The organism is Streptomyces sp. NPDC101393, assembly GCF_044767385.1.
GTDB lineage: Bacteria > Actinomycetota > Actinomycetes > Streptomycetales > Streptomycetaceae > Streptomyces.
The window spans coordinates 55,523-102,644 of record NZ_JBIWNU010000016.1; the positions used below are offsets into that span (position 1 = coordinate 55,523).

The following is a 47,122-nucleotide window of genomic DNA, read 5'->3' on the forward strand; positions in this document are numbered from 1 at the left end:
GGCGGCGGAAACAGGGCACCGGGTGCTCCGTACGGCAGACTGCCGCTCGTGGGAGCGATGGAGTGGATCGGTGCCGGGTCACTGCTTGCCTGGCTGTGGCTGCTGCTGGGCCAGGGGCTCTTCTGGCGGACGGACGTACGGCTTCCCGAGCGCCGCGACCCGGAGCGCTGGCCGTCGGTCGCGGTGGTGGTTCCGGCCCGTGACGAGGCGGAGGTGCTGCCGGCGTCCCTGCCGTCGCTGCTCGCGCAGAAGTACCCGGGCCGGGCCGAGGTGTTCCTGGTGGACGACGGCAGTACGGACGGGACCGGCGTGCTGGCGCGGGAACTGGCGGCCGAGCGGGGCGGGCTGGATTTGACCGTCTCCTCGCCCGGCGAGCCCGAGCCGGGCTGGACGGGCAAGCTGTGGGCCGTGCGGCACGGCATCGCGCTGGCGCGGGAGCGGGTGGCGCCGGAGTATCTGCTGCTGACCGATGCGGACATCGCGCACGAGCCGGACAGTCTGCGGGAGTTGGTGGCGGCCGCGAGGTCGGCGGACCTGGATCTGGTGTCGCAGATGGCGCGGCTGCGGGTCGCGACGTTCTGGGAACGGCTGATCGTTCCGGCGTTCGTCTACTTCTTCGGGCAGCTGTATCCCTTCCGCTGGGTCAACCGTCCCGGGGCGCGGACCGCCGCCGCGGCCGGCGGCTGTGTGCTGCTGCGGCGGGAGGCCGCAGAGCGGGCGGGCATCCCGGAGGCGATCCGGCACGCGGTGATCGACGATGTGACGCTGGCGCGCGCCGTGCAGCGCTCCGGCGGCCGGATCTGGCTGGGACTGGCGGACCGGGTGGACAGCGTGCGGCCGTATCCGCGGCTGGCCGAGCTGTGGCGGATGGTCTCGCGCAGCGCGTACGCCCAGCTGCTGCACCAACCGCTGCTCCTGCTCGGCACGGTCATCGGCCTGGCGCTGGTGTATCTGGCACCGCCCGTCGCGCTGCTGAGCGGGCTGCTCGGTGGCAGCGTGGTCGTCGCGGCGACGGGCGGGGCCGCCTGGGCGGTGATGTGCGGGACGTATCTGCCGATGCTGCGCTACTACCGGCAGCCGCTGTGGACGGCGCCGCTGCTGCCCTTCACCGCCCTGCTCTACCTGTTGATGACGGTGGACTCCGCCGTGCAGCACTACCGGGGGCGCGGGGCGGCGTGGAAGGGCCGGACCTACGGGGCGCCCTGACCTTTCGCCCGGCGCCCCGGTGGCGTCACTTCCTGGCCGGGGACCAGTCCAGGCCCCAGCCGTAGGCGTAGTCAACGGTGCGCTGCGGGCTGATGCCCGGTTCGGGAACGAGGTAGCGGGCCTCGCGCTCGACGACGAGTTCCTCGCCGGTGTTGGTGATCATGGCGAGTGCGCAGACGTTGGAGGGGACGGTGCACTCGTCGAGCGAGAAGTCGACGGGGGCGCCGTTCTGCGGCTGGAGGGTGACCATGGCCCCCTTCAGGCCGGCGAAGCTGGTGGCTCCGGCGTAGACCGTCACGAAGATCAGGATGCGCTTGATGCGGGCCTGGTGGTCGAGGTTGATGGTCATGTTCTCGCCGGTCGCCACGGAGCCGGTGCGGTCGTCGCCGTCGAGCTGGATGAACGGCGGGGCGTGCAGCGCGCCGAAGTTGCCGCCGATGGGGTGCACCACTCCGGCGCTGCCGTCGGTGAGTTGGTAGAGCGCGCACAGGTCGAGGTCGAGCTCGCCGGACCCGGGCAGCAGCGCGCCGCGGGCGCCGATCGCCTCCATCGCCTTGCGGCCGAACTTCTTGCCCAGACGCTTGCCGGCGCCCCCGCTGTTCCAGTTCAGGTTCACCCGCATCGCGCCGGAGGTGCCGCCCTGCTTCGTCAAGGAGACGGCGGGGGCGTCCTTCGTGAGGGTGACTTTTGTCAGACGAACGGGAGCGGGCGCGGCGGGCGGCGCGTACGGACCCGGCGGAGGCGGAATTGACGCCGCCGGTTGCCCCGTCGGCGGCGGTGCGGGGGCCGCGTGCGGCGGCGCCATCGGGGGCGCGGGGGCGGCCGGCGGGGCCTGCGCCATGGGCGGGGCGGGGGCCGGGGCGGGTGGCGGAGCGGGGGCCTGGGCGGGGGCCGGCTCCTCCACGCTGATGCCGAAGTCGGTGGCCAGGCCCGCGAGCCCGGTGTCGTAGCCCTGCCCGACGGCGCGGAACTTCCAGGCACCCTGGCGGCGGTAGAGCTCGCCGAGCACGAAGGCGGTCTCGCCGGTGGCGTCCTCGCTGTCGAAGCGGGCGATCTCGGCGCCGCTCGCCGCGTCCAGCACCCGGATGTGCAGTCCGGGGACGCCGCCGAAGGTGCCGCCGTCGGCGGAGGCGGCGAGGACCACTCGTTCGACGGCGGCCTCGACGGCTCCGAGATCGACGGCGAGCGCGTCGGTCATCGTGCCGCCGGCCGGCCGCTTGCCCTCGTGGCGCACCGCGCCGGAGGCGTGTGCGGCCTGGTTGTAGAAGACGAAGTCCGCGTCGTCGCGCACCCTTCCGGACACCAGGAGCAGGGCGGAGGCATCCACATCCGGAACCCCGGGAGCGGCGCTCCAGCCCAATTCCACCCGGACCGATGGGGCCGAAACCGGAACGTTGCTGCCCTTGACCATCGACATGGCTGCGCCTTCCTCTCGTCCTCAGTGCCCCGTCAGTGGTGGCACCCCCCAACCTACTTGGCCCGGGACGTCGCGAACGTCCCCTGTTCACCTGCGAGAAGCGGGTTCTTTACAGGATTCCTACGGGCGATCGCGACCGATTTCCACAAGTTCGCTCGCATTGGGGATCCGGACCAGCTACCAACCCGTAAAACAACCCTCTTTTCAGGCTCCCCAATCGGCACATCGTGGGCTTAACTTAAGAGGCATGACCTCCCCCCGCTCTACCTACGGCGGCGGCTACTACGCTTCGCCCTCCTTCCCCGACACCCCGATCTACGACAGCCTCGTCGCAGAGCGCGGTACCCCGCAGATCGCCCCGATCCGGGTCTCTCCGTCCCCTTACGACACCGGCTCGTCCTACTTGCCGGCGCTTCCTTCCGCACTGCCGGCGCTTCCGGCCGCTCCGTCCCACCAGTCGGCGGGCCACGGCTACCCCGGCGCGGCCGCCCAGCCGGTCGCCCCGATGCAGCCCGCGCCTGCGCCGTACATCCCGCAGCAGGCCGGAAACCGCGGCTATCCGCAGCAGCAGCAACAGCAGCAGTACCAGCGCCCCGCGGCGAACACGGGATACGAAGCGATGCGTCCGGCCGCGCCGGTCGCCCCGCGGCAGCCCGCGCCGTACGACGACCCGTACGGCCGCCAGTACCCGCGCGGGTACTGACCCCGCCGATCGATCAGTTGTCCGAGGTGGCTGGCAGGATGGACGCATGCCGAAGCCTGCGCTGCGTTCGATCCACCTCTATCCGGTCAAATCCATAGCGGGGTCCGGTCCCGGCGAGGCGGTCGTGGAGCCGTGGGGGCTCGCCGGGGACCGACGCTGGATGGTGGTGGACGGCGCAGGCAGGCTGCTGACCCAACGGCCGCAGCCGAAGTTGGCGTTGGCGCACGCCGAGGGGCTCTCCCGCGGCGCGCTGCGGCTGACCGGGCCGGGCATGGCGCCCCTGGTGGTCGAGGTGCCCGAGCCCGGGGAGACCGTGCCGGTCGAGGTCTGGAAGGACACCGTCGAGGCGGTGCCCGCGGGCGCCGGGGCGGCCGCGTGGCTGCGCGCCTATCTCGGCGTCGAGGCCCAGCTGGTGCATCTCGACGTGCCGGAGAAGCGCCGGCCGATCGATCCGGAGTACTCCGAGCCCGGCGAGACCGTCAGCTTCGCCGACGGCTTTCCGCTGCTGCTGACCACCACCTCGTCGCTGGATGCCCTCAACTCCCTCATCGCGCAGGGCGATCACGCCGACGAGGGCCCGCTTCCCATGAACCGTTTCCGGCCCAATGTGGTCGTGGACGGCACCGCGCCCTGGGCGGAGGACGCCTGGCGGACGGTCCGTATCGGCGAGGTCGCCTTCACGGTCGCCAAGCCCAGCGCACGCTGCGTCGTCACCACCACCGACCAGCGCACCGCCGAGCGCGGCAAGGAGCCGCTGCGCACCCTCGCCCGGCACCGCCGCTTCGGTGACCAGCTGGTCTTCGGCCAGAATCTGATCCCTCGCGGGGCCGGCACCATCCGTATCGGCGACCCGTTCGAGATACTCGGCTGACGGGCCTGCGCGGTCCCCGCCACGGCTGCGCCCGCCCGGCCGCGGCGGCTGCCCAAGTCATTGCGGCCCGGTCACCGGCTGCTTACAGTGTGCGCACGGCGCCCACGGGAGAAGCCGACGGGGGGAGACAGAGAGCCGCGTGTCGATGCCTGCGAGGGAGACCAGGAGCGACCATCTCATCCCTGTCCAGCAGCTGCGGCCCGGGGACCACGCCTTTGTGAGCTATGGCAATGACGAGGTGCGCTGGGAGGTCGTCACGGCCTTCGTACGCCTCGGCCTGGCCCGTGACGAGAAGGTCATGGTGCTGCCCGCTCCGGAAGTGCCCGAGGAGGAGGTGCTGGCCAGAATCGACTTTCCCAGCCGCAGCACCGTCCGGGCGCGCGAGCACGGCCAGTTGGTGCTCAGCAGCATGCGGGACGTGATCCGGCCGGACGCCTCGTTCACCGCGGCCCGGCAGCTGGCCCGGCTGCGGGCGGAGACGGACCGCGCGCGGGCCGAGGGATACGCGGGGCTGCGGGCGTTCATCGACATGGGCTGGGTCCGCGCGCTGGGTGCCGATGTGGCCGTGATGGCGCACCGCGAGACGCACGCCGATCCGCTCTTCACCGGCCGGCCGTACACCGAGATCTGCGCGTACGACCGCCGCCGGTTCGACCGCGCGATGATCGCCGACATGGAACGGGCACATCCGTGTGCCCTGCTGGAGCGGCTGGGCTGCCTCCGTTCGGAGCACGGCGGCTCGGGGAGGCTGCGTTTCATCGGCGAGGCCGACGCGGCCAACCAGGCCGCTTTCACCCGGTCGCTGGAGATCGCGCTGGCCCGTACGGCGCCGGCCCGGCGGCTGACCGTCGATCTGACCGGGCTGCATTTCCTTTCGGTCGGCTGTGCCACCGAGCTGCTCTCCCTGGCCCGCTACGCCGTGGGGCACGATCGGATCGAGGTGCGCTGCGACGCCGTGCGGTCCCGGCTGCTGCGGCGGCTGGGCGCCGGCACGGTGCCGCGGCTGGTGGCGACGGAGGTGGTGCGGCCGTGGTGACCCCTGAGGGCGCCGGCTCCGCGGGAGCGTCGGCGGAGGAGGCCGGACGCCCGCTGCTGCAGCGCCGGTTCACCGGCCGGCTGCTGCCGCAGCTGCGGCTGCTGGTGGAGGAGTGCGCGGCCCGCGAGGGGCTGGGCGAGCCGCGGCGCGGCGAGTTCGTGCTGGCCGTGGACGAGATCGCCGGGAACGCCGTGGAGCACGCGGGCGGCTCGGGCCGGCTGGTGCTGCGGCGGCTGGACGACGAGCTGGAGTGCCGGATCAGCGATGCGGGCCCCGGGTTCAGCGAGACGGTGATCCCCGAGCTGCTGCCGGGTCTTGACGGTGCGCCGAAGGGGCGGGGACTCTGGCTTGCCCGGCTGGTCGCCGACCGGTTCGCGGTGGCCTCCGGGACGGCGGGAAACGGCGCCGGCGCGGATGCCGCGGGCACCGTGGTGACGGTCGCCGTACGCCTGCACTGACCGGCCGCGGCGCCCTGCCCGGGGAGCCGTCGCGGTCCCGTAACAGGCCCCCCGTCACTCGGTGTTCACGCGGCGGGGGCATCCGGGCGGGGCAGGAGTAAGGTAACGGCGCTCCGGCCGGTCTGCCTCACGGCGTGATGTTGCTCTCTCTTTGCGGAACCCGTGCATGGACGGCACGCGATGAGGTATTCACGGACACGGAGAGGGGGGAAGCGATGCGAGCGATGACAGGCGTATGGCGCTGGCGGCACAATCCGCTGCGGCGCCGGACCGACCTGGCCGAGGCCTGGGCCGCGCTGGCCGCCGCCCTCCTGATCGTCCTCGGAGCGACCTCGGTGGGCCTGCTCGCAGGCGGGGCCGCCAACGACGCGCTCCTGGGCACCGTCCGGATCCAGCACGGCCAGCGGCAGCTGGTGTGGGCCACCGTCGACCGGCTGACCTCACGGGCCCCGCTCGACCCCGATCCGGAGACCTCCACCGACCGCGACTCGCACCGCCGGGTCATCGCCCGCTGGACGGCGCGGGACGGCAGCGCGCACACCGGCCGGATCTCCACCCCGCGGCCCGTCGAGCCCGGCGAGCGGTTCCGGATCTGGACCGACGACCGCGGCCGGGTGATGCCGCGTCCGATGGACACCAGCACCGCCGGCACGCACGCGGTGCTGGCCGGTATGGGCGCGGCGGCAGCCGCCGGGGGCCTGATCGAGGGCGGCCGACGGTTTTTCGTCTGGCGGCTGATGGTGCGTCGCTTCCGCCGCTGGGACCAGGCGTGGGAGCGCGCGGGCCAGGACTGGGGACGGGCCGGCGCGGGCAGCTGACGGCCCTCCGGCCGGGCGGCTGACCATGTCAACTGCCGCCCGCCGGGCGCGCTACGGTGGTGCAGCCAGCCTCTCGGCTGGGGCCTCGCAGACCCGAATGCGGACATCCGCGGACGGATGCCGCCGGGCCGACAACAGCCGCACGAGGTGGGGGCACGACAGCGCCATGGCACAGGGCTCGGTCCAGGTGACGCACTCCGGAACGTCGCGTTGGCGGCGCCGCACAGGGGAGTACAGCTCGCTCGCCGCCGCCCTGGAGGCCGCAGGGGACGGTGACGTACTGACCGTGCCGGCCGGTACGTACCGGGAGAATCTGGTGCTGGTGCGGGCGGTGACGCTGCGCGGGCCCGACGGGGCCCGCGGTTCGGTGCGCATCGCCCCGGCCGACGGCGTGGCGCTGACCATACGTGCCTCCGCCACCGTCCACGACCTGCATCTGGAGGCCACGGATTCGGCCTCGCCCGCGGTGCTGGTGGACGACGGTGCCCCTGAGCTGACCGGACTGCGGGTGGTGACCCGCTCCGCCTCCGGCATCGAGGTCCGCGGCGGCGCCCGCCCGACGGTCCGCCGCTGCACGGTCGACAACGCCGGCGGGGTCGGCATCAGCGTGCTGGACGGCGCCGGCGGACTCTTCGAGGACTGCGAAGTGGTGGCCGCCGGGCAGGCCGGCGTGGCCGTGCGCGGCGCGGCCCATCCGCGGCTGGAGAACTGCCGGATCCACCATGCCTCCGGCGCCGGGCTCTCGATCAACGGCGAGGGCAGCGCCGTCGAGGCGGTCGGCTGCGAGCTGTACGAGATCAAGGGCGCCGGGGTGCAGGTCGCCGCGCGGGCCACCGGCCATCTCACCGACTGCACGGTGCACCGCACCTCCGCGGACGGCGTCACCCTCGACACCGACGCGGTCCTCACCCTCGCCGACTGCGACATCCACGACATCCCGGAGAACGCGATCGACCTGCGGTCCCGTTCGGTGCTGACCCTGACCCGCTCCACGGTGCGGCACTTCGGCCGCAACGGCCTGTCCGTGTGGGACCCGGGCACCCGCGTGGACGCCAACCGGTGCGAGATCCACGACAGTACGGGCGACTACCCGGCGGTGTGGGTGAGCGACGGCGCGACGGCCGTGCTGGACGCGACGCGGGTGCACGACGTGCCCGACGCCCTCTTCGTCCTCGACCGGGGCTCGCGCGCCGATGTCGTCGACTGCGACATCTCCCAGGTGCGCAACACCGCGGTGTCGGTCAGCGACGGGGCGACGGTGCAGCTGGACGACTGCCGGATCCGGGAGGCGGCCACCGGCGCGTGGTTCCGCGATCACGGCAGCGGCGGCACCCTCGCCAACTGCACCATCGACGGCGCGCAGACCGGCGTGATCGTCACCAAGGGCGCCGACCCCACCATCGAGGGCAGCACGGTCTCCTCACCGGCCGAGGCCGGGTTCTACGTCTCGGCGGAGGGCCGCGGTACGTTCCACGGCTGCCGGGTCACGGGCAGCTCCGGCTTCGGCTTCCATGTCATCGACGGCTGCCGTACGACGCTGACCCGCTGCCGTACGGAGCGCTGCGCGCGCGGTGGTTACGAGTTCGCCGACGGCAGCGGCTCGTCCGGCGACGGAGTGTCCGGCGGGCCCACCGTCCAGGACTGCACCAGCGACGAGAGCATGGCGGCGGCCGTCGGGGCGGCGCCCGCGGTGGCGCAGGCGACGCAGACGGCCGGGCTGCTGGGCGGCGTGCCGGCGCAGAGCGCACCCCTGGCCGTCACGGCCACCGAGGAACCGGCCGTGATCAGTCGTCCCTCCGACGAGGTGCTGGGCGAACTGGACACCCTGGTGGGGCTGGACAGCGTCAAGCGCGAGGTGCGCAGCCTGATCAACATGATCGAGGTGGGCCGCAGGCGTCAGCAGGCCGGCCTCAAGGCCGCCTCGGTGCGGCGCCATCTGGTGTTCACCGGCTCCCCGGGCACCGGCAAGACGACCGTGGCCCGGCTGTACGGCGAGATCCTGGCCTCCCTGGGAGTGCTGGAGCGCGGCCATCTGGTCGAGGTGTCGCGGGTCGATCTGGTGGGCGAGCACATCGGGTCGACGGCGATCCGCACCCAGGAGGCGTTCGACCGGGCGCGCGGCGGGGTGCTCTTCGTGGACGAGGCGTACGCCCTCTCCCCCGAGGACTCGGGGCGGGACTTCGGGCGGGAGGCCATCGACACGCTGGTGAAGCTGATGGAGGACCACCGGGAGGCGGTGGTGGTGATCGTGGCGGGCTACACCTCGGAGATGGAACGCTTCCTGGCGGTCAACCCCGGTGTGGCATCGCGTTTCTCACGGACCATCACCTTTGGCGACTACGCACCCGAGGAGCTGCTGCGGATCGTGGAGCAGCAGGGCGAGGAGCATGAGTACCGCCTCGCCGAGGGCGCCGGAGAGGGCCTGTTGAAGTACTTCACCGCGCTCCCCAAGGGTCCGTCGTTCGGCAACGGCCGTACCGCGCGCCAGACTTTCGAGGCGATGGTCGAGCGGCACGCGGGCCGGGTCTCGCAGCTGCCCGACCCGAGCACCGACGAACTCACCCTGCTCTATGCGGAGGATCTGCCCGAACTCCCCTGAGGGGGCGGCAGAACGGGGCCCGGCCCGCCGCATTCCGGGCCGCCCGCCGCGTCGTGCCGCTGGTTCGGTACGGCCGGGCCGAGGCGGGCGACGAGTTCGGCGCGCACCCGCTCGAAGACCGGGTCTGCCTGGTAGTCGCCATGGCCCAGGATCTGGGCCGGCAGGGGATTTTGCAGGGTGCGGCCGAAGGCGAGCGGGTCGCGCAGCGGGCCCTCGTCGATCTTGCGGCCGTCCTCGCAGGTGAGCCGGATGGGGCCGCCGATGGGGTCGGTGAAGCGCCACAGATTGCGCCAGTCGTCCATCTCGCGGTGCAGGCCGGTCAGCGCGGGCGGGCCGAAGAAGGCGGGGAACCAGCGGCCGTAGAGGCGTTCCAAGGGGCAGCCGTAGGTGAGCAGGGCGACGCGGCTGCGGGTGACCAGGTCCAGCTGCCAGACGGCGGCCGCCGCCAGCACGCTGCCCTGGGAGTGCCCGGAGATCACCAGGCGTCCGTCGAACCGCTCGGTCCAGGTGGCCATCCGCCAGGTGAGGTCGGGGACGGCGCGCTCGGCGTAGCAGGGCGGCGCGAAGGGGTGCGCGGCGCGCGGCCAGAAGGTGCCGACGTCCCAGAGGATGCCGATGGTGCGGCGGGCGGAGTGGTCGCGGTAGGCGCGCCGGCCCATGGCGATCAGGAGTATGACGCCGGCGCCCATCAGCCAGGAGCCGAGGGCCTCAGCCGCCTGGGCGGCGGCGTGCACGACGGGCGCGGCATGAGCGGTGGCGCGGCCGGGCGCGCGGTCGGTGACCCAGGCGCCGGCCACCGCTCCGGCGCCGAGAACGAGCGTGACGGCGGCGGTGGCGGCGACCAGGACGGGCGCCGCGTCGGTCAGTCCCGCGCGGGCGATGGTCCCGGCGATCCGCTTCGTACGCCGCTGGTCGGGGCGCTCCTTCGGGTCGTAGAGGCCGGGGACGTTCCGGGACACCTGGCCGCGGACGACGATCACCCGGATCCCGGCGAGGACCGCGACGACGGCGACCACGACCAGCAGGACGGGGATGACCGAGGCCTGCCAGGACAGCAGGACCGGCGGTCCCGGGATGGGGGCGTGCACCTGGCCGGGCGTCGCGCCGCCGTCGATCCAGTCGGCGAAGCGCTGGGCCACTCCCCCGGACAGCACCCCGCCGACCGCGCAGGCCAGCAGCGCGACGGCGGGGCCGCCCATGCCGTTCAGGGCGGTGCGTTCCTCGTCGCGGGCGGCGCGCTGCAGGACCCAGGCGGTCACGGCCAGCGCGAGGACCAGGACGCCCTGGAGGACGGCGATCGAGCCGAAGGCGGCGGCGCCGGGCAACGGGCCGTGGCTGTGCGCCCCGGGGCGCGCCCAGGAGGCGTGCACGGCGATCAGGGCCAGGGTGCCCAGCGCGGCATACGGCAGCGCACGCACCACCAGGCGGTCGGACTCGTCGTCCGGGGCGGCCTCACTGCGGGCGGTGCGCCAGACCACCACCAGGGTGGTGACGGCGAGCAGCCCGACCGCGGCGGCCAGCGCCTGGCCGGTGGCGGCGAGGACGCCCCAGCCGCCGCCGTCGGCCTTGGCGGTGGCGGCGAGGAGGGCGGCGGCGATGGTCAGGATGCCGGCCGCGGTGTGCGCGGCGCGCAGCCGGGCGACCAGGCGGCGGCCGTACCAGAAGCCGTCCAGGCCGAGTGCGGTGCGCTCGGCCGCGGGGGTGTAGCGGGACGATCCGGGGCGGCGGGGCGGCGGCGAGGCGGATTCGTACGCGCTCCAGGTGCGGTGCGAGAGCCACCACAGGAAGCCGATGACCAGCAGCGGCAGCAGGGAGGCGAGCACCAGGCGGCGGCCGGGCAGGCTCCACCAGCCGCCGTTGTCCGGGCTGAGGAAGCCCATCCAGGAGGAGTCCTCGGCGCAGGCCGTGGTGCCGGCGCACTGCCAGGCCGTGAGATCGAGGGCGACCTCGCAGGCCGCCGCGGCCAGCAGGACGGTGAGGGTGAGGGCGAGGACGCGCACCAGGACGTCGTAGATCCGCTGCGCCTTGTGGTCCGCGGGGGCCGCGGGCCGCATCCAGTGGGCGAGGTTGGCGACCATGAAGGGCACCAGGATCAGCCAGAGGGCGCGGGCGCCGTTGCCCGAGGTGAGGTTGGACCAGCAGTACGCCTCGCGGACCGGTTCGCCGGTGAAGTCGTCGGGGCGGTCCTCGGCGTCGGCGTCCTCGGTGCGGCGGTAGCAGGCCGCGGTGTCGTCGCCGGTGATGCGCTGGATGCGCGGGTCGCCGAGCATCTGAGCGGGCGTGGCGCCGCCGACGCCGTGCACCAGCAGCTCCAGGGCGAGCTGCGGTTTGTCGGGCGGCAGCCCATCCGCGGTCGTGTCGTGGCCCGTTGGGCGGGTGTGCGGTGCATGGTCCGTCGAGCGGGTGTGCGGTGTCGGTTCCGCGGTCTCCACTGGTCTTCCCCCGTTGTCCGTACGGCGCTGTGCGGTGCGGCGCCCCGAGGATTGTCCCTTTCCCGTGGCGGCGGTTCCATCCACTCTCCGGTCTCCTTCTCACCTCTTCACGCCATCCCTGCCCCGCCTGCACTGTCACCGCCTCGTGCGAGGATGAGGGGACCAGTGATCGCGGGCGGCAGCCGGCGCGGAAAGACCCGAGTCGGTGGGCCGGGCGGAAGGGACGGGCCGGGGTGAGCGACAACCAGAACCTCCTCGCGGAGCAGCGGCGGGCCCTGATCCTCGACGAGGTCAGGCGGCGCGGCGGGGTGCGGGTCAACGAACTCACCCGCAGGCTCAGCGTGTCGGACATGACGGTCCGCCGCGATCTGGACGCGCTGGCGCGCCAGGGAATGCTGGAGAAGGTGCACGGCGGCGCGGTGCCGGTCAGCGAGCCGAGCGCGCACGAGCCGGGTTTCGAGGCGAAGTCGGCGCTGGAGCTGAGCGCCAAGGAGGACATCGCCAAGGCGGCGGCGGAGATGGCGGCACCGGGCAGCGCCATCGCGCTGGCGGGCGGCACGACGGCGTTCGCGCTGGCGCAGCAGCTGCTGGAGGTGCCGGATCTGACCGTGGTGACGAATTCGGTGCGGGTGGCCGATGTCTTCTACAACGCGCAGCGGGCCGCGTTGAGCGGTGGCGCCGGGCCGCGCGCGGGGGCCGCGACGGTGGTGCTGACGGGCGGTGTGCGCACGCCGTCGGACACCCTGGTGGGCCCGGTGGCCGATGCCGCGATCCGTTCGCTGCACTTCGATGTGCTCTTCCTCGGGGTGCACGGCATATCGGTGGAGGCGGGCCTGTCGACGCCGAATCTTGCGGAGGCGGAGACCAATCGGCATTTCGTCCGGTCCGCGCGGCGCGTGGTGGTGGTCGCCGACCACACCAAGTGGGGCACGGTCGGGCTGAGTTCGTTCGCGACGCTGGAGGAGGTGGATGTGCTGGTGACCGATGCCGGACTGTCCGCCGGGGCGCGCGCGGACTTCGCGGAGCTGCCGCCGGAGCTCGTGGTGGCGGGCGAGCCGGCCTACGGCGCCGAGCACTGACCCGGCGCTGAGGGGACTCGGTCCGGTCGGAGGGCTCGGGCGGCCGGAGGGCTCGGGCGCCAGGAGGGGCCTCGGGCCGCCCCGGACGGGTGTACGGCGCGGCCGCAGACATCTGACGACCCGCCAGCTAAGGTGTCCGCGCGGATCGCCTCCGTAGCGTGATACCGCCCGACCCGTAGGGGGTGCTCGTCCCATGCCACGCCGACTCCGGCCCGTCGAGCTCGACTTTCTCGAATCCGCCCCGCTGCGGCTGGTGTTCGCCGCGGAGATCTCCGCCCCGCCGGAGGCGGTGTACGCCGCGCTGGCCGATGACGTCGAGGGCTGGTCCCGCTGGTTCACCGGGGTGTCGGCCTCCGCGCCGACGGACGGGGGCAAGGGCCGCGACGTACGTCTGACGGGCGGCACCCGCTTCGTCGAGACGGTGCTGGCCGCCGAGCCCGACGAGCACTACGCCTACCGCGTCGACACCACCAACGCCCCTGGTCTGCGGGCCCTGTTGGAGGACTGGCGGCTGACCCCGGCCGGCGGGGGCACGCGGCTGCGGTGGACCTTCGCGGCGGACGGACCGGCGCCGTTCCGGTTCGTGCTGATGCTGGGCCGGCCGGGACTGGGCCGCGCCTTCCGGGGCTCCGCGCGCGCCCTGGACCGGCGGCTCGCCGCAGGCTGAGGCGGCGGGGAAGGGGATCGCCCGTGGCCCCGGCCGCTCCTCCGGCTCAGGCGGGCCAGGCCCCGGTGGCCAGGAAGGTGTCGAGGGTGCGCGCGTAGGGCGCGATGTCCAGCCCCTGGGCGGCCAGCCAGTCGTCCGAGTAGTACTTGTCGAGATAGCGGTCGCCCGGGTCGCACAGCAGGGTCACCACGGAGCCCGTACGGCCCTCGGCGACCATCTCGGCGACGATCTTCAGGGCGCTCCACAGTCCGGTGCCGGTCGAGCCGCCCGCCTTGCGGCCGATGGCCGCCTCCAGGGCGCGCACCGCGGCGACACTCGCGGCGTCCGGGACCTTCATCATCCGGTCGATGGCGCCCGGCACGAAGCTCGGCTCCATCCGGGGCCGGCCGATGCCCTCGATGCGGGAGGCGGTCGCGCAGTCGGTCTTGGCGTCGCCGGTGAGCCAGCCGTCGAAGAAACAGGAGTTCTCCGGGTCGGGCACGCAGACCCGGGTGTCGTGCTGCATGTAGTGGACGTAGCGGGCGATGGTCGCCGAGGTGCCGCCGGTGCCGGCGGTGGCCACGATCCAGGCCGGCTCGGGGTACCGCTCCAGGCGCAGCTGCTGGTAGATCGACTCGGCGATGTTGTTGTTGCCGCGCCAGTCCGTCGCCCGTTCGGCGTAGGTGAACTGGTCCATGTAGTGACCGCCCGATTCGGCCGCGAGGCGCGCGGAGACCTCGTAGACGGTCCGCGGGTCCTGCACCAGATGGCAGCTGCCGCCGTGGAACTCGATCAGCCGGGTCTTCTCGCGGCTGGTGGTGGCCGGCATCACCGCGATGAACGGCACCCCGATGAGCGAGGCGAAGTAGGCCTCGGAGACCGCGGTGGAGCCGCTGGAGGACTCGATGACGGGCTTGCCGGGGCGGATCCAGCCGTTGCAGAGGCCGTAGAGGAACAGCGAGCGGGCCAGCCGGTGCTTGAGGCTGCCGGTGGGGTGCGTCGACTCGTCCTTGAGGTAGAGGTCGATGCCCCAGTGCTCGGGCAGCGGGAAGCGCAGCAGATGGGTGTCCGCGGTGCGGTTGGCGTCCGCCTGGACCTTGCGGACGGCTTCTTTGAGCCAGCTCCGGTAGGCCGAATCGGTACGGTCGACGTCGACGGTCGGCATCGGGGCACCGGCCGCGTCCTCGCGGTCCGGCGGGCTCTGCGGCTGCTGTGCGGTGCTCACCGGGGGCTCCTCAGGGGTTTCGACGCCCGCGCGAACAGCCGGGCCGCTTCCGACTATAGCCATCCCTCGCACGCTTCTCACCTGCATAAACGACCCTTTGGGCTACCCCAAGGAGGCCCTGGGGCACGGCTGTTGGGCGCTTCGCGGACCGGGGCCACTGGTGCGCGGGGCGCCGCACAGGCAGACTTCCTTCCAGGGGCGGTGATGGGCACCTGCCCGCTCACCGAGGAGGTGGTGGCCATGGCGGAGGATTTCAACGCGACCGGCGTACGGATCGAGCGGTGGCTGCGGTCCCTGACGCGCGCCGGACAGGTCGTCATCAGAGACGGCCGGCTGGCGCTGCTGACGAGCTACGGAACCGAGATCGACAGCGCTCCGCTGCAGTCCGTACAGGCCCACAAGCCGCTGTTCGCGGCGCGGGACCGGGCCCTCGCGACGCTGAACGGACACCGCTATTCGCTCACTCTCGGCGCCCCGGAACTCTTCCTGAAAGCCCTGGAGGCGGCCCGTCCGCCACACCCCTGACCTCCCGCTGCGGCCGAGGCTGCCCGGTTGCGGGAGTGCACCGCCGGGATGACCCTGGACAGGTATCACAGAGGGTTCACCAGCGGTGACACTGTGGCGCAGTCGGCATCGCTGGATCCGATCTTCGCCCCTGCCTGGCAGCAGGGGCGCCCGGCCTCATCAGGGAGTCGCGGTCGTGATCAGGCAGCCCAGCAGGCACTGCACGGTGGAGCTACAGGCCCTTCCGGCCCGCATCGGATCTGCGCGCAGAATCGTCTCGGCGCAATTGCGCTACTGGCGTCTCGAAGCGCTGATAGATCCGGCGGCGCTCGGGGTGACCGAACTGCTCGCCAACGTCCACCGACATGCCCGTCCCAGCAAGCAGTGCACCTTGGAGCTGTGTGTGCTGCTCGACCAGTTGACGGTGTCGGTGCACGACCGGGATCCGCGGCTTCCGCTGGTGCGCGCCGCCGGCACCTGGGAGACCTGCGGCCGGGGGCTGGCGCTGATCGCTGCCCTCAGTGAGAGCTGGGGGGTGCGTCCGGAGGCCGCGGGCAAGGTCGTGTGGTTCACCCTGCCGGCCCTCGCCCAGGCCCCGGAGGAGGTCCGCCGGGTGCCGGCCTGCTGGGACACGCCGTGGGAGCCCGCACCGACGGCTGCCGACCTCCGCGCCCGTATCCGCAGCACGAAGGTCGGCTGAAGGACGGCGCTCGGCCGCGCCGGGCGTCACTGGGCGGCGAGGGCACGCAGCACGTCCAGCCGTGCCGCGCGCCGGGCGGGCCGCCATCCGGCCACCGCCCCGGCGGCCAGGCCGGTCGGCGCGAGCACCGTCCCGAAGGCGGCCACCAGCACGGACTCCCAGCGGACCACGGCCCGCAACTGCGCCCGGGTCCGGCCGACGGCACGCAGCGGGCCAAGCTCCCGGGTGCGCTCGTGCAGCGCCGCGTCGCCCGTTCCGTAGATCTTGACCGCGTCCACGACGCGTGCGGCGGCGGGTGCGGTGGGGCCGGTGGCAGTCATGCCGCGCCTCCCTTGGGCCCGGCGCCGCCGAAGTGCTCCTCCAGGACGGACAGCCGGCTCCAGTACTCCTCCTCGTCGATCTCGCCGGCGGCGAAGCGGCGGCCGAGGACCTCGATGGGCGTCGGGGTGTCACCCCGGGGCGCGGACCGCGGGCCGCCGAACTGCCGGCCGGGTCCGCCATGGCGCCAGACGGTGCGGCGCAGCACGGTCACCACGCCGAAGATCACCAGCGCCCAGATGACGGGAACGAAGAAGATCCAGGGGCCGGGGCCGCCGCCGGACCAGGGGTTCGCCAGTTCGAACATGGGATTCAGCTCCTCGGTGGATGCGGTTGTTTCTGTCGCTGTCGAGCCTCGTCCTCCAGGGGCCGTCCGTCGTCGTACGGCCAGCGGCTTCGTCCGTACCCCGCAGGGAGTACGGCGGGCGCGGGCGGCTGCTCCGGCGGGGGCGGAGGGGTGCCGGAAGGCCGGATTGCCGGGGCGCGGGCGGACACCTCTCGACTTCTGTAACTACTGGTATGTACAGTGCGTTCATGAGCACTCACGACAGCGGCGTCGCCGGGAGCACCGGCACCGCCGGCGGCACTCGGGAACGCCTCGTGCGCAGCACCCAGGAACTCCTGTGGGAGCGCGGCTATGTCGGCACCAGCCCCAAGGCCATCCTGGAGCGCGCCGGCGTCGGCCAAGGGAGCATGTACCACCACTTCACGGGCAAGTCCGCGCTCGCGCTGGCCGCCATCGACCGCACCGCCGAGGGCATGCGGCAGACCGCCGAGGCCGAGCTGTCCGCCCCCGGGACGGCGTACGAGCGGGTCGCGGCCTATCTGCTGCGGGAGCGGGAGGTGCTGCGCGGCTGCCCGATCGGCCGGATGACGCAGGACCGCGATGTGGTGCACAGCGACGAGCTGCGGCGGCCGCTGGACGCGATGTTCGGCTGGCTGCGGGGGCGGATCGCCGAGGTGCTCGCGGAGGGTCGCTCGCGCGGCGAACTGGCCGCCTCCCTGGACCCGGTGGCCATCGCCGCGACCGTCGCCGCCGTCGTCCAGGGCGGCTATGTGCTCGCCCGCGCCGCCGATGACACCGCGCCGTTCGACGCGGCGGTCGAGGGCGTGCTGTCGCTGCTGGCAGCGCAGACCACGTCCGCCGCGGCCGGCCCGGCAGCGGCGCCCACGGCCGGCTGACCGCGCCCGCGCGACACCCGGCCCCATCCGGCTTCCTCTCCCCGCCCCTCCCCACGGAGCCCGTCATGCACGCGATGCAGTACGCGATCACCCTGCCCGCCGACTACGACATGCAGATCATCCGGAGGCGGGTGAAGTCCAAGGGCCATCTGATGGACGACTTCGAGGGCCTCGGCCTCAAGGCCTACGGAATCCGCGAACGCGGGGTCGAGGGCTCCCCGGTCAATGAGTACGCGCCGTTCTACCTCTGGGCCGACCCGGAGGCCATGACCCGCTTTCTGACCGGTGCCGGATTCGGTGGCGTGAGCGCCGACTTCGGCCGCCCGTCCGTCCGGCACTGGCAGGGGCTCTTCCACCGTCCGGGCCCAGCTGCGGCGACCACTCCCCGGGCGTTCACCCGGCGCGTCGAGACCCTCCCCGAGAGCACCGACCCCGCCACCGCCATCGGCCGAGCGGTCGCCGCCCACGAGGAGTTGGCCACCACGGACGGGGTGCACTCCACCGCTCTCGCGCTCGACCCCCAGCACTGGGAACTGGTCCACTTCACCCTCTGGACGCACACCGCCCCGGCCTCCGCCGGCGACCGCTACCAGGTGCTGCACCTGTCCGCCCCCGGCACCGCTGGCCTGGGCGAGGGCCGGCAGTGGTGAGCGGTGGACAGGCGCGGCCCCAGGACGGGCCGCCGGCAGGACGCGGCGCCCCCGTGGGCAGCGTCCGTACCGTGCTCGGCGACCTCGCGCCCGCCCTCCTCGGCATCTGCGACGCGCACGACCACCTCTTCCTGCGCAGCCCCCAACTGCCGGGCCAGGAGCTGGACGACGCCGGGGCCGCGGCCCGCGAGCTGGACGCCTTCCGCGCGGCCGGCGGCGGCGCGGTCATCCAGTGGACCCCGCACGGCATGGGCCGCCGGGCCGCCGAACTGCCGCGGCTGGCACGGGAGTCGGGGGTGCACCTCGTCGCCGCGACCGGGCTGCACCAGGCGGCGCAGTACGCCCCGGAGGTTCTGGAGCGGATCATGCCGGATGCGGCGGAGCTGTTCGTCACCGAGCTGACCGAGGGGATCGGCGGGACCGGCGTCCGCGCCGGGATGATCAAGGTGGCCGGGAGCTTCCACGGCCTGGACCGGCATGCCCGGCACACCATGGCGGCCGCCGCCGAGGCGCAGCGCGCCACCGGGGCCGCCATCGGCGTCCACCTGGAGCAGGGCACCGCGGCACCGGACGTGCTCGACCTGCTCTGCGGCGAACGGGGCGTCCCGCCCGAGCGGGTGATCCTGGGTCACCTCAACCGCGCGCCGGACCTCATCGCGCACCGGCAGGCCGCCGAGTCCGGCGCGTATCTGGCCTTCGACGGCCCCTCACGCGCCCACCACGCGACGGACTGGCGGCTGCCCGAAGCGCTGGCCGCGCTCGCCGAAGCGGGCCACGGCGAGCGGATCCTGCTCGGCTGCGACACCACGACGGCCGCCGCCCGGTCGGTCAACGGCGGCCCCGGCATGCCGCATCTGCTGCGCCGCCACCGGGCGCGGCTCGAACTCACCCTGGGCGAGGACCTGGTGACGAAGTTCCTGACCGCCAACCCGGCCCGCGCGTTCGCCGCGGACTGGGCACCGGCAGCGGGCGGGTGAGCGCTCAGAGCGCGACGGCGATCCCCACATGCGGCCGCTTGCCACGCCGCAGCAGTGCGCCGCCGGTGTCCAGCAGCCGGAACCGCAGCCCGTATTTGCGCGCCATCGCCTTGCGCACCCGGCCGAGAGCGGCCGCGCCCTCCAGGAGCCGGGCGGTGCCCTCGGCCACCTGCGCGCCCTCGGCGATGCCGCCGCGCACATCGCACGGGGTGACGGTCACCCGGGTGTCGTTGCGCAGCCGCTTCACCTTCCCGCTGTCGTCCCGGGTCCACACGAGCAGTTCGTCCCCTTCGGCCACCGCCCATACGGGGGTGGCCACCGGGATGCCGTTCCTGCGGTGCGTGACGAGGCTGACGTAGGAGCTGCGGGCGATCGCGTCGGGAATCATGGGGCGCAGCGTACGGCCTTGCCCCGGCCGCTCCGTTCAGCGGTCGCTCAGCGGTCCAGCACGACCAGTGGGTCGTCGAGGACCGGCTGCCAGGCCAGCTCCGCCGCGCCCACCAGGCTGTTGTGGTCGAGGCTGCACGGCAGGATCGGCACCCCGCCGCTGCGGCCCCACAGGCTGCGGTCGGCGACCACCGCGCGCAGCCGCTCCGGGTCGGCCTCCAGCAGGGCGCGGTGCAGCCCGCCGAGGATGATGCGGTCGGGGTTGAGGATGTTGACGAGTCCGGCGATCCCGAGCCCGAGCCGGTCGATGAGGAGATCGGCGGCCCCGCGTACGGCGGCGTCGTCCGCGTACTCCTCGCGCAGCAGGTCGGCGGACTGCTGGAGGAGCGAGACCGCGGGGCCCGGTTCGCGTCCGGCCGCGCCGAGGAAGGCGAGCGGGTCCGCCTCGACGTCGAGGCAGCCGCGGCTGCCGCAGTGGCAGGGCGCGCCCTCGGGGTTGACGGTCAGATGGCCGACCTCCAGCGCGAGGCCCGAACTCCCGCTGTGCAGCCTGCCGTCGAGCACCAGCGCGCCGCCGACGCCGCGGTGGCCGGACGCCACGCAGAGCAGGTCGCGGGCGCCGCGTCCGGCGCCGTGGCGGTGTTCGGCGAGCGCCATGAGGTTGACATCGTTGCCGGTGAAGCCGATCGCCTCGGTCACGCCGGGGATCCCGGCGTCGGCCAGCGAACGCAGGAACAGCTCACGCACCGGGGCGCCCGACGGCCAGGCGAGGTGCAGCGGATTGAGTGCCTCGCCGTCGGGTTCGGCGACGGCGGAGGGCACCGCGAGGCCCGCGCCGAGGCAGCGCCGGCCGGTCTCCTGCAGCAGTGCCGAGCCGGCCGCGACGGCGTCGGCGAGGACATGGGCCGGGTCGGCCGGGATGGTGCCGCAGCCGGTGGCCGTCGCCACGATCCGGCCGCCGAGCCCGACCAGCGCGACGCGGAAGCCGTCGGCGTGGATCTGCGCGGCGAGGACGACCGGGCCGCGTGCGTCGACGAAGAGCCGGTGGGAGGGCCTCCCTTGGGAGCCGGCGGCGGCGGTCGGCCGGGAGTCGACGGTGATCAGTCCGAGCGCTTCGAGCTCGGCGGCCACCGCTCCCGCGGTGGCGCGCGTCACGCCGAGTTCTGAGGTGAGGACGGCGCGGGTGGGCGCGCGGCCGGTGTGTACGAGCTCCAGTGCGGGTCCGAGGGCGCCGCGGCCCCGCTCCAGCCTGGTTGTCCGAGTCTGGGTCACCCCCCTATTCTGACTTTGTGCCCACGCTGAACAAAATACGGGCGGCCCTGGCGGGGGATCCCGGCCCCGCCCGCACCGATCCGCGCCTGGTCCGCCACCGCATCGCGCTCACCGCATTCTTCGCCATGGACGGCTTCCTCTTCGCCGGCTGGGTCGTCCGTATCCCCGCGATCAAGGCGCAGACCGGCGCCGACGCGGGCGCCCTCGGCCTCGCCCTGCTCGGCGTGTCGGCGGGCGCGGTCGCCTTCATGATGCTCACCGGACGGCTGTGCCGCCGCTTCGGCACCCCGGCCGTGACCCTCGTCTCCGCCCTCGCCCTGTCGCTGGGCATCACGCTGCCCCCGCTCACCCACTCGGCGCCCGCGCTCGGCTTGGTCCTGCTGGTGTTCGGCGCCGCCTACGGCTCGCTCAACGTCGCCATGAACAGCGCCGCCGTCGATCTCATCGCCGTCCTGCGCCGCCCGGTGATGCCCGGCTTCCACGCCGCCTTCAGCCTCGGCGGCATGCTCGGCGCGGGCCTCGGCACCCTGATCGCCGGCAGCCTCTCCCCCACGGCACACCTCCTGCTGCTCGCCGCGATCGGCCTGCTGGTCGCGGGCGTCGCCGGACGCTCGCTGCGCGCGCACCCGCTGCCCGCGCCCCCCGAGCACCTGCCCGCCCCCGAGCCCCGCACCACCCCGGAGGCCGGCGGGGCGCCGCACGGCGGGCGCCGCCGCGGGCGCCCGGATCCACTGGTGCTCGGATTCGGGCTGCTCGCGCTGTGCACCGCGTACGGCGAGGGCGCGATGGCCGACTGGGGCGCGCTGCACCTCTCCCAGGACCTGGACGCGGGGCCCGGCACGGCCGCCGCCGGTTACGCCGTGTTCGCGCTGGCGATGACCGTCGGCCGGCTGTCCGGGACCGCCGTGGTGCAGCGCTTCGGACCGGCCCGCGCGCTCATCGCGGGCGGCAGCACGGCCACCGCCGGCCTGCTGCTCGGCGCGCTCGCGCCCACCACCTGGGCGGCCTGCCTCGGCTTCGCCGTCGCGGGACTGGGGCTGGCCAACATCTTCCCCATCGCCATCGCCCGCGCCGGCGAGTCCGCCGGGCCGGACGGCGTCGCCGCGGCCTCCACCGTCGGATACGGCGGCATGCTCCTCGGCCCGCCCGCGATCGGCTTCCTGGCCCAGGAGTTCACCCTGCCCACCGCCCTGACGACACTCGCCCTGCTCGCCGCCGTCGCCGTGCTCCTCGCGTATGCGACCCGCACGGCGCATCATGGGGTCCGGGCGTGACGTACGGGCCGGGGAGAGCCGCTCGGCCGGCGCGCCCCGGCGGGCAGGATCCGCGGAGGGGCCGACGGGAATGCGCGACGACGCACACCGGGACGCCGATCCGCGGCGACAGGCCGGTGGAGGCCGGTCGCACCGCCTGCGCGGACTCGCGCGGCTGATCTTCGGTAATCCGGTATCACTCGGCTATCTGGCGCTGGTGGCCGCCGCCGCACTGTTCGCGGCGGCCGTCGGCCTGGCCTCGGCGCACGCCGACGCCTCGTTCGCCGGGGTGGGGGCGCTGCTGCTCACCGCCCCCACGGTCTTCCCGCTGCTGCTCGCGGGGGACGCCGTATGGGGCGAATCGGCAGCTCCCGATGGCTACTTGGCGGCGGCGACGGTTGCCGCCGCGCTGGTCAACGCGCTGCTGCTCGGCCTGGCCCGGCGGGCCCCGCGAAGCCGCGGAGGCAGCCCGCGGGGATCGGCTGTCAGTGCGGGCTGGCACACTCGTCGGCATGGAGATCATTGAGTTCGTCGAAACGCTGCGACTGGACGGAGCGTTGCTCGCCGACGCCGCGGAGGAGGCCGGGCCCGATGCCCGGATTCCGGCCTGTCCCGAGTGGCAGATGCGGGATCTGGTCACCCATGTCGGTCGTATCCACCGCTGGGCGACGGACTATGTGACGAAGGGCATCCAGGAGGCCGGGCGCCCCCCGGCCGCTCCGGAGCTGGCCGACAAGGAATTGCCCGGCTGGCTGCGGGACGGCCACCACCGCCTCGTGATCGCACTCGACAGCGCCCCACAGGACCTGGAGGCCTGGACCTTCCTGCCCGCCCCGACCCCGCTGGCGTTCTGGGCGCGCCGCCAGGCCCATGAGACCTCGGTGCACCGCGCGGACGCCCAGCAGGCCCTCGGCGCCTCGCTCACCCCCCTGCCCTCGGCCTTCGCCGCCGACGGCATCGACGAACTCCTCTCGTTCCACGCCGGCGACCGCAGCCGGCTGCGTACGGCAACACCCCGGACCGTGCGGGTCCGGGCCACGGACTCGGTCGCCGCGGAATGGACCGTGCACCTCTCCGAGGCCCCGCCGCGCGCGGAGCGCCGCGCCGCGGGAGCGGCGGACGGCGACGCCGGCGCGGACTGCACGATCGAGGGACGGGCCGAGGAGCTCTATCTCGCCCTGTGGAACCGCCTGCCCTGGGACACTCTCACCGTCACCGGCGATACGGCGCTGAGCGGGCTGTGGCAGGAGCACGGCGGTATCTGAGCACGGGCCCCGGCCCGGCGGATGCGGGCGCATCCGCCGGGCCGTCGCCTCAGCCGGCCGCCCGCACCACCGCCGCGCCCAGCAGGGAGTTCTCGGGGGAGCCGCCGCCGGGCGGGAAGGCGAAGCGCCGCCGCAGGTAGGCGTAGGCCACACCGCTGCGCGGATCCGCGAACGCCTGTGAGCCCGTCGCACCGCTGTGCCCGAAGGCGTCCTCGCCCAGGAACGGGTGCGTCACCCCGAGCGCCTCGAAGCCGAGGCCGAAGTGGCCTTCCTCGCCGGTGACCAGGTCCGTGCCCGCCGAATGCCGCCGGGAGAACTCCGCGACGGTGGCCGGGGTCAGCAGCCGCGCCCTGCCGTTCAGCTCACCGATGGCGGCGGCATAGGCGGCAGCCAGTCCGCGTGCGTTGCCCACGCCGCCCACCGAGGCCGGGCCCAGGGCGTGCACCCTGCGGTCGTTGCCGAGCTCCAGCAGGTCCGTGGGCGGGGTGGCATTGCGGTTGAAGGCGATCCCGGTCAGGCTCTCGGGACCGGGCGCCGCGGCCGCCAGCGCGGCGCTCTGCTCGAGGGTGGGCAGGCTCGGCAGGATGTCGACATAGCGGGAGATCCGGTCCTCGGGCAGGCCGAGGTAGAAGTCCAGACCGTGCGGCGCCCGCACCCGCTCCTCGTACAGCTCCTGGATCGACCGGCCGGTGGCCCGCCGCACGACCTCGCCGGTCAGCGCCCCGATCACCAGCGCGTGATAGCCGAAGCCCGCACCCGGCTCCCAGAAGGGACGTATCCCCGCCAGCCGTTGCGCCAGCAGCCGGTCGTCGGCCAGCTCCTCCGGGCGGAATCCGCCCAGTACCCCGATCACTCCCGCACGGTGGGACAGCAGCTCCCGCAGCGTGATCGCGCCCTTGCCCTCGGCGGCGAACTCCGGCCAGTAGTAGGCCACTTCGCGATCGAGCGCGAGCACACCGTCCTGCACCAGCAGGGCGACGACCAGGTGGGCCATGCCCTTGGTGAGGGAGTAGCCGGCGGTCAGCGCCTCCCCCGTCATGCCCTCGCCGGCCCACAGGTCGACCACCTGCCGCCCGTGCACATACGCGACGAGCTGCACGCCCGGATCGTGCGGCTCTGCGGCGACCACCGCCGCCAACTCCTCCCGTACGCCCTCGAAGCCCTCTGCGACCGTCCCCTGGACAGCGGCCGCCGCCCCGCGCCCGGCCACCGTTTCCTGTGCTGTGGTGTCGCTCGCCATCCCTGCCTCCTCCGTGATCATTTGATCTGCCGGAGTCGCCAACCGCCGCACCCGCGCGGACATTCCCCCCGCGCGACTCGCCTGCCGGGGAAATCACCCCCGGGAGCCGGAGGGGGAGAAAGGACAACTCCCGGGCGCATTCAGGCATGAACCTGGCAGAATCGCCGCCATGTCACCGACCCGGACCCGGGCCGAACGCGATGCCGTCACGGTCGAGATCATGTTCGCGCTGGTCACCGCCTCGTTCGCGGGCGGCATCGGCTTCCTGCTGGCGGCGAGCCCGGCGCTGTGGACCGGGCTGCTGCCCAGGCCCTGGGAGGCCCCCTGGACAGCGGCGAGCGCCGTCCTCGGACTGGCGGTCTTCCTCGCCCGGCTACTGCAGGTGCTGCGGTGGCAGCCCGCCAGGACACGCCCTGGCGCGGGTCCCTGAGACCCGCCCACGTCGCGGTGCCCGGCCCCGGAGCGCACTCCCCCCTCCGGGCGGAGCACGGGACCTTACGGACGCACCTCGGGCGTCAGCCCAGCCACCCGGGGCGCACCAGCCCCGACTCGTAGGCCAGCACCACCAGTTGGGCGCGGTCGCGGGCGCCCAGTTTCACCATGGTGCGGCTGACGTGGGTCTTGGCCGTCAGCGGGCTGACGACCAGTCGGCGGGCGATCTCCGCGTTGGAGAGCCCGATACCGACCAGCGCCATCACCTCCCGCTCCCGCTCGGTGAGTTCGGCCAGCGCACCGGCCGCCGCCGGCTCCTTGGAACGGGCCGCGAACTCGGCGATCAGCCGTCGTGTGACGCCGGGGGAGAGCAGCGCGTCACCGTCGACCACGGCCCGCACGGCCCGCAGCAGCTCCTCGGGTTCGGTGTCCTTCACGAGGAAGCCGGAGGCGCCGGAGCGGATCGCCTCGAAGACGTACTCGTCCAGCTCGAAGGTGGTCAGCATGACGACCTTCACCTCCGCCAGCTGCGGATCCTCGGTGATCCGGCGGGTGGCGACCAAGCCGTCCACGACCGGCATCCGGATGTCCATCAGGACGATGTCGGGGCGGTGTTCACGGACCGCGGACAGCGCCTGCTCCCCGTCGGCCGCCTCTGCGACCACCTCGATATCGGGCTGGGAGTCCAGCAGCACCTTGAAACCGGCCCGGACCAGCAGCTGGTCATCGGCGAGCAGTACCCGGATCACGACTCCTCCTCGGGGGCGGTCGGGGTCACCGTATCCGCACCGGCGGGCCGGACCGGGCCCTCCGGATCCTGCGCACGGGCCAGCGGCACGCGCGCCGCGACCCGGAAGCCGCCGTCCGGGCGGGAGCCGGCCTCGACGGTGCCGCCGAGCGCGGCGGCCCGTTCCCGCATCCCGATCAGGCCGTTTCCGCCGCCGGACGGCTCCCCCGTGCCGGAGGTCGCCGGGCCGTCGTCGTCGACCCTGATCTCCAGCGTCCCGGGGGCGTAACGGAGCAGGACCCGGGCGGTGCGGGAGCCGGAGTGCCGGACGATGTTGGTCAGCGCCTCCTGGACGATCCGGAAGGCGGCGAGGTCGACGCCGGGCGGCAGGGCGGCCCGGTGGCCCTCGGTGGTGACGTCCACGGTGAGCCCGGCGCCCCGGGCCTGTTCGGTGAGTTCGGGCAGCCGGTCCAGACCGGGTGCCGGTGAGCGCGGTGCGTCGCCGGGGGTGCGCAGCGTGTCCAGGACCTGGCGGACCTCGCCCAGCGCTTCCTTGCTCGCGGACTTGATGGTGGTCAGCGCGGCCCGCGCCTGCTCGGGGTCGTCGTCCAGCAGGGCCAGTCCGACGCCCGCCTGGACGTTGATGACGGAGATGCTGTGCGCGAGGACGTCGTGCAGTTCCCGGGCGATGCGCAGGCGCTCCTCATCGGCCCGGCGCCGCTCGGCGGCGGCCCGCTCGGCGCGCACCTTCGCGAGCTGTTCGCGGCGCACCCGCACCAGCTCGGAGACGGCCACCACGGCCACCACCACGGCGGTGATGAACCACTCCTGCCCCCAGGGCTCGGGCCCCTTGTGCGGCGGCAGCCAGTGGTAGAGCCAGTGGGCGACGAGGAGATGGCTCGCCCACAGCCCGCCGAGCGCGCACCAGGCCACCTTGCGGTATCCGGCGACGATCGCGGCGAAGGTGCCGAGCGCGATGATCAGGAAGACCGGTCCGTACGGATAGCCGGCCGCGAAGTAGACGGCGCAGGTGACGGCCGTGCCGATGGCCACGATGCGCGGATGCCGGTGCCGGAACAGCAGCAGCGCCGTACCGACGGACAACAGGGCCCGCGCGAAGGGGTCGAGGGCTTCGCGGTCCACCTGGTTCCTGGCCGCGTATCCGGAGCCGACCATGACGAAGATCAGCACCGCCAGCGTCGAGAGCCAGGGCAGCCGGGTGCCTGCCCAGGTCCTCGGTTCCTCCCGTGCGGGTGACAGCCACCGCTCCCAGACCGGGCCCAGGCAGCGCCGCGCCCACGGCGGCCGTGCGTTCTCCATGTCCGTAACGCTAGACCGCGACGGGGCGCGGCGGCGTCAGCCCGGCGCAGTGATCACTCGTACTCCCGCGGGAGTACGAGCGGGGGGGGACGGATGCCGGGGCCCGGCGGGAGGGGATTCGGCGGGAGGGGTTCGGTGGACGGGAGGTTCAGCGGGCCGGGCGCACCCCAGCATGGCGTGGCCCCTCCCGCCAGGGCGCAGGGAGAGCGGCCGCCTGCCGGTGCGCGGAGCGGCCGCCCGGCGCAGTCTCGGCGAGCGCGCCCGGCCCCCTCCGACGCCGATCCGACAGGGCGGATCCCGGGGGCGGCCGGCGCCCCGACGGGCCGGGCGCGCCCCAGCGTGGCGTGGCCCCTCCCGCCAGGGCGCAGGGAGAGCGGCCGCCTGCCGGTGCGCGGAGCGGCCTTCCGGCGCGGTCTCAGCGGGCGCGCCCCGGCCCCCTCCGACGCCGATCCGACAGGGCGGATCCCGGGGGCGGCCGGCGCCCCGGTGGACGGGGCGCGCCTCAGCGTGGCGTGGCGATGCCGACGCCGCGGGCGAGTTGGAGGACGGACTGCTCGAAGAATTCCGATCGTGCCTCCACCACCCGGTTGAACTGGCCGAACAGCTCGAAACTCAGCAGTCCGAAGAGCTGCGCCCAGGCTCCGACGAGCCGCGCCAGCACCGCGCCCGGCAGCTCCACGCCCAGCTCGGCGCCGAGCGTCAGCGCGTCGCCGACCACGGCGTCCGGCAGCGGCTCCGCGGGCTCCTTCAGTACGCCTGCGGCGTGGGCGTCGCGGACCACGCCGATCAGCGCGAGGCCGACCCGGGCGGCGGGCTCCGTGGTGGCGCGGGGGGCCCGGTAGCCGGGGACGGGCGAGCCGTAGATCAGCGCGTACTCGTGCGGGTGGGCCAGCGCCCAGTCGCGGACGGCGGCGCAGATCGCGCTCCACCGGACGTCAGGGCGCTCCGCCGCCGGGCCGCGGAGGCCGTCCCGGGCACCTTCGGCGGCCTCGCCGACGGCGTTGTACGCGTCGACGATCAGTGCGGTGAGCAGGTCGTCGCGGCTGGGGAAGTAGCGGTAGAGCGCGGAGGAGACCATGCCGAGCTCGCGGGCGACGGCGCGCAACGAGAGCTTGGCGGCGCCCTCGGCGGCGAGCTGTCTGCGGGCCTCGTCCTTGATGGCCGCGGTGATTTCGCTACGGGCCCGTTCCCTGGCACCTCGGATCGCAGTCATGGCAAGCAGTCTGCCACTTTCCGGAGCATCGCACCAAAACAAGAGCAGTGCTCTTGCTTTGGTGCAGAACTCTCGGGCACACTGCTCACAAGCGAGAGCACTGCTCTCGAAAGGGAATGGCGCTCACTTCAACTGAAGTCGGAAGCCATACAAGCCAAGGAGTCGTCCCTCATGTCCGAGAGCCCTCAGCACGACGAGTCCCGGCAGCAGCAGGAGTCCCGGGACCACGACGCGTCCCGGGCCAAGAGCCAGGCCCAGCCGCCGACCGAGTCCGGGGCCCCGGCCCGCTACGTCAAGCCCGGCCGTCTCGCCGCCCGGCTCAACGGCGCCATCGGCTGGCTCGCCCGCCGGGGCATCAGCCTCGCCGGCTCGGCGGACCTCGCCGTCCGCGGCCGCAAGAGCGGCACCTGGCGGCGCGTCCCCGTCAACCCGATGACCTTCGAGGACGGCCGCTATCTCGTCTCCGCGCGCGGCGACTCCGAGTGGGTGCGCAACATGCGCGCCGCGGGCGGCGGCGAGCTGCGCGTCGGTCGGCGTACCCGCCCGTTCACCGCGGTGGAGGTGCCCCCCGCGCAGACGCCCGCTCTGCTGCGCGCCTATCTCCGGCGCTGGGGCTGGGAGGTCAAGGCCTACTTCGGCGAGATCACCGCCGACTCCAGCGACGCGGAACTCCTCGCCGCGGCGCCCCGCCATCCCGTCTTCCGGATCACCGAGTCCTGAGCCCGGACCGCGCCCCGTACGGCCCGCGGCCCCGCCCGCACCGCGCCCGCACCGGCCCCACAGTCCCGAACAGCCCCGTCGGCGCCACGCAGCGCACGCCCGCCCGAGCGCAGCCGCCCCGGCGGGCGCACCTCACCCCCGGCCGGGCGCCGCCCGTCTCACGCCCGGTCGAACCGGTCCAGAGCCCGTCGCGCCATCGGGTGGGTGCGGACCAGCTCGCCGAGCGTGGTCGTACCCCGGGTGATCTTCGCGAAGGCGTGCCAGGCGGGCCGGAAGCCGGTGATGGCGGCGTGCAGCATGCCGGGGCGCCGTGAGAAGACGTTGAGCATCCGGCGGCCCACGCCCATCTCCACGCCGAGCCCCGCCTTGATCGCGAAGGCGTAGTTCAGGGCCTGCCGGCGCGCGTCGACCGCGTCGTGCGCCTCGGAGACCCGGACCGCCCACTCCCCCGCGAGCCGCCCGGACCGCAGCGCGAAGGAGATGCCCTCACGGGTCCAGGGCTCCAGCAGTCCGGCGGCGTCACCGCACACCAGGACCCGGCCGCGGGAGAGCGGCGAGTCATCGGTGCGGCAGCGCGTCAGATGCCCCGAGGAGATGCTCGGCTCGAAGCCCGCGAGGCCCAGCCGGCCGATGAAGTCCTCCAGATAGCGCTTGGTGGCCGCGCCCTCGCCGCGGGCGGAGATCACGCCGACGGTGAGGGTGTCGCCCTTGGGGAAGACCCAGCCGTAGCTGCCGGGGATCGGGCCCCAGTCGATGAGTACCCGGCCCGCCCAGTCCTCGGCGACCGTCGCGGGCACCGGAATCTCCGACTCCAGCCCGAGGTCGACCTGGTCGAGCTTGACGCCGACATGGGCGCCTATCCGGCCGGCGCTGCCGTCCGCGCCGACCACGGCCCGCGCCAGCACCACTTCGCCGTCGGCCAGCACCACGGCCGCGGTCCGCCGGTCGGGGACGTCGGCGCCGTGCTGCTCGACCCGCGAGACCGTGACGCCCGTACGGACCGTGGCGCCCGCGTCCTTGGCGGACTCGACCAGCCCGGCGTCGAACTCGGGGCGGTTGATCAGCCCGAACAGCATGTTCTTGGAGCGGCGGGTGCGGGTCATCCTGCCGTTCAGGGAGAACGTCACCGCGTGGATGCGGTCGCGCAACGGCAGCTCGAAGCCGGGCGGGAGGGAGTCCCGCGAGGGGCCGATGATTCCGCCACCGCAGGTTTTGTACCGGGGCAGTTCCGCTTTCTCCAGCAGCAGCACCCGGCGTCCCGTACAGGCCGCGGCGTGTGCGGCGGCGGCGCCCGCGGGGCCCGCGCCGACCACGACGACGTCCCACACCTGCCGGTGTTCCCCGTCCGCCTGCTGGTTGTCCTCGGCTGCCTGCTCGCTGCTCACCTGTGCTTCTGCTCCTGTTCGATGCCTTGCCGGTCTGCCGCCCGCATCCTACGGGCCGCGCTCGCGCGCATGGCCTGTGGGAAGATCGTGGGCATTCCTGTGCGTGCGTCCGGCCCGTCCGACACCACCCCGCCGGTCGTTCCGTACGTACCCAACGCCGCGCCCACAAGGAGCGTTCCATGTCTGACAGCCCGCTCGCGCACACCGTCGCCTCGCTGCAGCCCCGCGCCAGGACCGAGCTGGCCGAGCTGGTGGCGTTCAAGTCGGTCGCCGACTGGGATCAGTTCCCCCAAAGCGAGAGCGAGGCGGCCGCCAATTGGATCGTCGACGCGCTGCGTGCGGACGGCTTCCAGGACGTCGCGCTGCTGGACACCCCGGACGGCACCCAGTCCGTCTACGGCTACCTGCCCGGCCCGGCGGGCGCCCCGACGGTCCTGCTGTACGCGCACTACGACGTGCAGCCGCCGCTGGACGAGGCGGCCTGGGTGTCGCCGCCCTTCGAGCTGACCGAGCGGGACGGCCGCTGGTACGGCCGCGGCGCCGCGGACTGCAAGGGCGGCCTGATCATGCATCTGACGGCGCTGCGCGCGCTCAGGGAGCACGGCGGGATCCCGGTCAACGTCAAGGTGATCGTGGAGGGTTCGGAGGAGCAGGGCACCGGCGGCCTGGAGCAGTACGCCACGGCACACCCGGAGCTGCTGGCCGCGGACACCATCGTCATCGGTGACACCGGCAACTTCCGGGCCGGGACGCCGACGGTGACGGCGACGCTGCGCGGCATGACGCTGGTGCGGGTGCGGGTGGACGCGCTGGAGGGCAATCTGCACTCCGGTCAGTTCGGCGGCGCCGCCCCGGACGCGCTGGCGGCGTTGATCCGGATCCTGGACTCGCTGCGCGCCGAGGACGGCTCGACGACGGTCAACGGGCTGGCGGCGGACGCGAGCTGGGAGGGCCTGGAGTATCCGGAGGAGCAGTTCCGCAAGGACGCGAAGGTGCTGGACGGCGTCGGCCTGATCGGCAGCGGTTCGGTGGCGGACCGGATCTGGGCGCGCCCGGCGGTCACGGTGCTCGGCATCGACTGCCCGCCGGTGATCGGCGCGACGCCGTCCGTGCACGCGGGCGCGCGGGCGCTGGTGAGCCTGCGGGTGCCGCCGGGCACGGATTCCGCGGAGGCGACGAAGCTGCTCGCCGCCCATGTGGAGAACGCCGCCCCGTGGGGTGCGCGGGTGCAGGTGGAGCAGATCGGTCAGGGCGAGGCGTTCCGTGCGGACACCGGCAGTCCGGCCTACGCGTCGATGGCGTCGGCGATGCGCGAGGCGTACGACGGTGCGGAGATGCAGACCTCCGGGATGGGCGGTTCGATCCCGCTGTGCAGCGCGCTGACCGGGCTGTATCCGGACGCGGAGATTCTGCTGATCGGGCTGAGCGAGCCGGAGGCGCAGATCCACGCGGTCAATGAGAGCGTCTCGCCGCAGGAGCTGGAGCGGCTCTCGCTCGCCGAGGCGCTGTTCCTGCAGCGGTACGCGGAGAGCCGGGCCTGAGGCTCGGTCGGGCGCGGCCGGGGCGGCATTGCCGCCCCGGGTGCCCTGCCCCGGCCTGTGTGGCGGCCGGGGCAGGGCATTTCGCTGTGTGGCGTGAGGTCTGTGTTCGCCGGCGGCCGGACCGCGGCGCCGTCAGGCGGCGTCTCAGCCGATCGGGCTGCCGGCCTCCAGGTGCAGGGGGCAGCCCTGTTCGCGGGCGCGCAGCGCCCAGCGCAGCCGGTTCCAGCGCACCGGTGGCAGCATCTTCTCCGCCTCGGACTCGGTGACGAAGCGCCAGTCGCGCAGTTCGGCGCCGGGGAGCTGGAGGTCCCGGATCCGGTCGTCGGGCAGGGTGCCGCCGTCGAAGAGCAGCCGCAGGCCGCCGTAGCCGGGCGGCTTGGGGGCCTCCCAGTCGATGACCAACAGGTGGGGTGCGCGCGGGAGTTGCAGGCCCAGTTCCTCGGCGACCTCACGCACGCCGGCGCGGGCGGGCGCCTCGCCGGGTTCCACGATGCCGCCGGGGAATTCCCAGCCGGGCTTGTACGTCGGGTCGACGAGCAGCACCCGGTCCTGATCGTCGAAGAGCAGGACGCCGGCGGCGACGGTCTCCGCGGTCGGTTCGGGTGTCTGCACGATGCCGCAGGCGCCGGCTCCGGTGCGTACGGCCTCGGCGACCTGTTCGGCGGTCTGCCGGGGGGTCAGGTGGGTGGTGTCGACGACGTGGGCGTCCGGGGTGATCCACTCCAGCGCCTTGGCGTACGGACCGAGGTGGTCCAGACACCACTGCCGTAGCGACGCGTTGGCCGCGGTGTCCCCCGGTGTTTCCTCCCGCCGGGATATGCGCTCCCGCAGGATCGTTTCCTCCGCATGCAGCAGAACATGCCGTACCGGAATCCGGCGGGCGGCGAGAGAGCCGAAGATCTCGTCGCGGTACTCCTGGCGCAGCAGCGTCATCGGCGTCACGAGGGGCCCCGGGACCTCGGTCAGCAGCGCCGCGGCGGTGTCCACGACCATCCGCCGCCAGGACGGCAGGTCCTGGTAGTCGTCGATCTCCTCGAACCGCTTGGCGGGCAGCATCAACCGCAGGCCGCCGCCGAGGAGTTCGGGGTCGTAGAGCGTGCTTCCGGGAAGCAGGTCCAGCAATTCATGAGCCGCAGTGGTCTTGCCCGCACCGAACGTGCCGTTCAGCCAGACGATCACGGTTTCCCCTCTTCCCTAGGTCCTGTCCGGGCGTTGCCCGCAACACCCTGCCACGGAAACGCTCGGGACCAGGGGCCGCGCGCATGACGGGGAACGGCGATATTCCACCAACGGCCCGGCCAGGGGGACATGACGCATCCCGTGGACGGGCCGATCGCGAAATGCGCCACGGGGAGGATGACGGTCGCCGCATCCCCCGCCGCGAAACCCCCGGCTAACAAGCGCTCCCCCGCCACTCCAGCAACGAAACCCTCACCCGCATACGGACCTTCCCCGCCGGGGCGCCGCGGAGTACGCATATGACGGCGGCCCATCGAACGGTCAACGGCCGGCCGGTTATCCCTTACTCGCGCCGAGCGTGAGTCCGGCGATGAAATGCCGTTGCAGCAGCAGGAATACCAGGATGGTGGGCAGCGCGACGATGACGGAGCCGGCCGCCAGCAGGTTGTAATCGGTGAAGAACTGACCGCGCATATTGTTCAGGGCCGAGGTGACCGGGAGCTTGTCCCCGTCGGAGAGGAAGACCAGACCCCAGAGGAAGTCGTTGTACATCCAGGTGAATTGGAGAGTGCCGAGTGCGGCGAGCGCGGGACGGCACAGCGGAAGGGTGACCCGCCAGTACTGGGTCCAGACTCCGGCACCGTCCACGATCGCCGCCTCCAGGATTTCCAGCGGGAGGGTGCGCATGAAATTGGCCAGCACGAAGACACAGAATCCGAGCTGGAAGGCGACCTGTACGGCGATGACGGCCCAGAAGGAGTCGTACATCGTCATGGAGTCGGACATCCAATAGGGCAGCGGAATCTTGTTGAAGAGGACGTACAGCGGAGTGACGATGACTTGCTGGGGCAGCAGGTTGCCCGCGGTGAACACCATCAGGAGCACCAGACCGCCCCGCATGCGCAGCCGGGCGACCGCGAAGGCCACGAAGGACGCCAGGAACAGCGTGATCAGCACACCGGGGACGGCGATGATGAGCGAGTTCAGGAAATACTTGCTCATTCCGGAATCGGTGAAGGCCTTTTGGTAGTAGTCGAAGGAGAGATGGCGCGGGAGCGAGAAGTAGCCGTACCTCGCGGTCTCCTCGTACGGACGCAGCGAGGCGTAGACGGCCAGCAGCAGCGGGGCGAGGAAGGCCAGCGAGACGACCAGCAGAAAGGCGTGCACGCCGAACCGGCCGCGGCGGGGTGCGGGGGCGGCCGTGACGGGTGTGGGCCGCAGGGACGACGGGGCCGTGGTGGCGGGGGCGGTCATCGCTTCTGTTCACCCCGCAGCTCCTGGACGAGGTAGGTCACGATGAATCCCATGGAGACGAGGAGCAGGACGACGGCGATCGCCGAACCGAACCCGATCCGGCTCGCCTCGCCGATGATGTTGTCGGTGACCAGCACCGACAGCAGTTCCAGGCCGTTGCGGCCCTTGTTGACGGCGTAGACGATGTCGAAGGCGCGCAGCGATTCGATGACGGTGATGACGCCGACGATGACGTTCACCGGGCGCAGCGTGGGCAGCACGATCCGGAAGAAGGTCTGCCGCTCGCTCGCGCCGTCGATGGCGGCGGCCTCCTTGAGCCCGGCATCGACGGATTTCAGCCCGGCGAGATAGAGAATCATGACGTATCCGGTATGCCGCCAGCAGGCTGCCAGCAGGACCATCCAGATATTGAGGTCCGGATCGCCCAGCCAGTCGGTGGGATTCCTGCCGCCGATGACGGCATTCAGCGCGCCCTGGTCCCGGGAGAGCATCAGCTGGGCGATGAAGCCGACCACGGCGAGCGAGAGCACCACGGGCATGTAGAGCGTCGACTGGTAGAAGCGGCTGAAGCGGACACCGCGGTCGATGAGTACGGCCAGCAGCAGGCCGAAGGGGGTGGCGATCGCCCCCAGGAAGAGCAGCCACAGGAGATTGTGGCGGACCGCCGGCCAGAATTGCGGGTAGCCGGAGAAGAGATGGTCGTAGTTGTCGATGCCGGCCCAGTGGATTTCGCCGATGCCGTCCCAGGTCGTGAAGGACAGGCCGACGGAGGCGAGGGTCGGGCCCCAGATCAGGGCAAGGTCGAGCAGGATCGGCAGGCCCAGCAGCACGCAGAGGACCACGAGGTCGCGGCGGGTGTGCCGCCGTGCTCCCGGTCGTCCGGCGCGCCGCACGCGGATATGCGGCACGGCTCTTCGCTCCCGTTCTTCAGGGCGGTCAGGTGACGGCACTTCCTGGTGGGGCGGTGTTACCCGGCGGCGAAGATCTGCTTCTTCTGGCGTTCGATGTCGTTCACCAGTCCGTCGATGTCGTCCGGCTTGCCGATGAACTGCTGAATCGCCTGGATCATTACGGTCGACGCGAAGTCGGGCCGGGTGTCGCGGTCCATGAACTGCGATATCTGCCGGGCGCCCGAGACCAGTTGCACGGCTTTCTTCTGCAGCGGGGTGTAGGCGGCGGTGTCGGCTCCGCTGTTGACCGCGACATTGTTCGGGTCGGACTTCAGGTAGATGTCCTCCGCCCGAGGTGTGGCGAGGAACTTCAGGAGATCCTGCGCACCGCTGACGTCCTTGGCCTTCTTCGACATGAGAAATCCGTCGATCGGTGCCTCGACCGCGTCCTGGCCGAAGGCGGGGTCGATCTCCGGGAAGGGGAAGAAGTCCAGGTCCTCCCGGTCGGCCGCGCTGAACTGCTGTCCCGGGTGCGGCAGTCCGAGCACCGTCATACCGGCCTTCTTCTGCGCGAGGGCCTGCGCGGCCTCCTGCCAGGTGCGACCGTTGGCGCCCTTTTGGTGATATGGCAGCAGCCCGCGCCAGAGGTCGAAGACCTGCTTGACCTGGGGGCTGTTCCAGGATTTCTGGCCGTTCATCAGTGCACGGTGGAAGTCGTACCCGTTGGCCCGCATATTGAGATAATCGAAGGTGCCCATCGCGGGCCAGCCGTCCTTGTCGCCGAAGGCGAACGGCACCAGCCCGTCCTTCTGCATCTGCCGGGCGAGCGCCCGGTACTGGTCGAAGGTCTTGGGGACGTCGTATCCCTTGTCCCGGAAAACGCTCTTCCGGTGGAAGACCGCCCACGGATAGTAGTAGTACGGCACCAGATACTGCTTGCCGTCCAGTCCGGACGACTGCTTCTTCAGCGCGTCGGTGAATCCGTCGAAGTCCCGCCACAGCTCGCTGATGTCCGACAGCAGCCCCTTCTTGGCGAAGTACTGCATGCGGTTGCCGGCGAACCACATGAAGACGTCGTCCGGGGTGCCCTGGAGGTAGCGGTTGATGTTCTCCTGGAAATTCTCGTGATTGACGGTGTTGACCTTGACCGTCTTCTTCGATTTCTTCTCGTAGGCCGCGAAGGCATCGGCGAAGGCCTTCTTCGGTACGGCGTCCGAGGCGTTGGAGCCCACCGAGATGCCGCTCGGGCCGCTGCCGCACGCCGCGAGCACGGAGGGAAGGGCGACGGCCCCCGCGCCGAGCGCCGTGCCCCGCAGCAGCGTCCGGCGGGACATCCGACGTCCTGCCGCTTCTCCGTACGAGTCCGAGCCGCTGAACGTTGACCGGGCCATAGCCCCCTCCTCAGGGGTGAACCAAACAGAACCGAACGCGAGTGGTGGGGATCTCACTCCCAACTGCAGGTCACGTCAAGGGTTTTGGCACGCGACCGCACAACCGTTACCCGCTCCCCTTCCAACAGACTCCAACAAGCCCTACCGTAAACACCCGCCAGTGACCGGTACTCGACGTCAGCACCCCTCACGCGAGGACGGAGGACGCGAACCATGCGCGTTCACTTCCGCACCATCCCCCGGCGAGGTCATTCACGAATCGTCGGAGCACTGTCCACCGCACTGCTCTGTACGGCAGGGTTGACCGCCCTGCCCGCCGCGGCCGCCACGCCTACCGCCCCGGCTCCCCCGGGCCCTGCGCACACCGCGCACACCACCGGCGCCACCGACGCACCACGCCTCCCCGACGGGCTCGCCAAAACACCGCCCATGGGCTTCAACAACTGGAACTCCACCCAGTGCAGGGCCGAGTTCAACGAGGACATGGTGAAAGGCATCGCCGACCTCTTCATCGACAAAGGCCTCAAGGACGCGGGCTACGAGTACGTCAATCTCGACGACTGCTGGGCACTGCCCGAGCGGGACGCGAACGGCAAACTCGTCCCCGATCCGCAGCGCTTCCCGCACGGCATCAAAGCCGTCGGCGACTACGTCCACTCCAAAGGCCTGAAGCTCGGCATCTACACCAGCGCCGGCACCAAGACCTGCAGCGACGTCGGATTCCCCGGCGCGCTGGGCCATGAGGCCTCCGACGCCCGGCAGTTCGCCGACTGGGGCGTGGACTACCTCAAGTACGACAACTGCAACAACCAGGGTGTGGACGCCAAGCAGCGGTACCGCACCATGCGGGACGCGCTCAAGGCCACCGGGCGCCCCATCGTCTACAGCATCTGCGAATGGGGCGAGAACAAGCCCTGGGAGTGGGCTTCGGACGTAGGGCACCTGTGGCGCACGACCGGAGACATCAGCGACAGCTGGTCGAGCATGCTCGGGATCCTGAAGCAGAATCTGCCGCTGGCCCCGCACGCGGGCCCCGGGCACTGGAACGACCCCGACATGCTGGAGGTCGGCAACGGCGGAATGACCGACACCGAGTACCGCAGCCACTTCTCGCTCTGGTCGATGATGTCCGCCCCGCTGCTCATCGGCTCCGATCTGCGCAAGGCGACCCCGCAGACGTTCGAGATCCTGGACAACAAGGACGTCATCGCGCTGGACCAGGACGCGGCGGGCAAGCAGGCCACGGTGCTGGAGTCGGCGTCCGGCCGCTGGACCGTCGTCAAGGAGCTGGCGAACGGCGACCGCGCGGTCGCGCTGTTCAACGAGAGCGACCAGCCGCAGCGGATCGCCACCACCGCCACCGCCGCGGGCCTTCCGCAGGCCGACGGCTACCGCCTGCGGGACCTGTGGCAGCACCGGGACAGCCACACCACCGGCACCATCGCCGCCACCGTCCCCGCTCACGGCACCACCGTCTACCGCGTCTCCACCGACCGCCGCTGGGCCACCTACCCGCCGGCCGTCGAAGCGGGAACCGACGGCCCGCCGCTGGTCGAGGCGGGTACGCCCGCCGGCCTGCGGACCACCGTCGGCAATCTGGGCGCCACCCCCGCCAAGGACGTGACGGTCGCCCTCCACGCCCCGCGGGGCTGGCGGATCCAGGCCACCTCGCCCTCGAAGGCCCGGGCCCTGCCCGGCGGCAGGCAGCTCGGCACCACATGGCAGATCACCGCCCCCGCCGGAACGGCGGCCGGCTCCTACGATCTGCCACTGACCGCCGGCTACCGCCCTCCGGCCGGAGCACGTGTGGTCACGACTCTCCCCGGCACGGCCCACGTGGTGGTGCCGCCGCCGGCCGGGACGCCGTACGCCTCCGCGATGTCCTGGATGACCAGCAGCAACGGCTGGGGACCGGTCGAGAAGGACACCAGCGTCGGGGAGCGCGAGGCGGGTGACGGCCGGCCGCTCACCGTCGGCGGCACCGTCTTCGCCAAGGGGCTCGGAGTGCACGCGCCCAGCGAGGTCACTCTCTACACCGGCGGCCGGTGCCGTGCGTTCGACGCCCGGGTGGGCATCGACGACGAATCCGGCGGCAAGGGCTCGGCCGCCTTCGAGGTCTGGGCGAACGGCAAGCGGGTCGCCGGCAGCGGCACCCTGACCGGCACGGACGCCGCCCGGCCGGTCACCGCCGATATCTCCGGGGCACGGACCGTCCGCCTTGTCGTGACCGACGGCGGCGACGGTGTGGACCACGACCACGCCGACTGGGCAGACGCCAAGTTCACCTGCTGAGCGCGGTGTTGACCATCGGGCGGCCCGGGACGACGCCGGCCCGCCCGGCGGTCAGCACGTCCGCAGCCCCGGCACGGGCTGGTCGTTCTGCCCACCGGTCAGGTACACGACGCTGACATAGACACCGGAGTTCCCGCTGTCGTCATCGGTCTTGGCCCACCAGACGTTCGTCCACTTCCCGTAAGTCTCGCGGCGGCCCAGCTTCGCCTGGCAGAAGAAGTAGTTGGTACCCCTGTTGAGCTGCCCGACCTGCTGGAAGGACTGGGTGTACGAGGTGGCGGTACGCCAGACGTCGCAGTTGGACTTGCCGCCGCCGGCCGCCACGCACGACGGCCCCTGGGTGGGGTCACCACCGCCGCTGCCGCCCCCGCTGCCGCCGGAGCCGCCCGAGCCACCTCCGCTGCCGCCGGAGCCGCTGCCGCCGCCCGTACCACCGTCCGCGCCGCCGCCGGAGCCGCCGCCCTGATCCCCCGAACTCCCGCCCGCACCACCGGGCTTGGGGTCCTGCTCGGGCTTCTCGCCGCCCGGGGAGTCCGCCGAGACGGACGGCGCCGGACTGTCCTTCCCCTTGCCCTTGCCCTTGTGCGCCTTTTCGCTCTTGTCCCCGCCCTTGCTCGGCGTCGCATCGGGCTCACCCGCCGGAGCCGGCGTCCCGGGCGGTGCCGCCGACTGCCGGCCGCCCTCCGCGACGGTGTCGCCGGAACCCCCGCCGACCAGCGCGTATGTCACGCCGCCGCCCGTGGCGAGCACGGCGAGCACCGCCGCCACGGCGAGCGCCACCCGGCGGCCCCGACGGGCGGGCAGCCGCGCGGTGTCCCGCGCGGACGACTCCCCCGGGCCCGGAAGCGGACCGGTGGCGCCGACGGCAGGGCCGGCCGTCACACCCGGTGGGTCATAGCCGGGGCCCGGCGCGAGAGGCCCCCGGTCCGCGGCGGCGGGCGAACCTCCGGCCGGCACGGAGCGGTTCCCGGCGGCGGGTACCGGCCTGTCCGGCCGGGCGGTGGGCTGCGTGGCCGGCGCCCCCTGGGACCCGGGCCCCGAGAGCCAACTGGACGGCGGGGCACCCGCGTCACCCGGAGCGGCTCCCCCGGTCGCGGCCGCGCCGGCCGCCGCCGCACCGCCCGCTTGCGCCGCGAAGTCCTGCGGCGGGGGCGGCGGGGCCACGGCCCGTACGTCGGTCGCCGTGGGCAGATGCGGCGCGCCGGGCGCGGGCCGCGTCTGCGGCTCCCGGCCCTCGGCCACCGCCTCCAGCATCCCGCGCGCCTCGGCGGCGGAGGGCCGGTCGACCGGGTTCTTGGCCATCAGCGCGTGCAGGACGGGGGTGAGCGGACCGGCCCGCTGCGGCTCGGGCAGCTGCTCGGTGACGATCGCGGTCAGCGTGGACCACACCGACGTACGACGGAACGGCGCGCCGCCGCCTTCGACCGCCGCGTACAACGTCATGCCCAGCGACCAGATGTCGGAGGCCGGTGTCGGGTCCTGTCCCTGGGCGCGCTCGGGCGGCAAGTAGTCGAGGGAGCCCACGAGTTCGCCGCTGCGGGTGAGGTTCGTGGTCGCGCCGTCGCCGGGAGCCTCGATGCTGGCGATGCCGAAGTCGGTGAGCACCACCCGGCCGCTCTTGTCCAGCAGCACATTGCCGGGCTTCACATCGCGGTGCAGCACGCCCACTTGGTGGGCGGCGTCCAACGCGTCCATCACCTGCGCGCCGATGCGGGCGATCTCCCGGGGGGCGAGGGCGCCGCGCTGCTCGATGGCGTCGTCCAGGGACGGACCGTCGACCAGCTCCATGACGATGACGGGCCGGCCCGCCTCGTCGATGACGTCATGGACGGTGACCACACCGGAATGCCGGATACGGGCCGCCGCACGTGCCTCGCGCTGCATCCGGGTGCGCAGATCGGCGAGTTCGGGGGCCGAGGCGTCGGTGTAGGAACGCAGCACCTTCACCGCGACCTCGCGGCCCAGCACCTCGTCCTCGCAGCGGCAGACCACACCCATGCCACCGCGCCCGAGCTGCCCGGTCACGCGATATCTGCCGCCCAGCAGCCGCCCGGTCAGATCGGCGTCGGCGCCACGCTTCGGGCCGCTGCGCGCCGCGGCGACGGGTACGTCGCCGGCGGGCGGTCCGGCCTCGGGCGGCGTGGCGCCGGCCCCGCCGGGACCGTCTCCGCCGTTCGTCCCGCCCGGCTCATCCGCTCCGCGCTGCTCACGCTCCCCCGGTGTCACGTCGCCGCTCCCCCTCGATGCCGTCCCACAGTCCGTATCCCGCGAGGCAACAGCCTAAGGGGCGCGGAGACGGGAGGGGTGACCTCAGAGTGTGGGGACGAAGGCATCGAGACGGGACTGTTGCGCGGCGGCCGCCGCGGCGCCCACCACCCCCGCGTCCGTTCCCATTTGGGCGGGTACGACGGTCAGGTCCGCGACGAAGGACAGCGTGGCGTAGCGGCGCAGGGCCGTACGCAAGGGGGTGAAGAGGATGTCGCCGGCGCCGGCCACGCCCCCGCCGATGACCGCTATGTCGATCTCGACCAGGGTCGCGGTCGCGGCGATCCCGGCAGCCAGCGCCTGCGCGGCTCGCTCGAAGGAGCGAAGGGCGACGGTGTCGCCGGCGTGCGCGGAGGCGGCGACGGCGGCGGCGCTGGTGTCCCCGTCGGGGCCGGGCAGCCAGCCGTTCGCCAGTGCCCGGCGGGCGATGTTGGGGCCGCTGGCGATCCGCTCGACGCAGCCGCGGGCACCGCACGGGCAGGCGTCGCCGTCGAGGTCGACGCTGATGTGGCCGATGTGCCCGGCGTTGCCGGTGGGACCGGGGTGCAGCCGACCCCCCAGGACCAGTCCGCCGCCGACCCCGGTGGAGACCACCATGCACAGCGCGTTGGCGTGGCCGCGCGCCGCGCCCTGCCAGTGCTCGGCCGCGGTCATCGCGACGCCGTCGCCGACCAGCACGACCGGGCGCGAGCCGACCAGCGCGCGCACCCCGGCGACGAGCGGGAAGTCGCGCCAGCCGGGGATGTTGACCGGGCTGACCGTGCCGGCCGAGGCGTCCACCGGGCCCGCGCTGCCGATACCGACGGCCGCCACCCGCTCCCATTCGGGGCCCGCGGCCAGCTCCCCGACCACCTCGGCCACCGCGCGCATCACGGTCGCCCCGTCCTTGTCGGCGGGCGTGGGCCGCGCGGCCCGTACGATCAGTCTGCCGTGTCCGTCCACCAGAGCGCCGGCGATCTTGGTGCCGCCAATGTCCAACGCTGCGCTGAGGTCCGTGTGCATCGGTGTCGAATCTCCTGGTGGGCCTGGGGGCCGGGGGTGTCGCTCCGGCGTGAGAACGCCAGTCTTCCTCCCGTTGACAACGTTGTCCAGAGGCTATGCTCGACGGCACCCCCCGACACCGACAGAAACAGGACCGCACACCGTGACCGACACCGCCCCGGGCACGTCCCGACGCTACGGCTCGCGGCCCACGATGAAGGATGTCGCCGCACGCGCCGGGGTCGGCCTCAAGACGGTCTCCCGCGTGGTCAACGGCGAGCCGGGCGTCACCCCGGACACCGAACGCCGCGTGCAGGAGGCCATCACCTCGCTCGGGTTCCGCCGCAACGACTCCGCCCGGATCCTGCGCAAGGGCCGTACGGCCAGCATCGGTCTGGTGCTGGAGGACCTCGCCGACCCGTTCTACGGACCTCTGAGCCGCGCCGTCGAAGAGGTCGCGCGCAGCCACGGCGCGCTCCTGATCAACGGTTCCAGCGCCGAGGACCCGGCCCGCGAGCAGGAGTTGGTGCTCGCGCTCTGCGCGCGGCGGGTGGACGGCCTGGTCGTGATCCCGGCCGGCGACGACCACCGCTATCTGGAACCGGAGATCGCCGCCGGCATCGCCACCGTCTTCGTGGACCGCCCGGCCGCTCTGATCGACGCCGACGCCGTGCTCTCCGACAGCTTCGGCGGCGCGCAGGACGCGGTGGCCCATCTCATCGCGCACGGCCACCGCCGGATCGGATTCATCGGCGACCAGCCGCGGATCCACACCGCGCGGGAGCGACTGCGCGGCTATCGCACCGCGATGGCGGCCGCCGGGCTGGCCGTCGATGACTCCTGGGTGGCGCTGGGCTCCACCGAACCCGAGCGGGTGCGGGCCGCGGCCGGCGCGATGCTGGACGGCCCCGCGCCGGTCACCGCGCTGTTCGCGGGCAACAACCGCGTCACCGTCACCGCCGTGCGGGTCATCGCCGAACGCCCGCGCCCGGTCGCCCTGGTGGGCTTCGACGACTTCGAACTGGCCGATCTCATACAGCCGGCGATCACCGTCGTCGCCCAGGACGCGGCGCGACTGGGCCGGACGGCCGCCGGGATGCTCTTCCGCCGCCTGGAGGGGATCGACGATCCGCCGCGCCGGGCGGAGATCCCGACCCGGCTCATCGCGCGCGGCTCCGGAGAGATCCGGCCGGACGGCGACTGAACGAGGACCTGCCGGCGGATCAGACCGGGTCGGGGAACGGAGCGGGGCCGGGACCGTGCCGCCGCGGGGCGGGGGCTCGTGGCCGGGCGATGAGGCCCCGCGCCCTTGAGGCGCGGGGAGTTGCCCGTGGACGCCAGGCCGCGGCCGCGCGTGCCGGATCCACGAGCCCGGCCTGATCCCCGCGACGGCCCCGGTCCGCGCACACGCCGACCGCCCCGCGTACGAGCGCCGTATCGGCTTCGTACGCGGGGCGGTTGAGGTTTCCGGCCAGGGCCGCCGGGGCGTCAGGCCGTCTTCGCCGGGCGGCCAGCCAGCGCGTCGAGGTCGGCGCGGGTCAGACCGGTGAGGCGGGCGACCTCGGCGGTGTCGACCGCGCCGCAGTCCAGACCGCGCAGCAGGTAGCCGCTGAGGGCCTTGGCGGTGGCGGGCTCGTCCATGACGTCGCCGCCGGCCTTGGCGACGTAGGCCGCGAGCCGGGCCGAGGCCTGCTCCAGGCCCTCGCGGTAGAAGGCGTAGACCGCCGCGTAGCGGGTCGGGAGGTGGCCGGGGTGCATGTCCCAGCCCTGGTAGTAGGCGCGGGCCAGCGAGCGGCGGACGAGGCCGTGGTGCAGCCGCCAGGCGTCGTGCACCTGGGTGGTGGCACCGACGGGCAGCACATTGGTCGAGCCGTCGGAGAGGCGGACGCCGGTGCCCGCGGCGGCCACCTGCATGACGGCCTTGGCGTGGTCGGCCACCGGGTGGTCGAGCGACTGGTGGGCGGCGCTGACGCCGCAGGAGGCGCTGTAGTCGAAGGTGCCGTAGTGCAGGGACGTGGCGCGGCCCTCGGCGGCCTCGATCATGCGGGCGACGGTGGCGCGGCCGTCGGCGCCCAGGATCGACTGGGTGGTCTCGATCTGGATCTCGAAGCCGATCCGGCCGCTCTCCAGGCCACGGGTCTTCTCGAAGGCCTCCAGCAGCCGGACCATGGCCGTGACCTGCTCGGCGTAGGTCACCTTGGGGAGCGTCAGCACCAGCCCGTCGGGCAGGCCGCCGGCCTCCATCAGGCCGGTGAGGAAGATGTCGAGGGTGCGGATGCCGCGGTCACGGACGGCGGCCTCCATGCACTTCATCCGGATGCCCATGTAGGGGGCGGCGGTGCCGTCCTTGAAAGCGGCGGCGACGAGCGCGGCGGCGCGGGCGGCGGCCTCGTCCTCCTCCGCGTCGGGGCGGGGGCCGTAGCCGTCCTCGAAGTCGATGCGCAGATCCTCGATCGGCTCGCGCTCCAGCTTGGCGCGGACGCGGTCGTACACGGGGCCGGCGAGGTCCTCGGGGATACCGAGGACGGTGGCCAGCGCGCCCGCGTCGGGGGCGTGTTCGTCGAGCGCGTCGAGTGCCTGGTCGCCCCAGGAGCGCAGGGTGCCGGCGGTGAAGGCGTCGCCGGGGACGTAGACCGTGTGGACCGGCTGGCGGGTGCCGGGGTCGCCCGGGTAGCGCCGTGCCAGATCGGCATCGACCTGCGCGAGGGCGGCTCCGATGCCCTCGCGTACGGTGTGCGCAAGGCTCGTCGCCACGGTCTCCTGCTGCCCCATTCGACACCCTCCCGGTGCTCACGCCCGACGATCGGGCATTTTCCGCTTCACGGAATCAACAATCCGTATAGCGAAGTTAACCGTGTCCCCTGACGAGGTCAACACCCCCTCCTCCGGGACGACGCAGGTCACAGCCGTCCCGATACTCCATGGCGCACCCTCGGCCCTCCCGCCACACTCCCCCCATGACTTGGATCGCACCCACCATCACGTGCAGAGACATCCCGACGAACGCCGGCGAGCGGGAGATGCTGCAGGGCTGGCTCGACTTCCACCGCGACACCCTCCTCGCCAAATGCGCGGGCCTCACCGCCGATCAGCTGGTCGAGGCGAGCACCCCGCCGTCCACCCTCACCCTGCTCGGCCTCGTACGCCACATGACCGAGGTCGAGCGCAGCTGGTTCCGGCAGCGGTTCCTCGGACAGCGGATCGGCGACCTCTACTACACCGCGGCGGACGAGGACGCCGACTTCAACGAGGCCGCTCCGGCCGGCGCCGAGGCGGATTTCGCGGCGTTCGGCGCCGAGATACGGGCCTGCGACCGGATGGTCGAGGAACGCGGCCTGGACGAGACCTTCACCGCCTCCGGCAGCCGCACGCTGAGCCTGCGCTGGGTCTACGTCCACATGATCGAGGAGTACGCGCGGCACAACGGCCACGCGGATCTGCTGCGCGAGCGGATCGACGGGGCGACGGGCTGACCACGAGCCCGTCGGGCCCCGCCCCCCTGGGCCCCTGGCCCCCTGACAGGGCCACGAGCAGACCAGATGCCGGTTCCTGAGGAATAGGGTGAAGGCATCCGCACGCGAAACACCAGGAGAGCTCGTGCCCGTAGTTGTCGCCACCCTCAGGACGAAGCCCGGCCGTCGCGACGAGGTGCTCGGCGCCTTCCGCCGGCACGCACCCGCCGTGCACGCCGAGCCCGGCTGCCTGCTGTACGCCGCGCACGCCGGCGAGGACCGCGTCATCGTCGTGGAGAACTGGGCCGACCAGGCCACCCTTGACGCCCACTCGGCCGGTCCGGCGCTCGCCGCGCTCGGCGCGGAGATCGCCGAGGCGCTGGCCGCGCCGGTGGACGTCGCGGTGGTGGAGGCGGTCCCGGCCGGTGAGCCGGGCAAGGGCGCACTGCCCCACGCCTGAGCCGTCCGGCCTTCGGCACAACGGCACGAGGCCCCCTGCGCGCTCCGCGCAGGGGGCCTCGTGCCGTTGCCGTGAGCGGGCCCGCAAGCCCGACGGGTTCAGCCCTTGCGGGTCTTGACCTCGTCGGTGAGGGCCGGGACGACGGCGAAGAGGTCGCCGACGACGCCGTAGTCGACGAGGTCGAAGATCGGGGCCTCGGCGTCCTTGTTGATCGCGACGATGGTCTTGGAGGTCTGCATACCGGCGCGGTGCTGGATCGCACCGGAGATGCCCGCCGCGATGTACAGCTGCGGCGAGACGGACTTACCGGTCTGGCCGACCTGGTTGGTGTGCGGGTACCAGCCGGCGTCCACCGCCGCACGCGAGGCACCGACGGCCGCACCGAGCGAATCGGCGAGCGCCTCGATGACGGGGAAGTTCTCCGCACCGTTGACGCCACGGCCACCGGAGACCACGATCGCCGCCTCGGTCAGGTCCGGGCGGCCACTGGACTCACGCGGCGTACGCGAGACGACCTTGGTGCCCTTGGACGACTCGGCGACGCTCACCGCGAGCTCCTCCAGCGTACCCGCGGCGGACGCGGCCTCGGGAGCTGCGGAGTTGGGCTTGACGGTGATGACCGGCGTGCCCTTGGAGATACGCGACTTGGTGGAGTACGACGCGGCGAAGACGGACTGCGTGGCCACCGGGCCCTCGTCCGAGTTCTCCAGGTCGACGGCGTCGGTGATGATGCCGGAGCCGATACGGACCGCGAGGCGGGCCGCGATCTCCTTGCCCTCCGCGGAGGACGGCAGCAGCACCGCGGCCGGCGAGACGGCCTCGTAGGCGGCCTGCAGCGCATCGACCTTCGGCGCGACGAGGTAGTCGGCGAACTCGGGCGCGTCAGCAGCCAGGACCTTGACCGCACCGTACTCACCGAGCACCTTCGCCGCGGCGTCCCCACCGGCACCGAGGTGCACGGCCACGGGGTCGCCGATCCGGCGCGCCAGGGTCAGCAGTTCGAGGGTGGGCTTGCGGACGGCACCGTCCACGTGGTCGACGTAGACAAGGACTTCAGCCATGGGATGACTCTCCTGCGGGAAGATGAGGGAAGGGGAAGGGCTGTGTGCCGCCGGCTAGATGAACTTCTGGCCCGCGAGGAACTCCGCGAGCTGCTTGCCGCCCTCGCCCTCGTCCTTGACGATCGTGCCCGCGGTACGGGCCGGGCGCTCGGTCGCGTCCTCGACCTTGGTCCAGGCACCCTTGAGACCGACCTCGGTCGCCTCGATCTCCAGGTCGTCCAGGTCAAGCGACTCCACCGGCTTCTTCTTCGCGGCCATGATGCCCTTGAAGGACGGGTAGCGCGCCTCACCCGACTGGTCGGTGACCGAGACGACCGCCGG

General features: G+C 72.9%; 44 protein-coding genes and 1 pseudogene. 24 read left to right on the top strand and 21 right to left on the bottom strand.

The features are described 5' to 3' along the window. Positions 1-57: 57 nt before the first annotated feature. Positions 58-1,206, top strand: coding sequence for a glycosyltransferase (locus tag ACIRQ7_RS35050; protein WP_404266605.1), 1,149 nt, complete (start codon positions 58-60; stop codon positions 1,204-1,206). 25 nt (positions 1,207-1,231) lie between these two features. Here ACIRQ7_RS35050 and ACIRQ7_RS35055 read toward each other — a convergent pair whose 3' ends face one another. After that, the gene (locus ACIRQ7_RS35055; RefSeq protein ID WP_404266572.1) at positions 1,232-2,623 is read right to left on the bottom strand and encodes a TerD family protein; all 1,392 of its coding nucleotides are present in this window, start codon (positions 2,621-2,623) and stop codon (positions 1,232-1,234) included. 247 nt (positions 2,624-2,870) lie between these two features. Between ACIRQ7_RS35055 and ACIRQ7_RS35060 the strand changes: the two genes are divergently transcribed. From ACIRQ7_RS35060 to ACIRQ7_RS35085, 6 genes are all read left to right on the top strand, one after another. Beyond that, on the top strand, positions 2,871-3,326 hold the full coding sequence (locus tag ACIRQ7_RS35060; protein ID WP_401475467.1) for a DUF6643 family protein: 456 nt from the start codon (positions 2,871-2,873) through the stop codon (positions 3,324-3,326). Positions 3,327-3,372: 46 nt separating this feature from the next. Further along, positions 3,373-4,197 (top strand): MOSC domain-containing protein, encoded by an 825-nt coding sequence (locus ACIRQ7_RS35065; protein ID WP_404266573.1) that lies wholly within the window; start codon positions 3,373-3,375, stop codon positions 4,195-4,197. Positions 4,198-4,414: 217 nt separating this feature from the next. After that, on the top strand, positions 4,415-5,233 hold the full coding sequence (locus tag ACIRQ7_RS35070; protein WP_404266574.1) for an MEDS domain-containing protein: 819 nt from the start codon (positions 4,415-4,417) through the stop codon (positions 5,231-5,233). Next, the gene (locus ACIRQ7_RS35075) at positions 5,227-5,691 is read left to right on the top strand and encodes an ATP-binding protein (protein ID WP_404266575.1); all 465 of its coding nucleotides are present in this window, start codon (positions 5,227-5,229) and stop codon (positions 5,689-5,691) included. Before ACIRQ7_RS35070 ends, ACIRQ7_RS35075 begins: the two co-directional genes overlap by 7 nt. Positions 5,692-5,906: 215 nt before the next feature. Continuing rightward, on the top strand, positions 5,907-6,509 hold the full coding sequence (locus tag ACIRQ7_RS35080; protein ID WP_401475455.1) for a hypothetical protein: 603 nt from the start codon (positions 5,907-5,909) through the stop codon (positions 6,507-6,509). Positions 6,510-6,675: 166 nt separating this feature from the next. Then, positions 6,676-9,108: a right-handed parallel beta-helix repeat-containing protein gene (locus ACIRQ7_RS35085; protein ID WP_404266576.1), complete on the top strand. Its 2,433-nt coding sequence runs from the start codon at positions 6,676-6,678 to the stop codon at positions 9,106-9,108. Here the strand turns inward: ACIRQ7_RS35085 and ACIRQ7_RS35090 are convergent. Then, positions 9,078-11,540: a hypothetical protein gene (locus ACIRQ7_RS35090; protein ID WP_404266577.1), complete on the bottom strand. Its 2,463-nt coding sequence runs from the start codon at positions 11,538-11,540 to the stop codon at positions 9,078-9,080. The genes ACIRQ7_RS35085 and ACIRQ7_RS35090 overlap by 31 nt on opposite strands. Positions 11,541-11,773: 233 nt before the next feature. On the opposite strand from ACIRQ7_RS35090, the gene ACIRQ7_RS35095 reads away from it, so the two are divergent. Both ACIRQ7_RS35095 and ACIRQ7_RS35100 read left to right on the top strand, forming a co-directional pair. After that, complete coding sequence (locus tag ACIRQ7_RS35095) at positions 11,774-12,619, top strand: DeoR/GlpR family DNA-binding transcription regulator (protein WP_404266578.1); 846 nt, start codon at positions 11,774-11,776, stop codon at positions 12,617-12,619. Between the two features lie 193 nt (positions 12,620-12,812). Next, on the top strand, positions 12,813-13,286 hold the full coding sequence (locus ACIRQ7_RS35100; RefSeq protein ID WP_404266579.1) for an SRPBCC family protein: 474 nt from the start codon (positions 12,813-12,815) through the stop codon (positions 13,284-13,286). Positions 13,287-13,332: 46 nt separating this feature from the next. Here ACIRQ7_RS35100 and ACIRQ7_RS35105 read toward each other — a convergent pair whose 3' ends face one another. Further along, entirely contained in the window at positions 13,333-14,430 is a 1,098-nt protein-coding gene (locus tag ACIRQ7_RS35105; RefSeq protein ID WP_401475653.1) for a PLP-dependent cysteine synthase family protein, read from the bottom strand. A 300-nt stretch (positions 14,431-14,730) separates the two neighbouring features. Between ACIRQ7_RS35105 and ACIRQ7_RS35110 the strand changes: the two genes are divergently transcribed. Both ACIRQ7_RS35110 and ACIRQ7_RS35115 read left to right on the top strand, forming a co-directional pair. Beyond that, on the top strand, positions 14,731-15,015 hold the full coding sequence (locus ACIRQ7_RS35110; protein WP_401475650.1) for a hypothetical protein: 285 nt from the start codon (positions 14,731-14,733) through the stop codon (positions 15,013-15,015). A gap of 175 nt (positions 15,016-15,190) precedes the next feature. Beyond that, positions 15,191-15,694 (top strand): ATP-binding protein, encoded by a 504-nt coding sequence (locus tag ACIRQ7_RS35115; protein ID WP_404266580.1) that lies wholly within the window; start codon positions 15,191-15,193, stop codon positions 15,692-15,694. Between the two features lie 26 nt (positions 15,695-15,720). Here ACIRQ7_RS35115 and ACIRQ7_RS35120 read toward each other — a convergent pair. Then, positions 15,721-15,987 (bottom strand): annotated as a pseudogene (locus ACIRQ7_RS35120) (FtsX-like permease family protein); the annotation flags it as partial. Between the two features lie 23 nt (positions 15,988-16,010). Then, on the bottom strand, positions 16,011-16,319 hold the full coding sequence (locus ACIRQ7_RS35125) for an SHOCT domain-containing protein (protein WP_403674576.1): 309 nt from the start codon (positions 16,317-16,319) through the stop codon (positions 16,011-16,013). Positions 16,320-16,546: 227 nt separating this feature from the next. Between ACIRQ7_RS35125 and ACIRQ7_RS35130 the strand changes: the two genes are divergently transcribed. The 3 genes from ACIRQ7_RS35130 (at position 16,547) to ACIRQ7_RS35140 (ending at position 18,821) form a co-directional block, all read left to right on the top strand. Next, positions 16,547-17,194: a TetR/AcrR family transcriptional regulator gene (locus tag ACIRQ7_RS35130; protein ID WP_404266581.1), complete on the top strand. Its 648-nt coding sequence runs from the start codon at positions 16,547-16,549 to the stop codon at positions 17,192-17,194. A gap of 65 nt (positions 17,195-17,259) precedes the next feature. After that, on the top strand, positions 17,260-17,844 hold the full coding sequence (locus tag ACIRQ7_RS35135; protein ID WP_404266582.1) for a DUF4865 family protein: 585 nt from the start codon (positions 17,260-17,262) through the stop codon (positions 17,842-17,844). Between the two features lie 53 nt (positions 17,845-17,897). Further along, positions 17,898-18,821, top strand: coding sequence for a phosphotriesterase (locus ACIRQ7_RS35140; RefSeq protein WP_404266583.1), 924 nt, complete (start codon positions 17,898-17,900; stop codon positions 18,819-18,821). Positions 18,822-18,825: 4 nt separating this feature from the next. Here the strand turns inward: ACIRQ7_RS35140 and ACIRQ7_RS35145 are convergent, their stop codons facing one another. After that, positions 18,826-19,209 carry a PPOX class F420-dependent oxidoreductase gene (locus ACIRQ7_RS35145; RefSeq protein WP_404266584.1) on the bottom strand — a complete coding sequence of 128 codons (384 nt, stop codon included), beginning with the start codon at positions 19,207-19,209 and terminating at the stop codon, positions 18,826-18,828. 47 nt (positions 19,210-19,256) lie between these two features. Then, on the bottom strand, positions 19,257-20,480 hold the full coding sequence (locus ACIRQ7_RS35150; protein ID WP_404266585.1) for an ROK family protein: 1,224 nt from the start codon (positions 20,478-20,480) through the stop codon (positions 19,257-19,259). A 17-nt stretch (positions 20,481-20,497) separates the two neighbouring features. Between ACIRQ7_RS35150 and ACIRQ7_RS35155 the strand changes: the two genes are divergently transcribed. The 3 genes from ACIRQ7_RS35155 to ACIRQ7_RS35165 all read left to right on the top strand — a co-directional run bounded on the left by ACIRQ7_RS35155 (position 20,498) and on the right by ACIRQ7_RS35165 (position 22,998). Then, positions 20,498-21,754: an MFS transporter gene (locus ACIRQ7_RS35155; RefSeq protein WP_404266586.1), complete on the top strand. Its 1,257-nt coding sequence runs from the start codon at positions 20,498-20,500 to the stop codon at positions 21,752-21,754. A 70-nt stretch (positions 21,755-21,824) separates the two neighbouring features. Further along, positions 21,825-22,259 carry an SCO4225 family membrane protein gene (locus ACIRQ7_RS35160; protein ID WP_404266587.1) on the top strand — a complete coding sequence of 145 codons (435 nt, stop codon included), beginning with the start codon at positions 21,825-21,827 and terminating at the stop codon, positions 22,257-22,259. Then, positions 22,246-22,998, top strand: coding sequence for a maleylpyruvate isomerase family mycothiol-dependent enzyme (locus ACIRQ7_RS35165; protein WP_404266588.1), 753 nt, complete (start codon positions 22,246-22,248; stop codon positions 22,996-22,998). Before ACIRQ7_RS35160 ends, ACIRQ7_RS35165 begins: the two co-directional genes overlap by 14 nt. 49 nt (positions 22,999-23,047) lie before the next feature. Here ACIRQ7_RS35165 and ACIRQ7_RS35170 read toward each other — a convergent pair whose 3' ends face one another. Then, entirely contained in the window at positions 23,048-24,238 is a 1,191-nt protein-coding gene (locus tag ACIRQ7_RS35170; protein ID WP_404266589.1) for a serine hydrolase domain-containing protein, read from the bottom strand. Between the two features lie 169 nt (positions 24,239-24,407). Here ACIRQ7_RS35170 and ACIRQ7_RS35175 point away from each other — a divergent pair, with 169 nt between their 5' ends. Continuing rightward, on the top strand, positions 24,408-24,668 hold the full coding sequence (locus ACIRQ7_RS35175; protein WP_401475408.1) for a DUF6332 family protein: 261 nt from the start codon (positions 24,408-24,410) through the stop codon (positions 24,666-24,668). A gap of 85 nt (positions 24,669-24,753) precedes the next feature. Here ACIRQ7_RS35175 and ACIRQ7_RS35180 read toward each other — a convergent pair whose 3' ends face one another. From ACIRQ7_RS35180 to ACIRQ7_RS35190, 3 genes are all read right to left on the bottom strand, one after another. Continuing rightward, positions 24,754-25,419 carry a response regulator gene (locus ACIRQ7_RS35180; protein ID WP_404266590.1) on the bottom strand — a complete coding sequence of 222 codons (666 nt, stop codon included), beginning with the start codon at positions 25,417-25,419 and terminating at the stop codon, positions 24,754-24,756. Then, complete coding sequence (locus ACIRQ7_RS35185; protein ID WP_404266591.1) at positions 25,416-26,717, bottom strand: sensor histidine kinase; 1,302 nt, start codon at positions 26,715-26,717, stop codon at positions 25,416-25,418. The genes ACIRQ7_RS35180 and ACIRQ7_RS35185 overlap by 4 nt, the downstream gene beginning before the upstream one ends. Positions 26,718-27,219: 502 nt before the next feature. Continuing rightward, positions 27,220-27,930 (bottom strand): TetR/AcrR family transcriptional regulator, encoded by a 711-nt coding sequence (locus tag ACIRQ7_RS35190; protein WP_404266592.1) that lies wholly within the window; start codon positions 27,928-27,930, stop codon positions 27,220-27,222. A 171-nt stretch (positions 27,931-28,101) separates the two neighbouring features. Here ACIRQ7_RS35190 and ACIRQ7_RS35195 point away from each other — a divergent pair, with 171 nt between their 5' ends. Further along, positions 28,102-28,650 (top strand): nitroreductase family deazaflavin-dependent oxidoreductase, encoded by a 549-nt coding sequence (locus ACIRQ7_RS35195; RefSeq protein ID WP_404266593.1) that lies wholly within the window; start codon positions 28,102-28,104, stop codon positions 28,648-28,650. 158 nt (positions 28,651-28,808) lie between these two features. Here the strand turns inward: ACIRQ7_RS35195 and ACIRQ7_RS35200 are convergent, their stop codons facing one another. Continuing rightward, positions 28,809-30,035: a geranylgeranyl reductase family protein gene (locus tag ACIRQ7_RS35200; protein WP_401475394.1), complete on the bottom strand. Its 1,227-nt coding sequence runs from the start codon at positions 30,033-30,035 to the stop codon at positions 28,809-28,811. 179 nt (positions 30,036-30,214) lie between these two features. Here ACIRQ7_RS35200 and ACIRQ7_RS35205 point away from each other — a divergent pair, with 179 nt between their 5' ends. Further along, positions 30,215-31,576, top strand: a complete 1,362-nt coding sequence (locus tag ACIRQ7_RS35205) for a dipeptidase (RefSeq protein ID WP_404266594.1) — start codon at positions 30,215-30,217, stop codon at positions 31,574-31,576. Between the two features lie 144 nt (positions 31,577-31,720). Here ACIRQ7_RS35205 and ACIRQ7_RS35210 read toward each other — a convergent pair whose 3' ends face one another. The 4 genes from ACIRQ7_RS35210 to ACIRQ7_RS35225 all read right to left on the bottom strand — a co-directional run bounded on the left by ACIRQ7_RS35210 (position 31,721) and on the right by ACIRQ7_RS35225 (position 36,233). Beyond that, on the bottom strand, positions 31,721-32,755 hold the full coding sequence (locus ACIRQ7_RS35210; RefSeq protein WP_401475388.1) for an NUDIX domain-containing protein: 1,035 nt from the start codon (positions 32,753-32,755) through the stop codon (positions 31,721-31,723). A 336-nt stretch (positions 32,756-33,091) separates the two neighbouring features. After that, the gene (locus ACIRQ7_RS35215; protein WP_404266595.1) at positions 33,092-34,009 is read right to left on the bottom strand and encodes a carbohydrate ABC transporter permease; all 918 of its coding nucleotides are present in this window, start codon (positions 34,007-34,009) and stop codon (positions 33,092-33,094) included. After that, a complete protein-coding gene (locus ACIRQ7_RS35220; protein WP_404266596.1) occupies positions 34,006-34,917 on the bottom strand; it encodes a carbohydrate ABC transporter permease in 912 nt (303 codons plus the stop codon). Before ACIRQ7_RS35220 ends, ACIRQ7_RS35215 begins: the two co-directional genes overlap by 4 nt. Before the next feature lie 59 nt (positions 34,918-34,976). After that, positions 34,977-36,233 carry an ABC transporter substrate-binding protein gene (locus ACIRQ7_RS35225; protein WP_404266606.1) on the bottom strand — a complete coding sequence of 419 codons (1,257 nt, stop codon included), beginning with the start codon at positions 36,231-36,233 and terminating at the stop codon, positions 34,977-34,979. A 270-nt stretch (positions 36,234-36,503) separates the two neighbouring features. Between ACIRQ7_RS35225 and ACIRQ7_RS35230 the strand changes: the two genes are divergently transcribed. Continuing rightward, on the top strand, positions 36,504-38,582 hold the full coding sequence (locus tag ACIRQ7_RS35230; RefSeq protein ID WP_404266597.1) for an NPCBM/NEW2 domain-containing protein: 2,079 nt from the start codon (positions 36,504-36,506) through the stop codon (positions 38,580-38,582). Between the two features lie 51 nt (positions 38,583-38,633). Here ACIRQ7_RS35230 and ACIRQ7_RS35235 read toward each other — a convergent pair whose 3' ends face one another. Next, a complete protein-coding gene (locus ACIRQ7_RS35235) occupies positions 38,634-40,808 on the bottom strand; it encodes a protein kinase (RefSeq protein ID WP_404266598.1) in 2,175 nt (724 codons plus the stop codon). Between the two features lie 84 nt (positions 40,809-40,892). Then, the gene (locus tag ACIRQ7_RS35240; protein WP_403674614.1) at positions 40,893-41,849 is read right to left on the bottom strand and encodes an ROK family protein; all 957 of its coding nucleotides are present in this window, start codon (positions 41,847-41,849) and stop codon (positions 40,893-40,895) included. A 142-nt stretch (positions 41,850-41,991) separates the two neighbouring features. Here ACIRQ7_RS35240 and ACIRQ7_RS35245 point away from each other — a divergent pair, with 142 nt between their 5' ends. Next, positions 41,992-43,032, top strand: coding sequence for a LacI family DNA-binding transcriptional regulator (locus ACIRQ7_RS35245; RefSeq protein ID WP_404266599.1), 1,041 nt, complete (start codon positions 41,992-41,994; stop codon positions 43,030-43,032). Between the two features lie 284 nt (positions 43,033-43,316). Here ACIRQ7_RS35245 and ACIRQ7_RS35250 read toward each other — a convergent pair whose 3' ends face one another. Then, positions 43,317-44,600: a DUF6986 family protein gene (locus tag ACIRQ7_RS35250; RefSeq protein ID WP_404266600.1), complete on the bottom strand. Its 1,284-nt coding sequence runs from the start codon at positions 44,598-44,600 to the stop codon at positions 43,317-43,319. Between the two features lie 185 nt (positions 44,601-44,785). Between ACIRQ7_RS35250 and ACIRQ7_RS35255 the strand changes: the two genes are divergently transcribed. Beyond that, positions 44,786-45,301 carry a DinB family protein gene (locus ACIRQ7_RS35255; RefSeq protein WP_401475361.1) on the top strand — a complete coding sequence of 172 codons (516 nt, stop codon included), beginning with the start codon at positions 44,786-44,788 and terminating at the stop codon, positions 45,299-45,301. Between the two features lie 124 nt (positions 45,302-45,425). Continuing rightward, complete coding sequence (locus tag ACIRQ7_RS35260; protein ID WP_404266601.1) at positions 45,426-45,740, top strand: putative quinol monooxygenase; 315 nt, start codon at positions 45,426-45,428, stop codon at positions 45,738-45,740. A 98-nt stretch (positions 45,741-45,838) separates the two neighbouring features. Here ACIRQ7_RS35260 and ACIRQ7_RS35265 read toward each other — a convergent pair whose 3' ends face one another. Both ACIRQ7_RS35265 and ACIRQ7_RS35270 read right to left on the bottom strand, forming a co-directional pair. Beyond that, complete coding sequence (locus ACIRQ7_RS35265; protein ID WP_404266602.1) at positions 45,839-46,801, bottom strand: electron transfer flavoprotein subunit alpha/FixB family protein; 963 nt, start codon at positions 46,799-46,801, stop codon at positions 45,839-45,841. Positions 46,802-46,855: 54 nt separating this feature from the next. After that, the coding region (locus ACIRQ7_RS35270; RefSeq protein WP_404266603.1) for an electron transfer flavoprotein subunit beta/FixA family protein at positions 46,856-47,122 on the bottom strand (267 nt) is incomplete at its 5' end.

What these genes read in the sequence shown, in the direction of transcription:
- ACIRQ7_RS35050 (WP_404266605.1), top strand. Translation starts at nt 58, where the DNA reads ATGGAGTGGATCGGTGCCGGGTCACTGCTTGCCTGGCTGTGGCTGCTG.
- ACIRQ7_RS35055 (WP_404266572.1), bottom strand. Translation starts at nt 2,623, where the DNA reads ATGTCGATGGTCAAGGGCAGCAACGTTCCGGTTTCGGCCCCATCGGTC.
- ACIRQ7_RS35060 (WP_401475467.1), top strand. Translation starts at nt 2,871, where the DNA reads ATGACCTCCCCCCGCTCTACCTACGGCGGCGGCTACTACGCTTCGCCC.
- ACIRQ7_RS35065 (WP_404266573.1), top strand. Translation starts at nt 3,373, where the DNA reads ATGCCGAAGCCTGCGCTGCGTTCGATCCACCTCTATCCGGTCAAATCC.
- ACIRQ7_RS35080 (WP_401475455.1), top strand. Translation starts at nt 5,907, where the DNA reads ATGCGAGCGATGACAGGCGTATGGCGCTGGCGGCACAATCCGCTGCGG.
- ACIRQ7_RS35085 (WP_404266576.1), top strand. Translation starts at nt 6,676, where the DNA reads ATGGCACAGGGCTCGGTCCAGGTGACGCACTCCGGAACGTCGCGTTGG.
- ACIRQ7_RS35100 (WP_404266579.1), top strand. Translation starts at nt 12,813, where the DNA reads ATGCCACGCCGACTCCGGCCCGTCGAGCTCGACTTTCTCGAATCCGCC.
- ACIRQ7_RS35105 (WP_401475653.1), bottom strand. Translation starts at nt 14,430, where the DNA reads ATGCCGACCGTCGACGTCGACCGTACCGATTCGGCCTACCGGAGCTGG.
- ACIRQ7_RS35110 (WP_401475650.1), top strand. Translation starts at nt 14,731, where the DNA reads ATGGCGGAGGATTTCAACGCGACCGGCGTACGGATCGAGCGGTGGCTG.
- ACIRQ7_RS35125 (WP_403674576.1), bottom strand. Translation starts at nt 16,319, where the DNA reads ATGTTCGAACTGGCGAACCCCTGGTCCGGCGGCGGCCCCGGCCCCTGG.
- ACIRQ7_RS35130 (WP_404266581.1), top strand. Translation starts at nt 16,547, where the DNA reads ATGAGCACTCACGACAGCGGCGTCGCCGGGAGCACCGGCACCGCCGGC.
- ACIRQ7_RS35135 (WP_404266582.1), top strand. Translation starts at nt 17,260, where the DNA reads ATGCACGCGATGCAGTACGCGATCACCCTGCCCGCCGACTACGACATG.
- ACIRQ7_RS35145 (WP_404266584.1), bottom strand. Translation starts at nt 19,209, where the DNA reads ATGATTCCCGACGCGATCGCCCGCAGCTCCTACGTCAGCCTCGTCACG.
- ACIRQ7_RS35160 (WP_404266587.1), top strand. Translation starts at nt 21,825, where the DNA reads ATGCGCGACGACGCACACCGGGACGCCGATCCGCGGCGACAGGCCGGT.
- ACIRQ7_RS35165 (WP_404266588.1), top strand. Translation starts at nt 22,246, where the DNA reads ATGGAGATCATTGAGTTCGTCGAAACGCTGCGACTGGACGGAGCGTTG.
- ACIRQ7_RS35170 (WP_404266589.1), bottom strand. Translation starts at nt 24,238, where the DNA reads ATGGCGAGCGACACCACAGCACAGGAAACGGTGGCCGGGCGCGGGGCG.
- ACIRQ7_RS35175 (WP_401475408.1), top strand. Translation starts at nt 24,408, where the DNA reads ATGTCACCGACCCGGACCCGGGCCGAACGCGATGCCGTCACGGTCGAG.
- ACIRQ7_RS35185 (WP_404266591.1), bottom strand. Translation starts at nt 26,717, where the DNA reads ATGGAGAACGCACGGCCGCCGTGGGCGCGGCGCTGCCTGGGCCCGGTC.
- ACIRQ7_RS35190 (WP_404266592.1), bottom strand. Translation starts at nt 27,930, where the DNA reads ATGACTGCGATCCGAGGTGCCAGGGAACGGGCCCGTAGCGAAATCACC.
- ACIRQ7_RS35195 (WP_404266593.1), top strand. Translation starts at nt 28,102, where the DNA reads ATGTCCGAGAGCCCTCAGCACGACGAGTCCCGGCAGCAGCAGGAGTCC.
- ACIRQ7_RS35205 (WP_404266594.1), top strand. Translation starts at nt 30,215, where the DNA reads ATGTCTGACAGCCCGCTCGCGCACACCGTCGCCTCGCTGCAGCCCCGC.
- ACIRQ7_RS35215 (WP_404266595.1), bottom strand. Translation starts at nt 34,009, where the DNA reads ATGACCGCCCCCGCCACCACGGCCCCGTCGTCCCTGCGGCCCACACCC.
- ACIRQ7_RS35225 (WP_404266606.1), bottom strand. Translation starts at nt 36,233, where the DNA reads ATGTCCCGCCGGACGCTGCTGCGGGGCACGGCGCTCGGCGCGGGGGCC.
- ACIRQ7_RS35230 (WP_404266597.1), top strand. Translation starts at nt 36,504, where the DNA reads ATGCGCGTTCACTTCCGCACCATCCCCCGGCGAGGTCATTCACGAATC.
- ACIRQ7_RS35240 (WP_403674614.1), bottom strand. Translation starts at nt 41,849, where the DNA reads ATGCACACGGACCTCAGCGCAGCGTTGGACATTGGCGGCACCAAGATC.
- ACIRQ7_RS35250 (WP_404266600.1), bottom strand. Translation starts at nt 44,600, where the DNA reads ATGGGGCAGCAGGAGACCGTGGCGACGAGCCTTGCGCACACCGTACGC.
- ACIRQ7_RS35255 (WP_401475361.1), top strand. Translation starts at nt 44,786, where the DNA reads ATGACTTGGATCGCACCCACCATCACGTGCAGAGACATCCCGACGAAC.
- ACIRQ7_RS35265 (WP_404266602.1), bottom strand. Translation starts at nt 46,801, where the DNA reads ATGGCTGAAGTCCTTGTCTACGTCGACCACGTGGACGGTGCCGTCCGC.